Consider the following 56,013-nt stretch of genomic DNA (forward strand, 5'->3'; position numbering starts at 1 on the left):
TTGCGCATCGCCCGGGGCGGGCTCGCCGCGCGGCGGCGTGCCCTGCTGCGTGGTGCCGATCAGGTGGCGGATCGCGACCGCGTCGAGCGCGTCGTCGATCGATTCGAGCAGCGCCGGCGAGGCCGGCTGGCGCGCATTGGATTCGGCGCAGGCGGTGTAGTGCGCGGTTACGCCGGCCAGCACGCGGTCGATCGCCTCGGGCACGTCGCCGTCGAGGCGGCGCAGCGAGCGGTGCAGGTCGAGCGCGTTGAGCGCGACGCGCAGGTCGCGGAAGGTCTCGATCGAGGGATGGCGGTGATCGTCGGACGCGGACAGGCGCGGCAGCAGTTGCGTGACGCGGTCGAGCATGCGCGAGGCATGGTTGCGCTGGTCGGCGATCGGCTGGCGCGAGGCGGACTTGGCGACGTCCTCCCAGCTCGAGCGCAGCAGCCGGCGCGCCGCCAGCTCGGCGCCGAACGGGCGCGTGGCGCGGGTCCAGACGAAGGCATAGAGCAGCCCGGCGACACCGGCGATATTGCTGTTGAGGAACACCAGGAAGTCGGCCGAGTAGGCGTCCTGGATGCTGATGAAGGTGGCGGTGTTGACGGCCACCAGCATCGTCACGAGATTGAACTGCGGGCGCGGGATCAGCGTGCCGATCAGGATGAAGGGCCCGGCGAAGATCAGCACCAGCATCACGAAATCGTGAACGTGCGGCAGCACCACGAACAGGTAGAGCCCCGCGAACACCACGCTCGCGCAGGTCGCCAGGAAGAAGCGGAACACCTGCGGCGCGGGCTCGTCGAGCGCGGCGAAGAAGCAGCAGGCCACCGCCGCCAGCGTGACCGCCCCGGCGCCGTCGTTCCAGCCCGAGGAGATCCACAGCCAGCAGGCGAACACGATCGCGCCGCCCGCGGTCAGCGTGGAGAACAGCATCATGCCGCGATCGTAGAAGCGCTCGGTGCCGCCCAGCCGCCAATGGCGGTAGCGCGGCTGCCAGACGCCGGCCTCGTTGCCGATCAGGGCGCGCAGCGAGCGGCAGTCCTGCCACACGTCGACCACCTGGCGCAGCCGCCACAGCGCGTTCGACAGCAGCGCGCCGTCCCAGCTCACCATCGCGTCGCCGGTCGGCTGCAGCGCGGCGATGCGCTCGCGCAGCCGGTCCGCCACCGGGTCGGCGATCGCGCCCGTGGCATCGGCCGGCGCCGGCAGCGGCGCGTCGAACCAGCGCGCCGCGTCGGCCAGCAGCGATTCCAGCTCGGCCGGTAGTTTCTCGAGCTCGCGCATCAGCGCGACCAGCGGATCGGCGAGCGCCGACATCAGCGGCATGAACAGTTGCATGCGGCCGTGCAGGGCCTCGGCGCGGGCCAGCACGCGCGGATGGGCGTGATCGTAGCCGAGCTGGCTGAGCAGGAATTCCAGCGCGTTGAGGGTGGCGGCAAGGCGCTGCCGGCAGGCCGACAGCGCCTTGCCGGCCAGGTGGCCCGAGAGCGTCTCGCGGCCGTAGAAGGCGGCGTCGCGGAACCAGCCGTCGGCGCGCTCGATCAGGGTCGGCGCGAGCCGGTTCGGCAGGATCGCGCTGCCCACCACGCTGGCGCAGACGATCCCCAGGATGATCTCCTCGGTGCGCGCGATCGCCACGTCGAACACCGTGGTCGGATCGGTGACGGTGGGCAGCGCGATCAGCGGCATGGTGTAGCCGGCCAGCAGGAACACGTAGCTGCGCGCGGTGCGGTCCGACATCGCCAGGTAGAGCAGGGTGCCGGTCCACAGCGCCACGATCACGCTGAACAGGAAGGGCGTCTCGACGAAGGGCGGCACCAGCAGGATCGCGGCCGAGGCGCCGAGCGCGGTGCCCAGCGCGCGGTAGAGCGCCTTCGAGCGGGTCGCGCCGACGAAGGGATTCGAGACGATGTAGACGCTGGCCATCGCCCAGTAGGGGCGCGGCAACTGGAAATAGAGGCCGAGGTAGAGCGCCAGCATCGAGGCGGCGAAGGTCTTGCCCGAGAACAGCCAGTCGCGCAGGCTCGGATAGGTCATGGCGCGCCCCGATCGCCGGCATCGCCCGAGTCGTTGAAGGCGTTCAGGACTCGCAGCGTGGCCTCGAGATCGGCGCGACTGACCGACTTCAGCACGCGCGCACGCAGCACGCGCAGGTCTTCCTCCATCTTCGCCGTGACGGCGCGGCCCTCGTCGGTGAGCGTGACGGTCTTGGCGCGGCGATCGGCCGGGTCCTCGTCGCGGCGCGCCAGGCCCGCCGCGCAGAGCTGGTCGAGCAGCCGCACCAGCGAGGGCCCCTCGATGCCGACGTGCTCGGCGAGCGTGACCTGGCGGACCGCCTCGCCGAGCCGGCCGGCGATCAGGAGCGGCGTGGCGCAGGCCTCGGACACGTTGTAGGCGGTGAGCAGCGAGTCGCTGGTCCGGCGCCACTTGCGGGCGGCGGTGACCAGGGTGCTGCTGACGGCCAGGCGCAGGGCATGGAGATTCGACATCCGGCGGATGATATCGGAATTCCATTCGATAGCAAACTATCGGTTTGAGGTAAACGCTTTACGAGTCGGTCAGGGGGAGGGCACGGGCGGCGCCTGCCGATGCGATCGATGCAGCCGGCAGCGTAGCGCGCGCTCGATGTCATGCCGATGTCGTCCGCCGCCGCGAGCATGAGGCGATTCGATTGCTTCCCGGGCGCGACGCGGCACGTTTCATGCTGCGCCGCATGATCCGGGCGGTGGCGGCGCGCCCACCATCCAGGCCGGCGGCCGGGCCGGCGAGGGCGGCGCTTCATGCTGCGGCGCATTCGAGCCGCGCCTCGACTTTCGAATCGGGTCGGATGTGCTTAAATTTCGAGATTGCAGCCGGCCCGCGCCCCGAGCGGGCCGGATTTCCTTCAGCCCCGAGAGCCGCGAGGAGTGCGCGTGAAGAAGCCACCGGTCGTCACCTATGTTCGTCCGCGCCAGCGTGCCCAGACGCTGGCGATCCGCCGCAACCGCAAGATGGCGCGCTCGGTGCACGCCTATGTGCGCGGCAACACGGCCCGCTATTACGAGTGGCTGGCCGACGCGAAGGTCGGCACGCTGCCCGAGGGGCCGGCGATCTGGATCTGCGGCGATTGCCATACCGGCAACCTCGGCCCGGTGGCCAACGATGCCGGGGAGATCGAGATCCAGATCCGCGATCTCGACCAGACCGTGATCGGCAATCCGGTGCACGACCTGATCCGGCTCAGCCTGTCGCTGGCCACCGCCGCGCGCAGCTCCGACCTGCCGGGCATCGTCACGGCGCGCATCATCGAGCAGGTGCACGAGGGCTACATGCACGCGCTGGCCGCCGGCAAGCGCAAGCGCGCGGCGATCCCCAAGCCCGACGTGGTGCGCATCGTGATGCGCACCGCGCTGGAGCGCACCTGGAAACACCTGGCGCGCGAGCGGCTGATGGGCGTGAAGCCGGTGCTGCCGCTCGGCAAGCGCTTCTGGCCGCTGTCGCGTGCCGAGTCGAGCGGCATCGCCTCGCTGGTCGACACGCCCGCCATCGCCGAGCTGGCCGTCGGCCTGCGCGGCAACCGGCCGGCCGAGCATGTCGAGCTGCTCGACGCCGCCTACTGGGTCAAGGGCTGCAGCTCGCTGGGGCGGCTGCGCTACGCGGTGCTGCTCGACGTCGACGGCGCCGCCAGCGAGGGCGACGATCTGTGCCTGGTCGATATCAAGGAAGGCACCACGGCGCTGGCGCCGCGCTATCGCGACAGCGAGATGCCGCGCGACAACGGCAAGCGCGTGGTGGAAGGCGCGCGCCATCTCTCGCCCTATCTCGGCAACCGCATGTGCGCGGCGACGCTGTCCGAGCGTTCGGTGATCGTGCGCGAGCTGCTGCCGGCCGACCTCAAGCTCGAGATCGGCAGCGTCGACGAGGCCGAGGCGCTGCGCATCGCGCGCTACCTGGCGCACGTGGTGGGCCTCGCCCATGCGCGGCAGATGGATAGCACCACCCGCACGCGCTGGCTGGCGGAGCTGAAGCGGGGGCGCTCGAAGACCATCGACGCGCCGTTCTGGCTGTGGCGCAGCGTGATCGAATTGATGGGCAATCATGAGGTGGGCTACCTCGAACACTGCCGCCGCGTGGCGGCGCAGCGTGCCGGCAAGCGCTGAGCACGGCCGGCGGCGAAGCGGCCGAGCGGCCCGCCGGCGGCGGGACCGGACGAGGACGAGGACGAGGACGAGGACGAGGCAAGGACGAAAATCGATGAAGACCTTTCATTGCGGCAACTGCGGGCAGTTGGTGTTCTTCGAGAACGTGCGCTGCGAGCGCTGCGAGGCGCCGCTCGGCTACCTGCCCGAGGTGGGCGAGGTGGGGGCGTTCGAGATCGACGCGTCCTCGGGCCAGTGGCGCAGCCTGCATCCCTCGGTGGCCGGGCAGCTTTACCGGCCCTGCCATAACTATTCGGTCGAGAACGTCTGCAACTGGATGGTCCCGGCCGATTCGCCGGCCAGCTATTGCGAGTCCTGCGCGCTGACGGAAACCATTCCCGACCTCTCCAACCCGGACAATCGCCCGCTCTGGTATCGCACCGAGGCGGCCAAGCGGCGCCTGGTCTACACGCTGACGATGCTGGGGCTGCCGGTGGAATCGCGCCTGCTGGCGCCGGAGCGCGGCATGAGCTTCGCCTTCAAGGCGGCCACCGAGAGCGAGCCGGTGATGACGGGCCACGCCAATGGCCTGATCACGCTCAACCTGGCCGAGGCCGACGATGCCGAGCGCGAGCGCGTTCGAGCGGCCATGCACGAGCCCTATCGCACCCTGGTCGGGCATTTCCGCCACGAGATCGGCCATTACTACTTCGATCGCCTGATCGTCGGCAGCGCCTGGCAGGAAGCCTTTCGCGAACGTTTCGGCGACGAGCGCGCCGACTACCAGGCCGCGCTCGACGCGCATTACCAGAACGGCGCGCCGGCGGGCTGGGAGGACAGCTACATCAGCGAATACGCGAGCATGCATCCCTGGGAGGACTGGGCCGAAACCTGGGCGCATTACCTGCACATGGTCGACACGCTCGATACCGCGAATGCCTGCGGGCTGGTGCTCGATCCCGACGACGACAGCCTGCCGCATCTCGACGACCAGACCTCGGTCGACGAGGCCAGCTTCGGCAACCTGATGCGGCGCTGGTTTCCGCTGACCTATGCGCTGAACAGCCTGAATCGCAGCATGGGCGTGGCCGATGCCTATCCGTTCGCGCTGTCGCCGGCGGTGGTGGCCAAGCTGCGCTTCGTGCACCACGTGATCAGCGCGACGCGCGAGGCGGCGCCGGACGAGGCGAGCGGCGCGCGGGCGGCCGGCAGCGAGGAGGTACGCGACGAGGCGGCGGGAAAGCCGGGCGGATCGACCTCCTGAACGGAGTCGCCGGGCGCCGGGCGAGTCAGTCGCCGGAGCGGGGAGAGTAAAGGCGAATCAGCCGATCGAGGTTGTCATGCGCCAGCGTCGTGAGCGGCGCGAATTCATCGGACAGGAACAGCGGCGTTTGCGAGCGTAGCTGCATCAGCGCCCGAAGCCGGCCGTCACGGAACGGCGCCGAAGGCGCCGCGGGCGTTTGCCCCCATTCGAGCGCGATCTCGCGGTCGTAGGCCAGCAGGCGCTCGGGCGTCGCGGCCAGGATCGCCAGGTCGGCATCGAGGAACAGCGCGGCCGCCTGCCGGCGCGACGGATCGGCAAGCGCCGAAGCCGGCAGCCGATGCGACTTGGTGGCGAGCACCAGTTCGCAGGCGAAGCGCAGCGCGTCGGCATGCTCGCGCTGCCAGGCGGGCGGGCACAGCGCCGCCGCCGTCGCGGCCAGCCACGAGGCGCTGCGCGCTTCGTTGTCGGCGTAATCGGCAAGCGTGGTGGCGTAGACGATGTCGTGCGCCCAGGCCGCCAGCTCGATCGCCAGCCGATGTGGCGCGTCGCGGTAGGGCGCGAGCTGCTCGAACAGCTCGGCCAGGTGCGCGAGCGTGTGGTAATGGCGCTGCGGCTCGCGATAGGCCTGCTCGACCAGCGGCCAGACGGCGGCCGTGCCGAAGCAGGCCGCGCATTCCTCGCGCAGGACGCCGAGCGTGGCGTCGTCGATCATGCCCGAGCCGCCGCGCCGATCTCAGGACTCGTTGCCGGTCCCGGCCGTGCCGCGCGGGCGGCGTGCCCGCGTGGTGCCGCTGCGCGTGGCGCGGGCGCGCTTGGCAGGCGCGGCCGGTGCCGCCTCGTCGTCGGCCGCCGCTTCGCCCGTGCCGGACAACAGGTCCTCCGGCGCCGCGGTTTCGGCCGCGGCATTCGTTTCCACCGCCGCGGCCGCGGTTTTCTTCGCGGCTACCTTGCGTGCGCGAGCCGGCGTCTTCTTCGCGCGGGTCGACTTGGCGGCCGTGGCCGTGGCCGGGGCTTCGTCGGCCTGCGTCGCCGCCGGCAGGTCGTCGGCGTGATCGGCGAAGGCCGGCACCACTTCGTCCGGCATGGCCGGCGTGCTCTCGACCACCACCGGCTCGGCCGGCGCGGACGCTTCGTGGGCCGGCGCGTCCTCGATCAGCGGCATCTGCTCCGGCTTGCGCGAGCCGCGTCCCTTGCCGTGCCTGCCTTCGTCGCGCTTGTTGGCGTGGCGGCGCTCGCCGTCGTGCCGCGCTTCGCGCTTCGCCTCGGCCTGCACCGGCTGGGCGAGCGCTTCGGCCTCCGCCTCGCTTTCCTGGCGACGGCCGCCGTCCTGGTGCACGCGGCGCTCCTTCTGCTGCTTGTGCTCCTTCTGGTCGCGATGACGCGAGCCGCCGCCATGCCGCGCCGGCTGCTGCGGTGCCGCTGCCGGGGCTTCGCTGCCGCCGAGCGCCTCGTCGGCCTTCGCCGCTTCCGCGCCGAAACCCGGCTCGGCCGCCGCGCCCTGGGCCGGACGCGACACATAGGTGCCCGACTTCTCGTCGCGGCCGATCTCCAGCAGCCCGTGCGCCTGCGCCTCGTCGAGCAGGTTGCCGAAGGCGCGGAAGCCGTAGTAGGTCTCGTTGAAACCCGGCTTGCGCCGCTTGATCGCGCTCTTGAGCACCGAGGCCCAGATCTTGCCGCTGTCGCTGCGCTCGGAGGCGAGCGCGTCGAAGGTCTCGACAGCGATGGTGATCGCCTCGAGCTTGCGCGCGTCGCCGTCCTGCTTGCGCTGCTTGTCGTCTGCCGCGCGCTTGCCGCTGTCGGCGCCAGCGCGCGACTCGCGCTTGGCCTGGGCGCGCTGCAGTTCGCGGGCGAGGTCGTCGTAGAAGATGAATTCGTCGCAGTTGGCGACCAGCAGGTCCGAGGTCGAGTTCTTCACGCCCACGCCGATCACGCGCTTGGCGTTCTCGCGCAGCTTCGAGACCAGCGGCGAGAAATCCGAGTCGCCGCTGATGATCACGAAGGTATCGACATGCGATTTGGTGTAGCAAAGATCGAGCGCGTCGACCACCAGCCGGATGTCGGCCGAGTTCTTGCCCGACTGGCGCACGTGCGGGATCTCGATCAGCTCGAAGCTCGCCTCGTGCATGGCGCCCTTGAAGGTCTTGTAGCGATCCCAGTCGCAATAGGCCTTCTTGACCACGATGCTGCCCTTGAGCAGCAGTTTCTCGAGCACCGGCTTGATGTCGAATTTCTCGAACTTCGTGTCGCGCACGCCGAGCGCGATGTTTTCGAAGTCGCAAAAGAGCGCCATGTTGACGCTGTCCTGAGGCAAGGCCATGAGTTCTCCAACCGTAGGCTCGCCGAACCGGCGAGCGCTGAAATTGCGCACATGATAGCGGGCTTGGGTGGGCGATGACCGCGCGCGGGTGAAAAAGGCCGGCCGAAAGCGGCCGTCGAGCGGGGCGCGCGTCGCGCGTCGGTTGCTGCCTGCGCGTGCTCAGGCGCGCGGCTCGCGCAGCCGGCGGATCGCCTGCCAGGCGCAGCCGGCCGTGGTCGCGGCCAGGCCCGCGAAGCTCACCATCACGCCCAGCGCGAAGCCGGCCGGCATCTCGCCGCTGTCGGGCGTGTCGGGGCGCGCGAATACCGCCGCCAGCGTGCCGGCCGCGATCAGCGCGAGGCAGGCCACCCAGTAGAGCCGGCCGCGCGTGGCGCGCAGCGCGTGCCAGCCGGCCCAGCCCAGGCCGAGCAGGTAGAGCAGCGCGAGCGTGCCGAGCGCGATCAGGTCGGTGGCGGTGGCGGCTTGGGCGAAGCTGGAGGAGGCGGGCATGAGGGCAATGTCAGGCGGGACGGGAAGCGGATAAACAGCCGGCGACAAGCGGATAAACGCCGGTGGCTGGTGGACCAGCGCGGCGGACTCGCACCGCGGGCAAGCACGACAGGCAAGCGGCGCCCGGGGGAAATCGACCGCGAGCCGGCAGCCAGGCGGCGTCGAGCCCGAAGCGTGACTGTATCGGCGGCGCGGGGGCGAACGCAAGCCCGGTGCAAGCCGGGGCCGCTCTGTCTAGAATCGGGATTTTCCGCCATCGGACCTCGCCATGACCGCTGCCTCGCTCGACCCGACCGCTTTCTCCCTCGATGCCGCCTCGCTGGCCGCGCGTCTCGATGCCGTGTTCGACCAGGCGCTGCGCGAACGGCGCCTGGTCGGCGCGGTGGCGATCGTCGCGCGGCACGGCGAGATCCTGTATCGCCGCGCCCAGGGGCTGGCCGATCGCGAGGCAGGTCGGCCGATGCGCGAGGACACGCTGTTCCGGCTCGCCTCGGTGACCAAGCCGATCGTCGCGCTGGCGGTGCTGCGGCTGGTGGCGCGCGGCGAACTCGCGCTCGACGCGCCGGTCACGCGCTGGCTGCCCGAATTCCGGCCGCGGCTGGCCGACGGCAGCGAGCCGATCGTCACGATCCACCACCTGCTCACGCACACGTCGGGGCTCGGCTACTGGCTGCTCGAGGGCGCCGGCTCCGTGTACGACCGGCTCGGCATCTCGGACGGCATCGACCTGCGCGACTTCGATCTCGACGAAAACCTGCGCCGCCTCGCCTCGGCGCCGCTGGCCTTCGCGCCGGGCAGCGGCTGGCAGTACTCGCTGGCGCTCGACGTGCTCGGCGCGGTGGTCGAGCGCGCCACCGGGCAGCCGCTGGCCGCGGCGGTGGCGTCGCTGGTCGCCCAGCCGCTCGGCATGCGCGATTGCGGTTTCGTCTCGGCGGAGCCCGAGCGCTTCGCCGTGCCTTACCACGACAGCCAGCCGGAGCCGGTGCGCATGCGCGACGGCATCGAGGTGCCGCTGCCGGAAGGACACGGCGCGGCCGTGCGTTTCGCGCCCTCGCGGGTGTTCGAGCCGGGCGCCTATCCCTCGGGCGGCGCCGGCATGTACGGCTCGGCCGACGACGTCCTGCGCGCGCTCGAGGCGATCCGCGCCAATCCCGGTTTCCTGCCCGAGGCGCTGGCCGACGCGGCGCGCCGCGACCAGGCCGGCGCCGGCGCCGAGACGCGCGGCCCCGGCTGGGGCTTCGGCTACCTGAGCGCGGTGCTCGACGATCCGGCCGCGGCCGGTACCCCGCAGCACGCCGGCACGCTGCAATGGGGCGGCGTCTATGGCCATTCCTGGTTCATCGACCGCGCGCTGGGGCTCAGCGTGCTGCTGCTCACCAATACCGCCTACGAGGGCATGTCGGGCCCGCTGACGATCGCCTTGCGCGACGCCATCTACGCGCGCTGAGCGGCACGGCATGGCTGGGGCCGCCCCCAGCCTGCGCCGGCGCACGAAAAAAGGCCGGGACATCAGCCCCGGCCTTCATTGCCTTGCCGAGCCGGCTACGCCGGCCGGTCATGCCGGCTTCACAGATCGAAGAACACCGTTTCCTGCTCGCCCTGCATGCGGATGTCGAAGCGATAGACGCTCACGCCGTTCGCCGTGCTCTCGCGACGCGCGATCAAGGTCGGGCGGCGCGCCGCCGGCACCGTCTCGAGCACCGGGTCCGCCGCGTTGGCGGCCGATTCGTCGTCGAAGTAGAGGCGCGTGAAGGCATGCGTGAGCACGCCGCGCATCATCACCGTGACGTCCACATGCGGCGCGCCGGCGGCGGTGGCGGCCGGTTTGACGGTGCGCACCACGAAGCGATGCTGCGCATCGGTGCCCGTGCCGACCCGCGCGAAACCCGTGAAGCCGCTCGTCGCCGCCTCGGCGCGCGAGGCCGGGAAGCGGCCGCTCGCGTCCACCTGGGTGAATTCCAGCATGGCGTCGAGGATGGTCTTGCCGTCGCCGTCGAACACCTGGCCGATCAGCACGATCTGCTCGCCCGCCGCGTGCGGCTCGGCGATATCGGGCGAGAACAGGCTCTTCATGTCGAAGTTGTACTGCTCGGGGCAGAGGCCGTAGGCGAAGTAGGGGCCGACGGTCTGGGAAGGGGTCTGTTTCAGCGTCGTCATGATCAGCGCTCCATCGGGGTGGCGTCGCGGCCGCGCAGCACGATGTCGAATTCGTAGCCGAGCGCGTAGCCTTCCTCGGTGACGTCGAGCGTGAAGCGCGACACCAGGCGATCGCGCGCCTGTTCCGGCGTGCCCTGGAAGATCGGGTCGTATTGCAGCAGCGGGTCGCCCGGGAAGTACATCTGGGTGACCAGGCGCGAGCCGAAATAATCGCCGAACAGCGAGAAATGGATGTGGTTGGGGCGCCAGGCGTTCGGGTGGTTGCCCCAGGGATAGGCGCCGGGCTTGATGCTCAGGAAGCGGTAGCGGCCCTGGTCGTCGGTCAGGCAGCGGCCCGCGCCGAGGAAGTTCGGGTCGAGCGGCGCGTCGTGCTGGTCGGCCTTGTGGACGTAGCGGCCGGCGGCATTGGCCTGCCAGATCTCCACCAGGGTATTGCGCACCGGCTTGCCGCCCTCGTCGAGCACGCGGCCCGTGACGATGATCCGCTCGCCCAGCGGCTCGCCGTTCTTCACGGCATTGCGCGTCAGGTCGTGGTCGAGCGCGCCGAGGTCGTCGGTGCCGTAGACCGGCACGAACTGGTTGCGCAGCTTCTCCTTGAGCGGCACCAGCGGCTGCGTCGGGCCGCGCTTGATCGAGGAACGGTATTCGGGGTGCACATAGGCGGGATGCGAGGGCCAGTCGCGCGGGCTGAGGATGGAATCGTCCATCGCGGTGTCTCCTGTCTGGTATTGGCGGGGATGACGAGACTTTAGCCAAGAGCGAAAGTTATGCAAAATGACGTTTCGTCTTATCTCGTATAACCAGACGTTATGGAAAACCGTATCGCCGACGGCCGGGTCAAGTTCCGGCACCTGCAGTGTTTCCTGGCCGTGGCCCAGCTGGGCGGCGTGCAGAAGGCTGCCGAAAGCCTGTCGATCACGCAGCCGGCGGTCTCGAAGACGATTGCCGAGCTGGAGTCGCTGCTCGGCGTGAAGCTGTTCGAGCGCGGCCGGCAGGGCGCCCGGCCGACCCGCGAGGGCCAGTTGTTCCTGCCCCACGCGAGCGCCTGCGTGCTGGCGTTGCGCCAGGGCGTGGGCCTGCTGGCCGGCGAGAGCGGCGAGGCGGCCGCCACGCTCGAGATCGGCATGCTGCCGACCGTGGCCGCCTCGCTCGCGCCGGCCGTGATGAAGGCGCTGACCACCCGGCTGCCGCGCGTGATCGTGCGGATCGCGACCGATCCCAACGCGCGGCTGCTGGAGCGCCTCAAGTCGGGCGAGATCGAATGCGCGATCGGCCGGCTCTCCGAGCCCGAGCGCATGATCGGCCTGTCCTTCGAGCAGCTCTACAACGAGCCGCTGGTGGCGCTGGTGCGCGCCGGCCATCCGCTGGCCGGCCAGCCCGCGCCGGCCGGCGAACTGGGCCGCTATCCGGTGGTGGTGCCGCCTTACGGCACCCTGATCCGGCAGTCGGCCGAGCAGATGCTGGCCGCCTGCGGGGCGCCGCCGCTGGAAGCCTTCGTCGAAGTGCTGTCGGTCTCGGTGGGCCGCGCGCTGGCGCTTGAAAACGATGCCGTCTGGTTCGTACCGCGATATGCGGCCGAATACGACCTGGCCGCCCGCACCCTGGTGCGCCTGGCGTTGCCGGCCGAGGGCGCCGACGAGCTGGTGGGGCTGATCCTGCGCACCGACGCGCGCCCGTCGCCCGCCGCGCAGGCATTGATTGACGCGGTGCGCAATGTTGCGCGCGATCGTTTCGCGCGTTTCGCGACACGACGTACGGGAACCCGCAATCGACGTGGTTCCGCGGCGCCGCATCGGTGATAATGGCCGCTCGGCACACTTCACGGATACCGCTCCGCTCGGCGGTCCGCACGACAACGATGGATGACAGTACTGCCGGACGGCGCGGATGGAGAGATCCGTCGCCCCGGATGCCGCTGGGATATCTGGTGATCGCGGGCGGCGTCGCGATCGCCCTGGTGATGATGACGATCTGCGCGGCGATCCTTCGGGACAGCCGCGTGGACGCATTCGAACGCGCGCAGGACGGGGCGCGCAACACCCTGCTGATGATCGAGCGCGACGTGGCGCGCAGCCTCCATATCGACGACCTGGTCCTGCAGGGCGTCGCGGCCGGCCTGCGCGACCCGGCGCTGGCGGGCTTGCCGGTCGGCATGCGGCGGCGCCTGCTGTTCGATCGCGCGGCAGCGGCCAACGACATCGGCGGCATCTACGTGCTCGACGCGAACGGGCGCATGACGCTGTCCTCGAACGATATCGACACCGGCGACGAGCGCTTCGACGACCGCGATTTCTTCTCCGTGCAGCGCGACGATCCCGATGCCGGCCTGTTCGTCAGCAGCCCCTACGCGACGGTGCTGCACGGCGAGGATCCCAGCATCGCGCTGTCGCGGCGCCTGAACGGCCCGGACGGCAAGTTCGCCGGGGTGGTGGTGCTATCGGTGCGGCTCGAGTATTTCCGGCGCCTGTTCGCCGGGCTCACGCTGGGCCCGCACGGTGCGATCGCGCTGATCCACACCAATGGCCGCCTGATCATGCGCGCGCCCAGCGACGCCACCCTGATCGGCCGCGACCTGCGCGGCACCGGCCCCTATACGCGGATGCTCAGCGGCGGCAGCTCCTTCGTCGACACCGCCTCGATCGACGGCGTGCGCCGCAGCTACCTGTTCCAGCGCCTGCCGCGGCTGCCGGTGATCGTGCAGGTGGCGGTGGCCGAGCAGGACGTCTATGCCGAATGGCGCCGCCGCGCCTGGCGCTTCGGGATCCTGACCGGCGCCTTCGGCATCGCCTTCGTGGTGCTGAGCGCGTTCCTGGCCCATTCGCTGTGGCGCAAGTCCGAGGCCGAGGCCGCGCTGGCGCGCCTGGCCGGCACCGACAGCCTGACCGGGCTGCCGAACCGGCGCTCGCTGGATGCCTCGCTCGAGCGCGAATGGCGCCGCGCGGTGCGTGCGAGGCGGCCGCTGGCGATCCTGTTCGTCGATATCGACCACTTCAAGCGCTACAACGACGAATACGGGCACACGCTCGGCGACGAGGTGCTGGCCTCGGTATCGGCCCGCATCGCCCAGCAGGCGCTGCGCTCTCACGACGTGGTGGCGCGCTACGGCGGCGAGGAGTTCGTGGTGGTGCTGCCCGATACCGACAGCGCCGGCGCACGCACCGTGGCCGAGCGGATCCGCGATTCGGTGCGCCAGCTCGGGATCGAGCATGCCGGCGCCGAGTCGGGTTACGTGACGGTCAGCGTGGGGGTGGCGACCTGGCGCCCCGATGCCGGTTACCCGACCAACGTGGCGGTGGTGATCGACGCGGCCGACCAGGCGCTGTATCGCGCCAAGGCCAGCGGGCGCAACCGCGTGTTCGAGGCCGAGATGGCCTGAGCGGCGCGAGCGCGTCGTCTTTCTCTTCGAGGCCGGCTCCGGCCTCGTTTTCCCTTCAATGCCCCAGCGCGGTGCCGAGGCTCGTGTCGAGCCGGTGCCGCTGCTGCAGTTCCGCCAGCCGCGGCAGCGCGATGCCGAGTTCGGCCGCCGTCGCGACCGGGTCCTCGCCGTGGCGCCGCATGGCCGCGTCGAGCGCCTGCCGCTCGGCCGCCTCGAGCGTCTCGGCCAGCGTGCGGGGCGCCTGCGCGGCGTAGTCGCCGAGATCGAGATCCTCGGCCGACAGCACCGGATGCTCGGCCATCACCATCGCGCGGCGGATCCGGTTGATCAGTTCGCGCACGTTGCCGGGCCAGGCATAGCGGTACATCGCGTCGATCGCACAGGGCGAGAAGCCGCGGATCCGGCCGCCGCCGTCGGCGTCGAAGCGCTGCAGGACATGGCGTGCCAGCACCTCGATGTCGCCGCCGCGCGCGCGCAGCGGCGGCTCGTCGATGCGCAGCACGCAGAGCCGGTGGAACAGGTCGGTGCGGAAGCGTCCCTCGCGCATCGCGGCGTCCAGGTCGACATGGGTGGCCGACAGCACGCGCACGTCGACCGCGATCGACTCGCGCCCGCCGAGCCGCTCGATGCGGCCTTCCTGCAGGAAACGCAGCAGGCTCGCCTGGCTCTCGTGCGGCATGTCGCCAATCTCGTCGAGGAACAGGGTGCCCCCCTGCGCGGCCTCGATCCGGCCGATCTTGCGCTGGGTCGCGCCGGTGAAGGCGCCGCGCTCGTAGCCGAACAGCTCCGATTGCAGCAGCGCCGGCGGGATCGCGCCGCAGTTGATCGGCACGAAGGGCGCCTGGCGGCGCGCCGAGCGTTCGTGGATCGCCAGCGCGGTCAGCTCCTTGCCGGTGCCCGATTCGCCGGCGATGAACACGCTCGCGTCGGTATTGGCCACCTTGCGGATGGTGCGGAACAGCGCCTGCATCGCCTCGCAGGTGCCGACCATCTCGCCGCCGCCAGCTTGGCCGGCATCGGCCTTGCCGCCAGGGCTCGCGCCGGCCGGCCCCGCATCCTGTGCCGCGGGTTCGTCGAGCCGGGCCATGCCGTAGGCGTGGCGTGCCAGCAGGTCGAGCGTGGCGGGCGGGGCGCCCGACTTCAGGTAGTCGAAGCAGTAATGGCGCACCAGCCGCCGCACCTCGGGCCGGTCGAAACCGGCCGCCTCGGCCAGCGCGATCCAGGCGGTGGCCGGGCAGCGCAGGGCGCCGTCGAGCGCGGCCAGTTCGTCGTCCGCCAGGTCGTCGAGCGCCACGATGCCCGCCTGCGCGCGCCGAGGCGCGGGCCGGCGCGCGAACTCGGCCGGCGAGGCCGCCAGGCTGACGCTCCAGCCGTGCTGGGACAGGAAGGCGACCAGCACCGGATCGGGCCGGCGTGCCAGGTAGACCAGGGCGCGCGCGCCCTCGGCCGTCTCGGTGGCGGCGCGGCGGCGCCGGGAGAAATCGGCGGCGATGACGCCGGGAGGAACGCGGGATTCGTGCACGATGGGCTCCGGCGCGACGATCAGAACGTGTACGGGAAACGCACGCCGACCACGAAGTTCGGCGCGTCCGGCGTGAGGCCGACCGCCACCGAGGCATTCATCGTCAGGTGCTTGTTGAAGACGTGGTTGAGGCCGAAGTTCAGCGTCGACGCGGTGGTCTGGCTGCCCGGCACCTTCTGCCACGATTCGCCCGGCGCCTGGGTCTTGGTTTCCGGCTCGAAGGCGAGCGTGTAGGCGATGCTGGCCGAATCGCGCTCGGAGAAGGCCAGCGCCACGCCGCCGCCGATCTGCACGATGTCGCCGAGCTTGACCTTGGCCGGCTGCGTCTGGCCGACCACCGAGGAGATGTCGGAGAACGAGCGCGCCACGTTGTAGGTGTAGGACAGGCTGCCGAACAGCACGATCGGATCGTAGGTCTTCAGTACCGACATGCCGGCCGTGATGCTCCAGAAGCCGGTGCCGGTGGGCAGCGTGTCGGGGGCGACCAGGTTGGTGTTGTTCGGATCGATCTGGCGCAGCTTGATGCCGAACGGCGAGGTGCCGGTGGGTGCCTTCACGCGCAGGCTGCCGACCACGTCGGGCAGGTTCTGCGTCTCCTTCAGGAACTGGTAGTAGATCCCGAAGTTGACGTCGCCCAGCGCGTGCGAGGTGCCGCTCGCATCGGACAAGGTGCTGGCCGCGCCGCCCGCGCCGCCGACGATGAAGCTGCTGGTGCGGTAGACATAGGGCACGTCGACGTCGACGTTGATGCGGCTGGTCAGCCCGTAGCGCACGTCGACGTCGCTGGAGAGCTGGTGCGACTTGGTCTGGCCGAGGTTCAGGTTGCCCAGGAAGATCGCGTCGAGCGCGAGGAAGCCGGACAACTGCAGTTGCCGGCGATCGTAGTAGGTGTCGTTGATGCCCCAGTCGATCGTCAGCTTGTGGTCGAACAGCGGTGCGTGCTCGCGCTGCACCACGGCGTTCTCGGCCTCGGTGCGCACCGGCTCGGCGGCGCGGTTGTCGGTGCCGATGGTGCCCGGCGCGGGCGCGCCGGCATTGGCGCCGGCACGCGAGCCGCCGCCGCCCGAGCCTGCTCCATTCGAGCCGCTCGACGCGCCGGAGCCGCCGGCGCCGGAGGCGGGCGGTATCACCGGCACGCCGGTGGCCGTGCCGGTGCCGTCGCCCGGCGCGGGCGACAGCGGCGTCACCTGGGCGAGCGTGACGGTGCCCGCCGGCGCGTCGGACAAGCCGCGCCCGCGCTGCGCCATCTCCAGGTCGATCACCTGGGCTTCCAGCGACTGGATCTTGCGCTGCTGCGCATCGACCAGCTTCATCAGCGTGTTGAGCCGATCCTCGATCGACTGGTTCGCGAGCGATTGCGCCTCGACGCTGCTCGCGATGGCGAACAACAGCACCGCGGCCGGAATGGCCGCGAGTGCGTGACGCGGTAACGATGTGGCCTTCATGGTCTACCCCCCCGGGTATGGTTTATGTCAGGAAGCGAGTTCGGCGTGCCGCTCGCCGGGGCAATCGCCCGGCGGCAAAAGGCGCGGCACATCCCTTGTGCTGTCATCGGCGTCCGTCGCGCGGGTCTGCACGCGGGCGCCATCGTTATCGATCGTTCAGCGGCTTGCGCGCCGCCTCATTTCCTCACCGGGAAGGCGGCCTGCAGCGCCTGCAGCACGCCGGCCTGGCGCAGCGCGCCGGCCGACATCTGTTGCGTGCGCAACTGCAGTTGCAACTGGTTGGAGACGACCTGCTGGTTGCCGGTGATCTGCAGCAGCTGGGCGATCGAGCCGGCCTGGGCGGCCGCGGCCGGCGCGATGGTCTGGGTGGCGAGGCCGGCCGGCGTGTTGAGCGCGAGCGTCACGCCGTTGGCGCCGAACGAGATGGCGGCGCGGATCGAGCCGTCGGCATTGGACGCGCTGGCCGAGGGCGCGTTGCTCGCGCCGGCCAGCATGGTGAGCAGTTGGCCGTTCGAGCCGAAGTCGATCGACATGCCGTTGTTGCCGGCATTGCCGTTGCCGGCCACCTGGGTGACCTGCGAGACGCCGTTGACGCGGATCGACTGGCCGCCGCTCGCGCCGTTGCCGGCTTGGGCGCCGGAGGGGCCGGCGTTGTCGCCGCCGACCACGCTGGCCAGCGTCTGCACCTGCGCGGAGAGCTGGTTGGCGGCATTGGCGACGATGTTGAGGGTGCCCTGGGCGACCGCCAGCGCGCCGTTGGGCAACTGCCATTGCGAGAGCAGGTTGACGACCACGCCGGAGATCATCGTCGCGTCGGCGAACTTGCCGGTCTGACGAGCCAGCACGTCGTCGTCGACCGCGACGACCGGCAGCGCCGCGGCGCCCGGCTCGCCCGCGAACGGCAGCGACATGCCGGCGGGCGAGACAGCCAGGGCGGCGCTGCCGGTGAGTGCGCAGGCGGCCGCACAGGCCGCATCGCGCAGGAACGAGAGTGAGCGATTCATGATGGGTCAGAACAGGTCTGCCTTGATCAAGCCGTACTCGACGAACGGAATCGCGGCGGAGCCGGTGGACAGCGCCTGTTCGCGCAGTTTCAGCGCCAGCGATTCGTTGTTTTGCAGCAGTGGGGAATCCTCCCTGAAGGGTTTGCCGACCACCGCGAACACCAGCCCGTTCCAGGACTTCGCGAAGTCCTGCTCGAACACGATGCGGTTGCCGAGCGCGGGATCGGCGAGGAAGATGCGGCCTTCGGCGGCGCGCTTGACGATCACGAAGTGCTCGTAGCCGTCGATGTTCATCAGCACGATGACGGGGATCTGCAACTGGTAGAGCGCTTCGGTGCCGACCCGGAAGCCGCGGCCGCGCAGGCCGAGCGTCTCGACGAACTTCTTCATGTCGAGCATCGAGAAACCGTGCTTGACGACCACCTCGGGGGTGGAGAACTCCATCATCCGGGCGATCATCTCGGCCTCGGGGATATCGATCCCGTAGCCGTACTTGAGCAGGGTGGCGAGCGCGGCCGAGCCGCAACTGAAATCGAATTGCTGGTTGACGATGTCGCGATGACGCAGCTCGTACATCGAGTGCACCGGCTTGTGCAGCGGCACGCCGGCAAACGGCAGCGTTTCCACGCTGGCTTGCGCGGCGGCTGACGGCACCAGGGCCCAGCACGCGCACAAGGCGACGAGCCGTGCCGGCCAATGATCGGATACCGCTGACATGGGTGTCTCCCCCGAGACTGCCGCGCGGTGCAACGAGCGCGGCGATGCGACTGGCACGAACAGCACAAGGCGACGTCCCGCGCCGCCGTGATGGCCGATGCGGGACGTCGTGGCAGCGATCAGTGACCGCTGTTCAGTGCTGCGATGGCCAGGCCGTTGTGCTGCAGGTTGCCCGCGCCGCCGGCGATGTTCACGCCGATGTTGCCCGTGGCGCCGGTGAGGGTGTTGGCGCCGAGCATCGCGGTGCCGACGAAGCGGCCGTTGACTTGGGCGTTGGCGATCTGCGTGTTGTCGTCGGTGGCGACCATCGCGACGGTCCGGGCATGCGCCGCGTCAACCGTCGTCATCGAGCCGGCGAGGCTGTTGTTTTGCACGTTGCCGATACCCGATGCGACGTTCACGCCGACGTTGCCCGACACCTGTGCGAGCGAGCCGTCGCCGATCGAGGCGTTCAGCACGAAGTTGTCGATGCGCGCGTGGCCCGTCGACGACTGGTTGCTGAAGATCTGCGCATTGCCGAACACGTTGCCGACATCGACCGAAGCCAGCGCCACGTCGTTGCTCTGCGCGTTGTCGATGCCTTGCGCGATGTTGACGCCGAGGTTGCCCTTCACGCCGGTGGCGGCGCTGTTGCCGGTGGTGGCGGTCAGCGTGCCGGCTTGCCGGGTGTCGGTGACATAGGTCACGCTGCCGGTCGTTGCCATGTTCGTCGACTCGTAGTCGTTGTTGTACACCCAGAACGTCGAGTGCCATGCCGACGAATTCTGCCGCGCCGAAATCGACGAGTTCGACGACGATTGCGATTGGCTGGTGCTGGCGCCGGCGATCCATTGATCGCCCGAGCTGTGCGTGGTGCTGTTGGTGGTGATGTCGGCATGCTGATGCGCATTGCTCGATGCGTTGTTGTACGCGTTTCCGCCCCAGACCGCACCCGCTGCGCCGGCGATGTAGCCGCTCGAGCTTTGCGAGGTGCTGCCGCCTGCAAAGAAGCCGAACAGGACCGGCAGGAAATAGCCACTGGCCGAGGCCGACTGGCTCGAGCCCGATGCACCCGCGGCACCGCCGGCGATGAAGGCGGAGCCACCGGTATTGGCCGACTGATGCAGGCTCGCGGATTGATTGGCCGTTACGCTCTGATGGGAACTCATGCTGCTGTCCGAGCCGCCGGCGATCCAGCTGCTGCCACTGCGCGACGAGGATTGCGACGAATTGGTCCGCAGTGAAGCATTGAAGGACGAGCCCTGTCCGACGGAGTAGCCGGCGCTGCCCGTATCGCTCGTCTTCGAGGTCACGTTGTTGACCGAAGTGGTGATCGCCCCCTGCGTATAGCTCTGATACAGTGGCTCCAGCGACACATGGTTGAGCGAGACCGCCTGGTTGTTGTTGATCACGGCGCCGGCCGTGCTCGATACGCCGACCGCGCCATACAGGCCGACGAAGCCGAAGATGCCGACCGCCTCGGTGACCCCGGTGACGTTGTAGAGGAAAGCGTCTGCTGCGTGGACCGAGCCAGTGGCCGCCGATGCGAGAACCGCGGCTGCAATGACAGTGCGTTTCATGATGCGCTCCGATACAGAAGTGGCTAGTTGATAAAAAGCGTGCCCGCCGGGGGACGGAGCACAAAACTATTTGCCGTGGAGTTACCGGCGCCGGCTGTCTGGTTGACTTGTACGATTCCGCTGATATGCTTGAATGCGTCGCCGCTAATCGACACATCCCGCCTATCCCGGCCCCCCGCCGGTATTCCCAGGCCTCCAGCCTTCGGAGCCGTTTCGGACAGTTCGCTGTCCGAAACGGCCTCGATCCCAACGCCCAGCGTGCCGATGGCCATGCTGTTGCGCTGAAGATTCGCGCTGCCCGCGCTTTGATTCACCATCGCCGCACCGGACAGGTTTGAGAGGGCTCCGCCCTCGATTCGCACGCTCGTGTCGCCGGTATGCGCGGCGGCGCCGGCCGCCTGCAGCGAGGACACGCCTGCACCGGCCGCCGAGCCGATCCCGATCGCGAGCTGGTTGGCCTGGGCGTTGTCGAGCCCGGCCGTTTCGTTGATGCTCAGCACGCCGCTGATGCCGCGCGCCGCGTTGGCGCCGATCACGGCGGTGCCGGACACGTCGGGCACCGCCTGCGCCCGGGCCTGCGGCATTGCGGCCGCGACCAGCGCGCAGACCAGCATGGCGCGAGCATCGAAAACGATTCGGATGACGAAACGATCGTTCGATGCGAAGGCGCTTGAAGGGCGGCGGCTCATTTGATCGCTCCCAGTGCCGTGACCAGCGGCGAGATCGCGCCGGTGATGGTGGTCGAGATGGTGTTGCCCAGGCCGCCCAGGCCGGCGGTCGGCACCATCACGCCGGCGTTGCCGCGCCCGATCGGGCCGGCCAGGTCGGAGGTCAGCACCTGGGTGACGGCAGCCACCGTCGCGTTGGTATTGCCGACCGTGCCGGTGACGACGCCCACCGAGCCGCGCGCATTGGTCAGGTCGAGATCGGAGACCACGTTGGCCATCATCGGATCGAAGGTATTGGCCGGGAAGGTGGTGGCGCGCACCGCCACCGGATCCTGCTCGACCGGCACCGGCCGGTAGGCGATGCGCGGCGTGACCGTGCGCAGCACGATGATGTCGCCGGGGTTCTGCACCTGCTGGGCTTGCGCGCTGCCTGCCGCGCAGCTGAGCGTGGCCAGCGCGGCAAGCAGGGAGAGGGTCGAGCGGTTCATGGCGATGTCCTCGCGGCGGGCCGGATCAGCGGCGCGTCAGGGTGAGGCTGTTGCCCTGCATCGGGCGGGGCGCGTCGGCCGGCATCGGCAGCGGCGAGGGCAGGGCCGGCGGCGCGAGTTCGTCCCACAGCGTGACGTGGTTGCCGGCGCCGGCCAGCATCGTCGGCGAGGCCGAGACCATCATCGTCATGCCGGCCGCGCGGCCGCGCTGGGCGGCCAGCGTGGTCTCGTCGAGCGGCAGCTCGCGCAGGCCGGCGAACATCTCCGGCGCGGCTTCGTCGCCGATCGCGGCGGCCAGCGGAATCACCTGCGCCTGCGCGGCCGGGATCGAGGCCAGGGCGAGCAGCGCGGCGGTGAGCATCAGGCAGAGGTGGCGGTTCAGGGCAGGCATCGCGGTTCTCCGTTGTGCGAGACATTCAGCGAATAGCGTGCCAGCGGCGCGAGAGGCGCGCCGTTGCTGGGTCGATGTCGAGATGGGCGGCGCGGCGCACGGGGGTGGCGTGCGAAAACGTATCAGCGGCGTAACACGGCAGGGGCCGCGACGTCGCCGACGCGACACGAGCCGGCCCGGTTCGTGTCGCCGGCGGCTCGGACACGGCCGACAAGTCTTTCCGAATGGTTCGTAGAAGCGCCGCAGAATCCGCGCGGGTCGAGGCTTTCACGGGGAGACGACGAACCCGGGGCAAGGCTTGGCGCGGCGCCACGGGGCGCGCCTGAACGTATCAGCGAGGAAACGATTGTTAAACGCGCTGTTGCCAAATCGTAAGGAAAGGGCTGAGGAATCGGGGAAACCACGCAGGGCCGCCGAGGCGAGGCGGCGCGACGCGCGGCACGCCCGGCTTGAAAAGGCCCGGCATGAAAAAACGCGGCGGCTCGCCGATCGGCAAGCCGCCGCGCTGTCATCGGCGCGGGGATCGACAGCGGCTCAGGAAGGCCGCAGCGCCGCGTTGTGCGGCAAGCCCTTGAGCGGCGAGCGCGCGTCGGCCGGCGTGGCGGCGGGGCGCGCCATCACCGAGAAGCCGAAGGTATTCCAGCCCTCGTCGCAGGCCACGAACACCGAACCGCCGTGCATGTCGGCCACCGCCTTGACGATCGACAGGCCCAGCCCGTGGTTCTCGTTACTGTTGCTGCGCGCTTCCTCGAGCCGGTAGAAGCGCTCGAACATGTGCGCGCGCACGGCGGGATCGATCGGCGTGCCCGGGTTCGACACGGCGATCACCACCTGCTCCTCCGCGGCGCGGATCTTCACGCGGATCGTGTCGCCGGGCCGCGAATGCTGGATCGCATTGATCAGCAGATTGGTCATCGCGCGGCCGAACAGCGAGGTATCGACGCTGGCGCGCGCGTCGCCCGTCAGCTCGGCGCGCAGTTGCGCATCCTCCAGCGAGACCTCCAGGAAGTCGAGCATGCGCGACACCTCGATGGCCAGCGAGACGTCGCTGAGATTGGTGGCGCGCTCGCCGCGGTCGCTGCGCGACAGGAACAGCATGTCGTTGACGATCACGCGCAGCCGCTCGAACTCCTCGAGGTTCGACTGCAGGGTGCGCTGCATGCGCTCCACGCTGCGATCGCGCGAGCTGAGCGCCACCTGGGTCTGGCCGATCAGGATGCTGACCGGCGTGCGCAGCTCGTGCGCCACGTCGGCATTGAAGGACTCGAGCCGGTCGTAGGCGTGCTCGATGCGCTCCAGCGCGCCGTTGAACGAGCTGGCCAGGTCGTGCAGCTCGCTGGGCAGCGCATCGGTCTGCAGGCGCTGCTTGCGGTTGGCCGGGCTCAGCGCGGCGGCCTCCTTCGAGAGCCGCGCCAGCGGTTCGAGCCCGAAGCGCGTCACCGCGCGGCTCAGCAGCAGCGCGATCACGGTGGCCGCGCCGATCAGCCCGGCCAGCGTCAGCGCGATGAAGCGCAGCATCTTCTGGGTCCGGTCGCAGGTCGCGGCCACGATCAGGGTCAGCTCGGGGCGCACGCCATTGGTCGGGATCACCGTGGTGCGCGTCATCACGTTGTAGCTGCTGCCCACGCAGTGCACCAGCTGGAACGCGCCGATCGGCATGCCCACCGGCTCGCCGTCGATCGGCGTGCCGAGCCGGAAGGCCGGATCCTCGCTGGCGACGATGTAGCGCGTGGAGCCGTCCAGCGGCTGCAGGTCGGTGAGCTTTTCCTGCGTGATGTGCCAGCGCGCGGCGGTGGTGGCGTGCGAGACGATCATCTCGGCCACCTTGGCGCGCGTCTCCAGCGTGGCGCGCAGCTCGGCGAACAGTTGCCGCTCCATCATCGCGAACAGGCCGATGCCGATCAGCGAGAACACCAGCAGCGAGGTGATGCCGAACATCACCGACAGGCGCAGCGAAATCGAACGTTTCATCGCAACCTCAGCGGCGCAGGTCGGGTTCGGGCTCGTCGCGGACCTCGAGCACGTATCCCATCCCGCGGATGGTATGCAGCAGTTTGTCGGAGAACGGGCCGTCGAGCTTGGCCCGCAGACGCTTGATGGCGGTTTCCACCACGTTGGCGTTGCTGTCGAAATTGACGTCCCAGACCAGCTCGGTGATGGTGGTCTTCGACAGCACCTCGCCGCGCCGGCGTGCCAGCACGCCGAGCAGCTGGAATTCCTGGGCGGTCAGGTCCAGGCGGATGCCGTTGCGGGTGGCGCGGCGGCTGATCAGGTCGACCCGCAGGTCGCCGATCGAGATCAGCGTCGATTCCTGCACGCGCGCGCGGCGCGTCAGCGCGCGCAGCCGCTCGATCAGCTCGAGGAAGGAGAAGGGCTTGGTCAGGTAGTCGTCGGCGCCGCCGCGCAGGCCGCGCACGCGGTCGTCGACGCGGTCGCGCGCGGTCAGCATGATGACCGGCGTGTCCTTCTGCGCGCGCAGCGCGCGCAACACGCCGAAGCCGTCGATCTTCGGCAGCATCACGTCCAGCACGACCACGTCGTAGTCGTATTCGACGGCCTTCCAGGCGCCGTCCTCGCCGTCGGTGGCGGTGTCGACCACCCAGCCTTCCTCCGACAGCCCGCTCTTCAGGTAATCGACGACCTTCGGTTCGTCTTCGACGATCAATACTTTCATTCGGCTTTCCCGTTGGCTGGCCCGGCGGCGAGATCGGCCGCGCCCGCTCCGGCGCGGGCCGGCGTGTCGCCGCCGCCTGCCGGATCGGTCGCGGACCAGCCGCCGCCGAGCGCTTTTGCGAGATATACCACCAGCGCGGCACGTTGGCCACGAATCTGCACTTCCTGGCGTTCGCTGGTGAGCAGCTGCTGTTGCGCGCTGATCACGTCGATATAGGCGGTCAGGCCGCCCGCGTAGCGGTCCTGCGCCAGCGAGACCAGCCGGCGCGCGTCCTCCAGCGCGGCGCGGGCGCGCCGCTCGGCCTCGTCCAGCGTGGACAGGCCCGTCACCGCGTTCTGCACTTCCTCGAAGGCGCCCAGCACGGTCTGCCGGTAGTTCGCCTGGGCGGCCTGGTAGCCGGCCTGGGCGAAGTCGACGCCGGCCTTGAGGCGGCCGCCCTCGAACAGCGGCTGCGAGACCGAGGCGCCCACCGACCACAGCAGCGACGGCACCGTAAACAGGCTGGCGAAGTTGGTGGCGTCCCAGCCGATGTCGGGCGACAGCACGATGCGCGGGAAATAGGCCGCGCGCGCCACGCCGATCTGGGCATTGGCGGCGGCCATCGCGCGCTCGGCCGAGGCCACGTCGGGGCGGCGCTGCAGCAGGTCGCTGGGCAGGCCGGTCGGCAGGGCCGGCGCGATCAAGGGCTGCACGCGCGGGGCGATCGAGAACGAGGGCGCCGGCGTGCCGACCAGGGTCGCGATCGCGTGCTCGTATTGCTGGCGCGTGTTGAGCAGCAACTGCGCCTGGGTGCGCGTGGCGTCCAGCAGCGAGCGCTGCTGCAGCAGGTTCAGGCCCGACACGGCGCCCAGCTCGTGCTGCGCGCTGACGAAGTCGAGCGCCTTCTGCTGCAGCGCCACCGAGCGGTTCAGCACGTCGATCTCGGCATCGGTCTCGCGCAGCGCCAGGTAGGCGGTGGCCAGGTCGGCCGTCAGCACCAGGCGGGCATTGGCCAGGTCGTCGGCCGATTGCTCGGTGCTGGCGCGCGCGGCCTCGACGTTGCGGCGGATGCGGCCGAACAGGTCCAGCTCGTAGCTGGCCGTCGCGCCGATCTGCGTGTCGTTCTGGACCGTCGACTGGTTGCGCTGCGCGTAGTTGGTGAGCGGGCGGTCGGCCGAGATCTTCTCGCGGCTCGCGCCGGCGTTCAGGCCGACCGAGGGCAACTGGGCCGACGCGGTCGAGGCCAGGGTGGCCCTGGCCTGGGCGTAATGGGCCGCGGCCGCGGCCAGCGTCTGGTTGGCCGCCAGCGCGCGCGTTTCCAGTTCGTCGAGCAGCGGATCCTTGAAGGCCTGCCACCAGTCGGGCGTGAGCGAGGCATGCGAGGGGCGCGCACGCTGCCAATAGGTGTCGCCCGCCGGCTGCTGCCAGGCGGCCGGCGTCTCGACCTCGGGGCGGTGGTAATCGGGGCCGACCGCGCAGCCGGCCAGCAGCGCGGCGGCCAGCGCCGGCAGCGCGAGGCCGATGGCTGCCGGCCGGCGCATCGCGGTGCCGGCGCGGGGCCCGGACGAGGCGCGCGGCGTCTTCACGATCCGGCCCCCGGCGCGGAAGCGCCCGATGCCGACGCCGATGCGGGGGCCGGCATTGCGGCCGAATCTACGGCTGGAGTTACAGCCGAATTCGCGGCCGGATTCGATGCCGGCTTGCCCGCCGCCTTGCCGGCGACCTGTTCCGGCGCGGCCGCCTTGGCGATCACCACGTCGCCGGTGGCGAGCGAATCGCTCGGATTCAGCACGATGCGGTCGCCCGGCGACACGCCGGTGTCGATCTCGAGCGTCTTGCCGAGCGTGCGCGCGATCTGCACCGGATGCAGGGCGACCTTGCCGTCGGCGCCCACCACCGCCACGGTCGGCCCTTCGGCGCGGAACAGCAGCGTGTTGGCGGGAATCGTCAGGGTGCCGACCGCGGCCATCGGCAGGGTGGCCTTCACATAGGCACCCGGCAGCAGCCGGCCGTCGGCGTTGGGCAGCGTGATCTCGATCTGCAGCGTGCGGGTGGCCACGTCGATCGCCTGCGCGGTATGCGTGACGGTGCCGTCGAAGGCCTGGCCCGGCAGCTCCGATTGCGTGACCGCCACGTGCTGGCCGAGCCTGACCTGCTGCGCGTAGGTCTGCGGCACGCGCACGTAGAGCCGCAGCCGGTCGGCCTGGGTCACCACGAACAGCGCGCGCCCGGCGCCGCCGTTGCCGGCATTGACCAGGTCGCCGATATCGATGTTGCGCTGGGTGACCACGCCGTCCACCGGCGCGACGATCTTCTGGAAGCCCTTCAGCTCGGTCAGGCGGCGCACGTTCGCGTCGGCCGCCGAGAGGTTCGCCACCGCCTGGTTGTAGGCGCCCTGGCGATCGTCGAGCTCCTGCTGCGAGACCGCATCGCGCTGGCGCAACTGCTGGGCGCGATCGAAGGAGGTCTTGGCCAGGGCCAGCGAGGACTGCACCTGCTGGCGCTGCGCCACGGCCTGCGCGTATTCCTGGTCGACCTCGGGCGTATCGAGCTCGGCCATCACCTGGCCGGCCTTCACGCGCGTGCCGATATCGACGTCCCAGCGGCTCACGTAGCCGTTGGCGCGCGCGTAGATCGGCGCCTCCACGTAGCCGCGCAGGGTGCCCGGCAGGGCCAGGCGCGTATCGCCCTTGGAGGGGCTGGGCTCGACCACGCTCACGTACTGGCGCGCGTTCTGCTCGGCCAGCCGGTCGAGCCGGCCGCGGTTCAGGTAGTCGGCCACCAGGGTGCGCGCCGCGAGCGCGGCCAGCACCACGGCCACCACCACCAGGGCGAGCCGGGTGCGTCGGCGGACCTGCGCGCGGGCGGGCAGGTCGAGCCCGGATTCGTCGACGTGGAGCCCGACGGCGCTGTGACGTTTGTCTTCCATGAGTTCAACCGGTCTATACGAATCCAGGGGTCAGGACGCTTCGGCGCGATGCTCGCGCCGCTTCGCCAGGCGATGATGAACGCCCGCGAACACGAGCGGCACGAAAAACAGCGTCGAGACGGTGGCGAACAGCAGGCCGCCGATCACCGCGCGGCCCAGCGGCGCGTTCTGCTCGGCGCCTTCGCCGAGCCCGAGCGCCATCGGGATCATGCCGATGATCATCGCCAGCGCCGTCATCATGACCGGGCGGATCCGCGTGGCGCCCGCCTCCAGCGCGGCCGACAGCGCCGGCACGCCGGCATCGAGCCGCTGCCGCGCGAAGGCCACCACCAGGATCGAGTTGGCGGTCGCCACGCCCACCGTCATGATCGCGCCGGTCAGCGCCGGCACGCTCAGGTGGGTGCCGGTGACGAACAGCATCCAGGCGATCCCGGCCAGCGCCGCGGGCATCGCGCTGATGATGATCAGCGGGTCGATCCAGGACTGGAAGTTCACCACGATCAGCAGGTAGACCAGCACGATCGCCATCGCCACCCCGGCGCCCAGGCCGAAGTAGGAGCTGCGCATGGTGTCGACCTGGCCGCGCAGCGTGATGCTGGTGCCGCGCGGCAGCGTCGCGCGCGCCTTGCCGACCAGCGTGTCGATGTCGGAGGCCACCGCGCCCAGGTCGCGCCCGTCGACGCTGACGTAGAGATCGGTGACGGGCCGGATGTTGTAGTGCGTGACCACCGCCGGATCGACGCTGCGGCGCAGGTCGGCCAGGTTGGCGAGCAACTGGTAGGGCGCGCCGAGGTTGCCGGTGGCCGCCACCGGCGTGCTGAGCAGGTCGCCCACCGAGTGGATCTGGTATTGCGGCGTCTGGATCGTCAGCGGGTACTGCACGCCCGTCTGCGGATTGACCCAGAAGGTCGGGGTGGTCTGCGAGGTGCCCGCCAGCGAAATCAGCACGTTCTGCGCCACGTTCTGCGCCGACAGGTTCAGTTGCTGCATGCGCGTGCGGTCCATGTAGGCGGTCAGCATCGGCTCGTCGATGCGCTGCAGGATGTGCGCGTCGACCGCGCCCGGCACGGTGCGGATCTGCTTGAGCAGGCGGCTGGCGATCGCCATGTTGGAGACCGCGTCGTTGCCCTGCAGCTGCACGTCGATCGCCGCCGGCTGGCCGAAGTTGAGGATCTGCGTGACGATGTCCGACGGCTGGAAGAAGAACTCGATGCCGGGGAAGCGCTGCGGCAGGATCCGGCGCAGCGTCTCGATGTAGCGATGCGCGCTCGGGTGGCCTTCCTTCAGCGCGATCATGATCTCGCCGTCGAGCGTGCCGATCGTGCCGGCGTTGCTGTAGGACAGGTTGATGCCGCTCGAGGGCAGGCCGAGGTTGTCGACGATGGTGTCGAGCTGGTCCGGCGGCACCACCTCGCGCACCACCTGCTCGACCTGGTCGGCCAGGCGCGCGGTCTCCTCGATGCGGATGCCGGTCTGGGCGCGCATGTGCAGGCGGATGTTGCCGGAATCGACGTTCGGGAAGAAGTCGCGGCCGAGCGCGAAGATCAGCCCGGTCGACAGCAGGCAGAAGCCGAGGAAGGCGATCGCGGCCACCCGGCGGCGCACGATCAGCATGCCGAGCAGCACGATGTAGCCCGCGCGCAGGCGCTCGAAGGCGCGGTCGAAGCCGTGGTGGATGCGCGCGAAACGCGATGGGCGCCGTGCCTGGGCCGGGTCGGTGTCGCCCGGATGCGGGCCGGCGCGGCGGAACAGCAGCATCGCCAGGGTCGGCACCAGGGTGCGCGACAGCACGTAGGAGGCCAGCATCGCGAACACCACCGCCTCGGCCAGCGGCACGAACAGGTAGCGGGCCACGCCGGTCAGGAAGAACATCGGCACGAACACGATGCAGATGCACAGCGTCGACACCAGCGCCGGCACCGCGATCTCCCCGGCGCCGTCGAGGATCGCCTCGCGCAGCCCGGTGCCCAGGTGCAGGTGCCGCTCGATGTTCTCGATGGTCACGGTGGCGTCGTCCACCAGGATCCCGACCGCCAGCGCCAAACCGCCCAGGGTCATGATGTTGATGGTCTGGCCGAGCGCCGAGAGCACCAGGATCGAGGTGAAGATCGACAGCGGGATCGATACCGCGATGATCAGCGTGCTGCGCCAGTTGCCGAGGAACAGCAGGATCATCATCGCGGTCAGCAGCGCGGCGATCAGCGCCTCGTGGATCACGCCCTGCACGGCGGCCTTCACGAACACGGACTGGTCGAACAGCGAGGTGATCTTCAGGTCCGCCGGCAGGGTGGCCGCCACGCTCGGCAGCAGCGCCTTGAGCGCGCCCACCACCTGCAGCGTGGAGGCATCGCCGTTCTTCAGGATCGAGATCAGCACGCCGCGCTGGCCGTCCTTGCGCACCACGTTGGTCTGCGGCGTGAAGCCGTCGCGCACGTGGGCCACGTCGGACAGGTAGATGGTCGCGCCGTTCTGGGTGCGGATCGGCAGCCGGTTCAGCTCGCCCACCGTGTCGGGCGAGGCATTGGTGCCGACCCGGTACTCGGTGGGCCCGATCTTGGCGGTGCCGGTCGGCAGGATCAGGTTCTGCACGCCCACCGCGTTGACCACGTCGGAGGGCGTCAGGCCCTTGGCCATCAGCGCCTGCATGTCGAGGTCGACCGAGATCACGCGCGTGCGGCCCCCATAGGGCGCCGGGATCTGCACGCCGCGCACCGTCACCAGTTGCGGGCGCAGGAAGTTCTGCGCGATGTCGGCCAGCGACTCCTCGCTCAGCGAGGAACTGGACAGGCCCAGCTGCAGCACCGGGATGCTGGATGCCGAATAGCTGATCACCAGGGGCGGGGTGGCGCCGGGCGGCATCTGCCGCACGATCGACTGCGCCGAGGACACCGTCTGCGCGATCGCGGTCTGGGTGTTCGCGCCCGGCTGCAGGAACACCTTGACGATCGCGATGCCGGGCAGCGTCTGCGATTCGAGATGCTCGATATTGCTGACGGTGGTGGTCAGCGTGCGCTCATGGACCGAGGTGATGCGCTCGGCCATGTCGCGCGCCGAGAAGCCGCTGTAGCTCCAGATCACGCTGATCACCGGGATGTCGATCGACGGCAGCACGTCGGTCGGGGTCCTGACCAGCGCGAGCGGCGTCGCCAGCAGGATCATGATGGCCATCACGATGAACGTGTACGGGCGGCGCAGCGCGAGATTGACGATCCACATGGAGGCAGGAAGGGGGGCGGCTCGAAGGGCGGGACGAGGATTGGGAGTGGATGATAGTCAGGTGGCCGGGACGCTTTCCTGACACCAAAATGACCGAATTGTCAGAAATGGCCGGAGATTCGTCACAGGAATGCGGATTTCGCCCGGTTTCGGTGCTCAGATCTGGTCGGTGCCGATCGCGCGCAGGCCCGCGAGGTCGGTCACGGCGATCTGGTTGTAGGCGAGCGCCAGCAGGCCCAGCCGCTCCAGCTTGCGCAGCGCCTGGTTGACCCGCTGGCGCGACACGCCCACCAGCATGCCGAGTTCCTCCTGCGAGATCGGCAGGGTCGGGCCGGTATCGGGATAGAGATCGGGGTTGAACAATTGCGCGAGCGCCTGCGCCACCCTCGCGTCGACCTCGAGCAGCCGAGCGTTCTGGATCGAGGCGATGAATTCGCCCATGCGATTGTTGAGCTGGCGGATCACGAAGCCGGTGAAGGGCAGGCTGCTGTCGAGCAGGGCATGGAAGGTGTCGGCCGGCACGAACAGCACCAGCGAGCGGCGGATCGCGACCACGTCGTACTTGCGCAGCTCGCGCTTGATCACGCTGCCCTCGCCGAACCAGCCGCCCGAGGGCACGCCCGAGAGCGTGCAGCCGCGCCCCGAGGCGTTGTGGATCGACAGCTTGACCAGCCCGTCGTGCACGCCGATCCAGTCGCTGGAAGGCGCGTTGCGGCGCGCCACCCAGTCGCCGGCCTCGCGCTGCTCGGCACGCGCATCGGCCAGCACGCGAGCCTGGTGCTCGGGCGCCAGCGCGCGGAACCAGCCGCAGCGCGCGAACAGCGTGGCCAGCAGTTCGGGCGTGATGCGCTCGGGCCAGGCGGGCGCCGCCGCGTCATTGAAATCGGCATCGGCGGTGGCCGGCGAAGCCGTCTCGGCGAGGGCCGGCAGGGTGGCGGAAACGGCGTCGGAAGCGGCGTCGGACATGGACAGGGTTAGCGAGCTTAGGGATAACGCGGGTTCGCGACGGGCGAGTCTGTCGTTTCGATGACAGACGGCTCACAATGCGCCGAGTAGCCTAGCGCAATTACGATCGGATCGATATCGCCAATAACGAGCGGGCGCGCCCGCGGGAGACAGCACATGACGCAGTTGTTCGAGACGGGACTGGAGCGGCGCGAGGCCAACTACGTGCCGCTCACGCCGACCGATTTCATCGCGCGCGCGGCGGAGGTGTATGGCGATCGGCTCGCGGTGGTGCATGGCGAGCAGCGCTACACCTGGCGCGAGGCCTATGCCCGCGCGCGGCGCCTGGCCGGCGCGCTGAAGGAGGCCGGCATCGCGCCTGGCGACACGGTGGCGGCGATGCTGCCGAACATTCCGCCGATGCTCGACGCGCACTTCGGCGTGCCGATGGCGGGCGCCGTGCTCAACGCGATCAACACGCGGCTCGACGCCGCCTCGGTGCTGTTCATGCTGCGCCATGGCGAGGCGAAGCTGCTGATCGTCGATACCGAATACGCCGAGGTGGCGCGGCGCGCGGCCGAGGAACTGCCGGGGCTGCGCATCGTCTGCGTGGCCGACGCGATGCCGGCCGATCCCGCCAGCTTCGGCGGCGCCACCGACTACGACGCCTTCCTCGCCGGCGGCGACCCCGACACGCCCTGGGCGCCGCCCGCCGACGAATGGCAGGCGATCGCGCTGAACTACACCTCGGGCACCACCGGCGACCCGAAGGGCGTGGTCTATCACCATCGCGGTGCCTACCTGGCGGCGATCTCCAACCTGCTCGAATGGGACATGCCCAAGCACGCCGTCTACCTGTGGACGCTGCCGATGTTCCACTGCAACGGCTGGTGCTTCCCCTGGGCGATCGCGGCGCGCGCCGGCGTCAACGTCTGCCTGCGCAAGTTCGATCCGCGCACCGTGTTCGAGCTGATCCGCCGCGAGGGCGTCACTCACTACAGCGGCGCGCCGATCGTGCAAAAAGCCAGAAACCAAGCGAGTTTCCCGTTCCAGTGTCCTAACAGTGTACCTAAAAAGGAAAAGCGGCAAGGCCCGGTTAGGACGCTTGCCGCTTAGGAGGAAGGGTTCGAAAGGTTGCTTCGGGAGGTTAAAAGTTCTGGACATACTCACCGGGCTTGATCGGCACGAATTTCGCGCCTGTATCGCGGCGGTATGCCCTCAGTTCGGATTCGTTGAAGACTACCCCGTATCGAGCGCACGAACTCGCCACAAAGCCGCGTGTCGCCTGCATCGCTAGGCACCGATCCTTCAGCCCGTAGGGAAGCGCGTTCCCGTATGAATCGAAGTCTCGGCCGTATGCGTCACGGGTGTTTCGGCGGCCTTCTGCTGCTGCGCGTTCTGCCTGCCGTTGCGCTTCGTTGCGGCGCGTCCACTCTTGCGCCTCTTCCTGTTGCCGGACGTATTGTGCCGCCTGTTCCAACCGTTGCATGTAGTCGGCACGCTCACCCGGAGTCATGCGAGACATGTCGTAATCGGTCGACTCAGCGCGGGCCGCACCAGAAAGAACCGCCGCGCACGCAACGATCGCGAAGAGAAATGATTTCATTCGAATTCCTGTTCGTTACCTACATTCAACATCGAACATTGCCGGGTTTGCCTCGACCATTTCGAGGAAGCCAAGCGCCCGCCGCATCTCGTTAATCGACAGTTCAGAATCATATGCCAACTCGCGAAGCGTTTGCGTGATCGTGTCCCGAACGGTGTTTCCGAAGATATGCTTTTTGCAAATCTCTTCCATCGTGATCACAACCGCCTCAAGTTCGATCGGTTCCTCGAAAAAGATGAACGGCGACAGGATCAGGGGCGCGGCATTGATCGCCCGCTTACCAGACTTCCGCGCTTGTATGTATTCACGGAAAATCCAGCGGTTTTTCTTCTGGAACTCCCGATTCTTCAGTTCATTCGCAACGAAGGGTTGACGATCAGATTTGAGCAACATAGTAAGATTTCCTAAAAAAAGAGTTTGCGGCTTGTGATTGGTCGACGGTTACTTGCGCAATGCAACGAGCCGCGAGCAAGAGTTCGAAACGCTGTTGATGATCGCCATCCAATGCGATTTCGGCGCAAGAGACAGATAGAGCCCGATCACGTACAGCGACGTTTTGCCGATCGTCAGAATCGTGTCCATTAGATGATCCCCTGAACCTTTGCCATGCGGATGAATCGCGGCCATTCGATGATCACTCGCATAACTTCCGCGCACGTCACCCTTTCAAACATGCCGCCCTTGATCAGCGCGAGCGTGCGGCCGGCGACCTGAGCAAATCGAGCGAATTTCGAAAAGAGGTTCGAACCGCTGATACGCGTTACGATTCCCTTTGCGGTCTTCATGTTTTGCGCCGAAATAATTTCGTGAGCGGTCATTCTGCGGCCCTCTTGAGGTTGCGTTCCAGTTGTTCAGCCATGATGCCGCGAACGGTGATGCCCGGAAGATTCTTCTCGATCCTCTGAGCGATTTTCAGGGAAACGTTCATTTCCCCGTTTGCTGCACGATTGATTGCGCTCGCACTAACGCCGCACAATTGCGCGAGTCGGTATTGACTCATGCCGGCATCGGTGAGCGCTTTCGAAATCAAAGTCATATTTTACCCCTTGGTTAATGTGTGAGTGAATAGTAAATACCCCGTTTGACTCGCGCAATTGTCAGTATTAGTTGAATCGTGTATTTTCAACTTTTAATGTTGAAGTCGAAAACTCTTCGCCTTACTGGATAAGGCTTTCACGGCATTGTTCCCGAAAAACAACACATTGAAAAATTTTTGTTGCAATGGGATAAGGCTGGCAAATCGAGCGGCTATCGCCTAAGTGGAGCGATTGAAAGCGCCGCGCAGCAAGGCCCGAAATCATTTCATGTACATTTTCCGGGACACTTGCCGCGATGTTTCACGCTTTACTGCGCGCTTCCGTCCGTGAACGGAGTGGCGATGTACTCAGGCGGATACTGCTTGAACGCCGGATCGGGGCCGGTGAAGCTCGGATTGAACTTCGCTTGATCCGCGACCGTCTTTCGGATGAATCGAGGCGGGTCGATGTAATTGCCGTCCGGATCGGAAATCAGGAACACTGCACCATCTCGCCGAACGATCATGCGCCCCTGATACTCGTCCTGATAGAACATGGTCGAGGGCTTGAACGGGGAATCCGGATTCGAATCCGTCAGGTTCGTGGCGATGCCAAACGGCACCATGCCTTCCAGATGGAACGGCACGGCATCGAGCGGATATTGAGCGGGCGGCGCATTGCCCGGTGCAGGGTCAGCGACTTCTGGCCAGTCGGGCACCGATGCGTATTCCGGCGGGAAGGCGAAGATTCCGTTCACGTTCGCAAAGAACTCCCGGTTGCCGTTGTTCATGAAGTTGCGCCAGTCTGCCGTTTTTCGAAGGAAGCGCGGCGGATGGATCGGCAAGCCGTCAGGTGTCAGGGTTTGGAACACTGCGCCATCGCGGCGCACGGTCATCGCCCCGTCCGCGCTGTTCTGCGTGAAGTGAACATAGCGCGGCTGGCTGATATTTCCGAGACTGCCGGGCGGAAAGTGCGGTGTTTCCATGAAATAGGGAACGTCGGGCGGTGTTGCCATGTTTAAAAGTCCTCGATTGATTGACGGAAAATGTTTAGTCATACAGACGAATAATTGTACGTCTGGTAAGTCGGCGGGGAACTCTCAGAATCGCCGCGAGGGAACGGCGGGTAAGGCGCTGTTCGATGCGTGGCCTTGTGCTTCGTGGGTGAAGATCGATGCGGGAATGGCGCGGGAAGGCCGGTAGAAAGGCGCGTGGCCCGCCGCGAGGGCAGGCCGAGGGGGAAGGTCAAGGAACCTCATCGAAAGGCGGCGGGCGGGCTTGGATTTGATGCAACGTTACGACTATTGCGTGAGCCGGATTTTGCAGAAGTCCAAGGATGTCGAGCTTATCCAAAAAGTGACTTGCAGCAAGAACCCTGAGCGCAAAAATCAGAACCGAAACGACCAACCTCTTTTTCGTTTCCTTGCTCTTTGCTTTTCTTTCGGATTCCTTATGTTTGAATCGTCGATTCCTCCCGAAGACCATAAATTCCTCTAGTTCATGGGGCGCCGTTCGTATCGCCGCGCCCGTTCGCGATTCTGATTAGGCCGGCTTGGTCGATTCAAAGGCCGCTCGGAACGCTTCCTTTTGCTCGGATACGATGCGCTCGAAAAAGTCCGGGTCACTGCGCCGAATGCTCGCGAACTCGGTATGTGCGCGCGGGTCATCGGCCGAAATCAGTTCAGGAGGGTTGAGCATGGGTTCACCGAAGCCCTTGCACTCGCGCAGGGATGCGCCGCAAGCGTAGAGGCGGATAAGTTCGCCGGTTTTCGAGTCGAGCTTGCGAATGAAAGACAGCTTTGCGGCACGCGAGCCGTGATCGAAGTCAAGTTTCTCGATGAAATTCATTTTTCGCACTCCTTAATTGACTGATTTGTAAACATGCGGAAGTTTACCTATTGGTAAATCACTGTGCAATTGACGGAAAAGGTTGTTTGTGTTAGCCGGGTTGATTTGTGGGGATACTGTCCTGAGCGTGTCCTAAATCAAGGTTTGGAAACTTCGGAAACACCTTGATTCAAGGGCTCAAGTATCTGAGTGGCAATCGTTCCGCGTAGGCAATGGCCGGCAGAACTGACGAAAGCGCTGTCTCGCGGGTGATTTTGGGGTTCGGCAGGGAATGTTGGCGATCGGCCGCGCTAGAAATCGACGGCAGATAGGAAAACAGCCCCGTGGCGGGGCTGTTGATGGTCGGCTAAGGGGTAGATAGCCTGAAGGGTCGCGGGCGCCTTGGCGGGGCTGTCAGTGCTTGGTCGCTTCCTTGTCGCCGGATGCTTCCATCGATGCTTTGAACTCTTCCGCAAGTTCGCCGCGAGCCTTCGCCATGAGGCTGTAGAAATCGGAAAGGCCGCCCGCTTTCGTGTTGCCCTTGTCGTCGATAACCGTGATGCCCGAAAGCACGTTCAATTCCTTGATCGCAGAGATGCGCGCCGCGTCTCGCGTGTCCGGATGCTCGATGATGGCGAGAAGACGAACCACCGCCTTCTTCGCAGACCAAAGGCCGGAACCTTCCGATGCGTCCGTCATCGCCTCGATCATTTGCACAACGGCCGGGTTGGTGTCGAGCGCTTGGGTTAGCGCATTGAGATTCGACAGGTCGACGCATTCATTGATCAGGTCGAACGCAAAGATCGCCGCGCGAGCACTCGGCCAGCCCTTGACCTTCAGTTCTGCGTATTTCCGGAATTCGCCCGGCGATTCGGCAGCGCACGCCGAACTTGCGAAATCGAGCGGATAAAGTTTTTTCAAGTCATTCATAAAGATTTTCAGTCAGCAGCGCTAAAGATCATGAATCCTACACCGCCGCGAGAATTATCTCAATGGCCGGTTGACGGTTAATCAGTCGCGTGATATGCGCCGCGTGATTTTCGGCTTAGGTAAGCAGGTAAGCGAGCCGCGAGGGGGCTTACCCGAAATTTTCGGCCGCAAGCCCTTGATCCATATGGAAATTTCTATATCTAGGTAATTAGGTAAATAGGTAATAAGGTATAGATACACACACACACACGCTCACACACACATGCTATGGCTCTTGAAAAAATGCGTCTTACCTTACCTGCTTACCTAGACCACTGTATCCCTTGCTGGATAAGGCTTTGCGGCAGGTAGGGTTCAGGTAAGCCCATACTTTAGGTAAGTTACCTGACGCCTTCTGCACCTCGCGGCACCTCTTTTTCACCATTTCTTCGACAATTTCGCACAAATAACTTTCGGAAAGTTGCCCCCTAACTTTCATTGTGGAACACAAAATCACGCCGAAAATCACGCGGCGAGTAAATTTCCACTCAATCTCTCACCGGCCGCCCTGACTTGCGCGGCAGTTTTCTTCGGCAAGACATGCTTTGTCGGTTGAATTCGAGCCTTGAACCGTCATTTCTATGTTGTTTTTTCACAACGAATTGCCGCGAGAATTCCGGCTCAGAATGCAAAAACGGGCTCAATCCGAAGACTGAACCCGCCTTAATTACGCTTTAGTCAAAAAGTTTTAGAATCCCCCGTGATTGTCTTCTTTCTCCACAAATTCATTGGAGAAGATTTTCTCGACATCCTCTACGGATTTCTCTTCGAAAATGTACCCCGGACGGTTGCCGCCTACGTTCTTTGCGAACGTCGCACCCAAAGCGGAAAGCGCCGGCTTGAGGTGATCGAAGTTCACCCGTTCGCGCGTCTCGTTATAGAAAAACTGGCTGAAGTCGGGCAATAAGAATGCCGCGCCAGGAGGGTTCTTTTTGCCTTCGCGCTTGAACCAGAACTTGCCTGCGGCGAGCATCTTCGAAAGGACGCTCGACAAGTGGACTTCGATAGCAGTGTTTCGGGTGGTGCCGCTATTCGAGTCACGTTCCGCCGCGCTGAAGTTTTTGACCATCTCGATCGACTCACCGACGAGTCGGTTATAGCCGATTTCGCCGAGCTTTTCATAGGATTCCTTCGCTTCAGCGAGGATTTGCCAGAATTCCGCACGGAAATTGGAGTAATCGACAATGAAATCTTCTTTCCATGCCTTTTCGTTCCCTTCCCCTTCGATTTGCCCGACGAAAAGCGGATAGAAACGGCGATTGCCGGTATCGTCACGCTGAATCCCTTCGTACTTATTGCCGTCCATGACCATGACCCACTGGCGCGGCTGTTGAATCGAGCCTTCGAACTTGTAATTCATCGTGTCCGTGGTGGACGTGATGAATTGCTTGATCTTGTTCATGTCGCCGCGCGTGAAACCGGTCATTTCGCCGACCTGTGCGACAACGGAGCTACCCGTGATGTCTCGCAGGAAATCATTTGCGGAGCCGTCAAGGTTCAGCGGCGCGGGGGAAGCCGCGCGATCGTTCAGGATTTCTTCGCAAATAAGTTTGCCGAAGTACGACTTGCCCGCGTTCTGTCCACCGATCAGGCACAACACGACCGGGGCAAACGCGCCGGGGTGCATGAGTCGGGCGTAGAGGGACATGAAGAAGTACCGCGACATGTTGCGGTTCAGCTTGGAGTCGAGCGGCTTGAACAGGTTGATCAGGGCCATGTCGAGGCGTTCGACGCCATCCCATGCCGGGATTCGTTTGTTCAGCGAATCAATCAGATCGTTGCGACGTTCCGAAAGTGCATACTCTTTCAGCGTGTCGCGAAGCACCTTCATCGATTGCGACTTGAGGCCGGCCGCGCCGAACGCGCTCATGAGGTCGACGGTGCTGTAATGGTCATCGATCGTTTTGCCGCGATAGTCGACAACGCGACCCTTGAATTCATCGAAGTGCGGGCGCTGTTCTTTTTCGCCGAAAAGCGCGTGCAGGACGGCAACCCGATTCGGGTCGCACGAAACCGGGTACGTCTCGAAACCGTTCTCACTCTTGACCCGCTTGACTTCAGGGAAGTTGATCGCTTGCAGGCCCGACAACAGACGGGCGCGCTTCACAAGGTCAGGCTCTTGACGTGCGCTTTCTGCCTCGACTTCCATTTCGCTGCGCCGCGTGGTGGTGCGCTGGACGTGCGAACGAGTCTCGATGTTCGCGGCGGCTACCATTTCCTCAGATTGGTCATCCAGCGAAAAATCTACTTCGTCATCCCCATGATTTTCAACCGGGAATTTATTGACATAGTGACCAACATTGCTCATAATCATCTTCACCTTGATTCACCTTGAATTTCCTTCAGCCCCGCACGATTCATTTCTTGCGGGGCTTTTTCTTTGCCCGCTCTAGAACTGAGCAAAAACCGAAAGACAAAATAAAAAGAGCCATGACCCCGAACGAATCAGGGTCTATGGCTCTTTCCTTTCTTACCGCTGATCCGCGCGGCCCGGTACTACTTGAAACTGTTACGCCCGATCTTCAGGGCCGGGGCGCCCGCGCTTGCGCCGATAAATCGATTCGAGGTCGAAGGGTACGGTTCCCGTTTCGATCAACTTCATCGCGCAATTCTCCACAAACGCAGAGAACGGAATCCCTAAAGACTTCAGGATTTCGTCGGCCTTCGCCTTGACTTCCGAGTCAGTCGTAAAGCTGTATGTCTTGCATGCCATGTCGCGGCTCACGGTTGGATAGTATGGGGAGAATTCTATATATGTTTTCTCGACTTTAAAAGTTCAGCATTTTTAAGCCGTGACCTTTTTACGAAATCTTATGGAATTAATAAAAACTCACTTCCATCACCAAAACAACCGTTACAGTTTCCACTGCAAGAATCGCTAGAACGCCCTCAGACGGCCTGCGCGTCGCGGCATGTAGGTTGATCCGCCCTATTGACCTTGAAGCCCACGCGGCGGCCGGAGCGGATGCCGGTATCGTATTTCTTGCCGGGTAGCTCGCCCGTGTCGACAGCAAGCCGCACCGAACGCCGCACGAACTCGGAAATCGTCATGCGGGACGCCTTGCAAATCGTTTCCAGATCGCCCAGTTCCGCCGCGTCAATATCAAGACTGAGCCTCTTCGTATCGGCCATGATGTCTCCGACTAATAAAGGACATGAATATTACGTTTGCGGGTGCGCGCATGCAATTGTCTATAAAGGTTGAAGAAGAGGACATGAGAACAAAGTGAGAAATAGTGCTTTCCGCTTCTTTGTGGAAACTTAGTTCGCAAGGGAAATACTGAACGTTGCTAATTGGTTTTCCATGCCTTAGAGTTCACCCCATCGCATTTCATGATTTTCCATGAATCAGACGTAATGCGAACTCAACAATCTCACATTCAAGGATCAAAAATGATTTTCATCAAAGACGCCGCAACGATCGCCGAGCAAACCGTTTCGCTCAAGTCGGAAGACATCACCCCCGAGTTTCTGATTCACGTTTGCGGCCACGAACCGTTCGAAACTTACGTCGGCCTGCGCGCATTCGGCTACGGCACCATCGAGGCATTCGCGGCGACCCTTTCCGATTTCATCGTCGGCCATCCCGATTCGATCGCCGATGCACTCGCAGAAATGGAGAAGTGCGATTCGTTCAAGGAACAGTTCGACTATGAAATCGAAGGCGCAGACAGTGAGGTGATCCGTGCCGCGTGGAATAGCCGCGCAAAGGAACTGTCGACGTTCGCATCGGATGCCGCGATGGTGATCCGCCTGAAGGCGCGCAGCGAGGAACAGAGCCGTTCGCAGGGGCCGCGCGAATCGCGTTTCCCCGGCTTCGACCGAATCATTCAAGAGCGCTACAAAGAGCACGAAGAACAGGAAAGCCGCGATCGTATGTCGTCCAACTCGGTCGCAACGGGCCGGCTGTAATAGGGAAGCAGAGATGAACGCAAACTCGAAACAAGTTCGCGAAATTCTTCCTCTGCTGCTTCTCGCCGCGACCATGCGGCGGGATGACAGCGGGGAAGCCCTCACGGTCAAGGCGCTTGACCTTCACGGCGCACGCTGCTGGATCGCAAGCTTCATGGCCGACGTTCCCGAGTTCAGCACCCGCTCTTTGTCGGCCGCGATGGAAAGCTTCGGCGCTACCCGATCGCTTGCCGGCGGGATGACCACTTACCGACTCTCGCCAGCAGTTCTTCTCAACATCGTAAAACCGGAGTAACCGAAAATGAATTCCCTTCACACGATCCCCGCAGATTCGTTAGCATTCCTGAAAAGTGCCGAAACGTTCCCGGCTGGCCTGTACCTGCGAAACATCGCCGATGACGCGGCGGCCGACGTTCGGCACGGTTCGCATGACGTGACTTCCATCGATGCGGCAGGCGTGTACTTCAGCGCAAACGGCGTGTTTGTCGATGTCATTGTCGACCAAGCATCCAGCGATGCCGCGAACCTGCGCGCGATCCGTGCCGGCCACGTTGACGATCAGCGCCGCATCATCAAGGGCGAGTCGGTGGAAATGGGCGTCAGCTACCCGAACGCCGCACGCACGCTGTTCCTTCGCGGCACGATCATCAGCAAGCCGCGCACGGTCGACGGGAAAACGATCTTCCGATTCCATTTCGACTCGCATGAAAAAGATGCCGTCATGGCCGCCTGAATTTAGTTCGGATAACCAACTTTAAAGGATAAGCAAATGAACACGAATCTCGAATCGAACGCCGCGACCCTGAACAGTGGCGTGATCGCATGGATGGTTGGCGAGCGCTGCAACGGGATCGACACGGACGCGCTCTTGCGTAGCGATAACTGCCCTGACCGCCGTTCGTTCTCCCCGCTGTCGGACGCATCTGTGATCCGTGCCCGGCGCTTTTCGACCATGACCATTCTGGAACGTATTGAAATCGAACGGCTCTTGCGCGCTGGTGAAGAGATTTATTTCATTGCGGAAAAGACCGGCTTTGTTAGTGCGTCAATCCTTCGTGTTCGTGACGACATGGCCAAATCCTGAGTTTTTCTATTTCATGAGAAGCCATTAAAATGGCTCTTGGTTGCAATCTCAAGGAAAACTAAATATGTTTCAAAAGCTGAAGGGTCTCGTTTCGAACGAATCGCCCGATTTCTCCCCGGAAGCACCGGCCGACGTTCCGGACGCCCGCATCACCCGAAAATTCATCGAAGTCGGTGCATCGCAAGTCGAGGTCACGGCCGCAGAGTTCCCGGCGATCGATGGCTTCGAAATCGCCGAAGCTTGGGACGCCTATCTGATGGCATCGGACAAGACTTCGCAGCGCGGCTACATGTTGCGCGTACTGAGCTTCGCGTCTGTTGGTGGCGTGCGGCTCAGTAACGAGCAAACGATCAACAGCCAATGCGGTTCGTGGATCAACCTGCAAACCGTATTCATGCACACGCTCGCAGTGAATGGCATCGACACGGCGCGCTCCACGCAAAACAAGCTGGAAGCATGGGCCAAGTGCGGCGAGGAAATCGGCAAGTCGGCAACGAAAACGATGGTCGAGATCATGAAGCCGCTGATGACTGCATACATCGAAACCGCGCAGGAAGGGGCATAACATGGCCGACGAAATCGAAAAGTTCGTCCTTCAGTATCAGGTCGATACGAAAGACTCGATGAACACGCTTCAGACGCTCGATAACCGCATGTCGAAGGTGTCGGATACCGCTGTCAAGTCGGGTAAGGACGTCAAGAGTTTTGCGGCGCGCGCGCTGGAATCGAAGGCTGAAATCAGTTCGCTTGGCTCCAGCGTCACGGGCCTTGTGTCGAATCTCGGCAAGGTGTCGCCGGTCACGGCAGGCGCGGCGGCTGGTTTGCTCGCACTGCACGCCGTTATGCGTTCTGTCGCCGCGACCATGAAGGAAATGAACGAACAAGCCGCGCTCGGCATGAAGATCGGCACGGGTGGCCTTCAGGTCGAAATTTTCCAGCGCTCGATCAGCAAGGCTTCGAACGGCCGAATCGGTGCAGAGCAATCGCGCTCGGTTCTTGAACGTCTCGGCACGATGTCGCAATCGGCCTACACCGACCCGCTTCAAAACAATGGCGATGCGCAGCGCTTGCGTTATGTCGGAGTGCAGATCAACGATGAATTCGGCCGCCTGAAATCCGCCGATACGATCGCCTCTGAACTGGCGAAGAATCTTGCGAACTCGCGTCAACAGGAAGCCTATGCACTCGGTCAAGTCGTCGGCCTGAACTATCAGGAAGTCGATGCACTGCGCGCGGTTGGCAAGGCGCAAGAAGACCTGTCCGGCATGACGGAAGGACAAGCGCAATCCTACATCGCAGCGAGCAAGGCGGCGGCACAACTGACGAGCGCATACGGTGACATCGATGAATCGATGCGTCGGATCAAGCAATCGATCGCCGATGAATTCATGCCGGCCTTCGCCGATTTAATGTCGGGTATCGCGAAGGGCACAAAGTTCCTGTCGGGTTCGATCGAAAAGTTCGACGAGAATTCGAAGAACAGCGCGAACGATCAGGCCAATATGGGCGAGTTCCTTCTGAACGTCTCCAAGGGCATCACGGAAGCGTTCAAGAAAGGCGGCTCGGCTTCGGACGTATGGAGCAACATCGAGCGCGCATTCACGGATGCAACCGCAGAAGGCAATAAGCAGGCCGAAGCACAAGGTAAGCGTGAGGAAGCCGCGAGCAAAGCGACGCTCGATCAGGCCCGGAAGGTTGCTCAAGAGTCGCACCAAGCCGCAGGGCAGTTCAATCGCGCGATCAACTCGTTTTCCGGTGCAGTGTCGGCCTTCTCGAATTCGATCGTAGATCAAAATCGCGCATGGGCGGCATGGGCTGGCGAGATCGGCGCGGCGGCATTCGGGAACCCTGATGGCAAGTCGGGCGATGCGAACCAGCCGACCGGCGGCAAGGGCTATCAGGACACGCCCGCAACGTTCAATTCCAAGGCGTATGAAGGTACGTTCGGCGCTTCTGTCGTTTCGGCAAAGGACACGAACCAGTATGACCCGCTGATCCGTGAAGCCGCCGCGAAGTACAACGTTGATCCGCTGATCCTCAAGCGCATCATGGCGGCCGAATCGCGATTCGATCAGTCGGCAGTGTCCCCGAAGGGCGCAATCGGCCTCATGCAAATCATGCCGTCGAACGCGAAGGGCTTGGGCGTTACGGTTGACCAACTGAAGAATGATCCGCGTGTGAATGTGATGGCCGGCGCGCGAATCTATTCGGAGAACCTGAAGCGGTACGGTGGCGATGTCGAAAAGGCGCTTCTTGCGTACAACGGCGGAACTGATTCTTCGAAGTGGGGCCAGTCGGCAGAGAACGCCGCGTATTACGGCCGGGTGATGGGTCAGAATGTCACGTTCGACGGTCGCGGCGGTTCGCTCACGTTCCCGCAATCGCCTTCCCAATCGGACGCATACAACCCGAAGGCGCAAGGCACTTGGACGTTCCAGAACAACGGCTCGCCGTATGGCCCGAATGGTGGCGAATCCCGCCGCACGGTGCGCGCGATGGACATGGCACGCGGTTCGATCGCATCGGCGCTTGGCATTCCTGTTGATCAGCTTTCGCAAGGTCAGGTGTCGAGCGGTGACGTTAAGTTTGCGTCCGGTGAGGTGATGACCAGCCTTCAGAACTCGATCATCGGAATGCGCCAAAGCCTGAACGCACCGGGCCTCATGCCGCAACAGCGCGGCCGGATTCAACAGTCGATCGTTCAGGCTGAAATGCAACGGCAAGCGCTGTCGGAGAACGCAGGTTACTTCGCATCGATCGCACGTCCCGGCGACCGTGAAATGACTCTCGGCCAAACCCGCTCGCCTGTCGTTCAGGTCGGCAGAGTTTCGATTCAGGTGACGGGATCGGGCGATCCGGTACAAACGGCAGCAGCGGTAAAGGATGCGTTCTCCGATCACATTGGTTCCGTCGTTAACAACAATGCTCGCGGCATCGTCAACTAATTTAGGAGAACATAAAAGTGCGCTCTGAAAAGACTTTTCACTTGTGCGGCGTGGAATATCGCGCCAAACAGTTTCCCGCAACGGTAGCGATCGATCTACTGATGCGGGAAGGAGCGCCGCGCCCTGCCGATTGGCTCGTCGACACGTCCGTAAAGGTCGGTTCGGAATGGGTCAAGCTGGATAGCGTCGCGGCGATCAATGAGCATGTGAAGGATGCGGTCAGCTTCATCAAGCCGCAAATCGTTCTCAAGAATCTGATGGCTCGGATTCAAGACTTTAATGTCGGATTCTTGAATACTTGGGTTCCCGTGAATGTTCCTGCGAAGTTCATTTCGAACGTTCCCGAAAGCAAAATGCGTTCTTCGAAGGGAACCGCAAGCGTTATTTCGAATTTGATGGTTGCTAAGTTGGCGACCCTCAAAGAGCTTGAGGAATATTATTCGCTTGAAGATGCCTATCGTATTGCCGATGTCGACACGGCAGCGGCAGTTAATAATGCACTTGTCGAGGAACAAGCCGCCGCGCAAGCAAAGGCTGATTCGAAACGTAATTAAGTTCAAGGCGGGTTAGGTGATCAACCTAACCTGAGCGTGCAAGCCTAACCCGCCTGAATTATAATGGCCTCAATTCATGGAATTCCATGAATCCTAATTAACTCAATGATCATCAAGGATTGCATTATGAAAAAGCCTCAAAGTACCCGCGCATTCGTGTTCGACTCGCTCGACATGAGTTCCAGCAGCGTTCGCCTGATCGGCAATCAGCACGTCGTGACGGAAAGCAATTCGCCCGATGCGTTCGCCCGTCTGTCGCGCAACACGGCGCGCGGCAATGCCAAGCCCCGCAAGGCAGCAGATTCGGCCGCGCGCCCGAGCGTGACGAAGACCTTCGCACAACTGAACGCGGCACTCCGCAAGGCGCTCGACGGTCTGACCGTGCCGGGCAGCGTGGCCCCGACCGCGAACAAGGCGAACCCGACCACTTCGGCGACCGTCAAGGCAGGCGCCGCGAACACGGTGAAGAACGGCGCTGGCAGCGCGCCGGCCCGCGAAGTGATGCAGCGTGACCCGAACCCGGCATTCGGCGGTTTCAAGGGCGGTTATGCGACTCGCGCGCCGCATGGCAAGGGCGCATCCCAAACGCGCGAATTCGAACTGCGCGGCGCACTCGCGGCCCGTGATGCAGCAGTGGCCGAACTGGAAGCCCTGAACGAAAAGCGGGCGCGTGGCGGTGAAGGTCTTTCGGACGCGATGCTGTCCTTCATGAAGGAAACCGGTTCGGGTGGCTCGCTTGCTGAAAGCCAAGGCGCACGGGCAAAGGTTTCGGAAGATACCGACGAGCGAATCGAGGAACTGAAGAAGATCATCGAACGCGCAACCCGGATCATCGCGGAAATGGGCCGCGAGGCTGGCGCTTCGAAGGCAGATATCGCCAAGCTCTCGGGCACCGAAGAGGCTGAAGACGATTCCGCATCCGCTTCTGTCGAAAGCGAAACGCCGCGATCGAATGCCCTCGATTCGTACCTGAGCGGCAAGGATCAATTCAAGGGCGCTCGCAAGTCGAACGCTAAATCGACCAGCGCTTTCGATGCGTATATGGCCGGTTAATCAGGAAGGGAAATAACGAAACCCGCAATCTTTCAACGGCGGGTTTCGTTTTGTGATCGTTGACCCTGTATCGCTTTCAGATTAGAATCGAATTGCTTTTCAGCTTGAGATTCCTTGAGTGATCGTCAAAACCCCCGACTTCGAAAGATTTCGGGGGTTTCTTTTTGTTAATCCAGTTTCGCCGCTATGTCTTCCGGGTTTAAGTGCGTATATCGCTTCAGCATTGACATATCCGAATGACCACTAATCGCGGCGACTTCAAGAACGTTTAATCCCTTCTCGACAAGCCGCGAAATAGCTTCGTGCCGCAAGTCATGGAAATGAAGGTCTTCCAGCCCCGCACGCTTCACCACGCGCGACCAACAATGATTCAGGCTGTTCTCAGTCAACCCGGCAAACACGCGGCCTGTGCCGTGGGGAAGCACTCGCAGGATGTCGCACGCGCGCCGCGAGAGAGGCACTACACGGGGCCGGCCGTTCTTCGTCATAGGTAGGCGTGCCGTCTGCCTTTCTAGGCTCACGTTGGCCCATTCCAGCGAGCACAACTCACCCTTTCTCATGGCTGTCTCGATCGCGAAGACAATGGCCGGCCGAACATACTGATTTCTGCCCGTCAGGGTTGCCGCCATGAGGGCTTCGAACTCGCCTTCACGCAAGCGCCGATCACGCGGCGGGTTTCCGGGCGGCCGACCAACAAGCGAAACGGGACAGTCCTTCATCTCGATTTCAAGGACGCGGCGAGCATAGCGGATCGTTGATTGCAACACGGTCATCTCTCTGCGCACGGTCGCGCCGCAGACTTCACGAAGGCGCTCACTCTTCCATGCCGAAATAATTTTCGTGTTCAAGTCGAACAAGGTCACGTCGGCCATAGGTTGCCGCGCAAGGGTCTTGACTCGATACTGTTCGGCGCGAGGGCTTCGGTGCTTCGGCACGACTTCATCTAGGTAACGCTCTAGTGCTTCCCGTAGTGTGATGCTTCGCGCGTCATTGGCCTTCGGATGGTCGCCCCGATACATGGACGACTCTACGTTGCGCCCCCATTCTTGAGCCTCGCCGCGCGTGCCGAACGTCTTCGATCGCGGCGGGTATCCCTTGATCCTAACTTTCGCCTGAAAGCGCGGGCCTTTCTTTCCGGGAACCTTGATGATAGTAGGCATGTTAGTGTCCTAAATTTGTACCTAAACAAGTTAAAAGGGACACTGGAAAAGGGCGCTCGGGCCTTTGTGCATGGGGTTGCGTGCATTGGTTGTCGTGCCTTCGCTATCGCTTCCCCTGGGCGATCGCGGCGCGCGCCGGCGTCAACGTCTGCCTGCGCAAGTTCGATCCGCGCACCGTGTTCGAGCTGATCCGCCGCGAGGGCGTCACTCACTACAGCGGCGCGCCGATCGTGCACGGCGCGCTGGCCAATGCGCCGGCCGAGTGGCGCGCCGGCATCGAGCACCGGGTGCATGCCCAGGTGGCGGGCGCCGCGCCCGCGCCGGCCGTGATCGCCAAGATGAAGTCGATCGGCTTCGACCTGATGCATGTCTACGGGCTGACCGAGATCTACGGGCCGGCCAGCGTGTGCGCCACCCAGCAGCACTGGGCCGAGCTGCCCGAGGAGGAGCTCGCGCAGCGCACCGCGCGCCAGGGCGTGCGCTACCACCTGCAGGCCGGCGCGACCGTGCTCGACCCCGACACCATGGCGAGCGTGCCGGCCGACGGCGAGACGCTCGGCGAGATCATGTTCCGCGGCAACATCTGCATGAAGGGTTACCTGAAGAACCCGCGCGCCACCGACGAGGCCTTCGCGGGCGGCTGGTTCCATACCGGCGATCTCGGCGTGCTGACGCCGGACGGCTACATCCGCATCAAGGATCGCCGCAAGGACATCATCATCTCGGGCGGCGAGAACATCTCGAGCATCGAGGTGGAGGATGCGCTGTACCGGCATCCGGCCGTCGCGGTGGCCGCCGTGGTGGCGCTGCCCGATCCGAAGTGGGGCGAGGTGCCCTGCGCCTTCGTCGAGCTGCGCGAGGGCATGCAGGCGAGCGAGGCCGAGATCCTCGCGCATTGCCGGAGCCTGCTGGCCGGCTACAAGATGCCCAAGGCGGTGCGCTTCGGCGAATTGCCGAAGACTTCCACCGGCAAGATCCAGAAGTTCCAGTTGCGCACGCTGGTGCGTTCGGACAGCGCGATCGACACGGCGCCGGACGGCAAGAACTAGCCGGCGGCAGGTCAGCCGCTTCCCGGCGGGGCGGGCTGGCAAGGCCCGCGCGTCGGGTTCAGCGCGTGACGAAAGGCATCGCCGCCGACGGCGCGCCGCGCGCGTGCCGCCGCTGCCGCAGCAGCGCCACGCGGCAGTTCTCGCGCGCCACGTCGTGGCCCGCCTCGTCGAGCAGCACCAGGTCGCCGCGCATCACGTTGAAGGTGATCACGTCGCCGCTCGGCGAGGCCAGCGTCTCGGGCGTGTGCACCGAACCGGCCGGCTCCAGCACCGTGCTGCCGGCGCGCGCCACCCAGTCGTATTCGCGGTAGCGCCATTCCCCTTCCAGCGTGTAGACGAACACCGTGCCTTCGTGGCGATGGCGCGGCAGCGTGGTGCCGACCGGCATGCGCAGCAGCACGCTCAGCTCGTCGCGGGCGACATCGATATGCAGGTACTTGATGGCGAGGCCGGGCAGCGCGTCGGCCATCGGCAGCCACGGCAGGTCGTCGTGCTGCAGGCAATGGATCGGCGGCAGCGCGAGGGGCGGGGCGGAGGCGGGGGAGCTCATGGGCGCGCGGGGTGGGTGGTCCTGGTGCGCGATTATGGCAGAGGCGCATGGCTTGAGCGCGGCGGCACGATTTGCTAGCATCGCCGGGGCGCTGGGCCGGCGGCTTGCCGGCCCGCCCGCGGAGCCGTCGCGCGATGGCTTCTCAACCGATCCGATGCTGTTCCGATTGATTCGTCATGCAGACGAATCAATCGGAACAGCATCGGCGCAACCGGACTGACCACAACAATGACACGATTCACTCGCTACGGGATCGCGATGCCGCTCGCCTCGCTGATCCTCTCGACGTCATGCCTGGCCGTGCATGCCGCCGAATACCGCGCCAATTCCACCGTCCTGTCGAACGACATCGTCTACGACGTGCATGCCGACGGCAGCTATACCAAGGACGTCACCGAACTCGATCGCATCGACACCGAGCAGGGCGTGCGCGAGGGCGGCGAATCCTCGCTGGGCTACAGCACCTCGCTGCAGGCGCTCGAGATCGTCGAGGCCTACACGCTGACCCGGGACGGCCGCCGCATCGACGTGACGCCGGACCAGATCCGCGAGCAGCAGAGCCCGGCCAGCGCGCGCGCGCCGATGTTCGTCGACCAGCGGCTCAAGGTGGTGGTGTTCCCGGCGGTGGAGGTCGGCGCGAAGCTGATGCTGCGTTACCGCCTCACCCAGAAGACGCCGCTGTTCCCCGGGCAGTTCTCGGCGCTCGAGCAGTTCAGCGACGACGTCCCGCGCGAATCGATGCAGCTGACGGTGCGCGCGCCGGCGGCGATGCCGCTGCAGGCCGACGCGGTCGACCTGCCGGGCGGCCGCCAGCCCGGCGAGGCGGGCATCCAGGTCTGGCGCTGGTCGCTGTCGAAGCAGCCGGCGCGCACGCCGGAGCTGTATTCCACCGCCAGCCTCGACCGCAGCCCGCGCGTGGCGATCACCAGCTTCGCCGACTATGCCGCGATCGGCGCGGCCTACCAGCAGCGCGCGATGCCGAAGGCGGCCGTCACGCCGAAGGTGCGGGCCCTGGCCGATTCGCTGACCGAAGGCGTGAGCGACCGGCGCCGCCAGGCCGAGATCCTCTACGACTGGGTCAGCACGCATATCCGCTACGTGGCGCTCTATCTCGGCCTGGGCGGCGTGGTGCCGCACGACGCCGATGCGATCCTGGCCGCCGCCTACGGCGATTGCAAGGACCACGTGACCCTGCTCGAGGCCCTGCTGGCCGCCAAGGGGATCGCCAGCCAGCCGGTGCTGGTCAATAGCGGCAACACCTACTGGGTACCGAAGGTCGCGCTGCCGCTCGGCGTGTTCGACCACGCCATCACCTATCTCCCCGAGTTCGACCTGTATGTCGATTCGACCGCCATGCTGGCGCGCTTCGGCGTGCTGCCGTCCTCCGAACTCGGCAAGCGCGGCCTGCTGGCCGGCACCGACAAGCAGGCGGGCAGCCTGCGCACCCTGCCGCTCGGCGATCCGGCCCACGACACGGTGCGCGTGACCCGGCGCGTCGCCATGGAGGCCGACGGCACGCTGCAGGGCAGCGGGCAGATCGACAACGAAGGCATCTTCGACCTCAACGCGCGCAGCGTGTTCGCCTCGCTGCCGCCGGGCATGGAGGCCCAGGTCGCGGAGCGCATCCTCGCCCTCACGGGGCAGGACGGCACCGGCACCTATCACTACGCCGACGTGCGCGATCTCGGCAAGCCCTTCGTCTATGGCTCGGAGTTCCGCCTGCCCGAGTACGCGCTGCTGCCTGGGCCGGGCGCGATCCCGGTGCCGGTGGGGCTGGGCAGTATCAACGGCATCGCCTCGACCTTCGACGCCGCCGGGCTGGAGACGCGGCAAACCTCGATCGCGATGGCGGCGCGGCATGTGGTGGAGACCACCATCGTCACCTTGGCGCCCGGCGTGCGGGTTCCGCGCCTGCCCAAGCCGGTGGCGATCGATTCGCCGCTGGGCAGCTACCGGGCCAGCTATCGTCACGACGGTAGCGACGGCGCGGTCGTGACGGTCACGCGGGACCTGCTGCTGAAGCCTTCGGGCCCGCTGATCACCCCGGCCGATTACCCGGCGTTCCGCAAGTTCGCGCTGGCGGTCAAGCGCGAGTTGCGCACCCAGTTGGTCTACTGAGCGGCTCGCGCCGCTTCGCCCCGTCCGACGCGGGTTCGGATGAGGGCGCCGGCCGCCGGCCGATCGGCGGTATACAGCAGGGCAGGCGCGTGGTGCCGCTTTGGCGGCCCGCGCGCGGCCCGGCCCGCCATCCAGACGATGACCCGCATCCCATCCCATTCCCTGCTGCCCGATTTCGTGCTGCCGGCCCGTGAGGGCCCGGCCGGCGCGCGCCCGACCTCGGTCGGGCCGTCGGCGGCGTCCCCGGGCGCCGCCGACGCGCCGATCGCCGGGCTCAGGACGCTGGGCGTCGACGGCAAACGCTCGCGCGGCGGCATCGACCCGCTGCGCCGCGAGGAGACGCGGGAGCGGCTCGGCCGGCTGCGCACCGAGCTGGCCCGCATCCGGCCGCTGCCCGATACGGCCGAGGCGGCGCGCGAGGCGATCCTGATGGCGATGGCGCGCGCCGGCCTGACCAGCTGGAGCCTGCCCGGGCTGCGGGATGCGGCGACCCTGGCCTATCGCGACGGCTCCCGCCGCCTCGCGCTGATCTCGCACGCGATCATCCTCAATCCCTGGGGCGCGTTCCGGATCGTCGACCTGCGGGCCGGCGCGCAGGTCTATTTCGAACTGGCCGGCGCGGGGCCGCGCGATTTCGTGGCGCCGCGCGACCGGCAATCGATTGCCGGCGTGGCCGTGAAGCTCGGCCGCAAGGGCGCCTGAGCGGGGGCCGATGCCATCGCGTCGGGCTCGCGCCCGAAGGCCCGCGAATCCTTGCTCGCCCGTCGGAACCCACCACCGAGCCATGCCTACCTGACTAGCTGCGTCACCACGCCGTCCTTGCCCGGTAGGTCACGCGACTGCGCATAGGCCTCGTCGAGCAGGCGGCGCCCGGCGTCGATCCGCGCCGATGCGCTCGGCGCGCCGAGCACCACCGCGAACACGCGACGCGCCATCGGCGGTGCCGCCTGCCGGCGCCGCGCGGTCGCGACGATGCAGTAGCCGGCCGCCTGCGTATGCCCCGTCTTCAGCCCGTCGACGCCCGGCGCACTGCCGAGCAGCCAGTTCTTGTTGCGCTTGTGGAAGCTGCCATGGGCGAATTGCTGCCGCGCCGAGTAGCGGTAGTAGACCGGGAAATCGGCCGTCAGGCGGCGCGCCAGCGTGGCGAGATCGCGTGCCGTGCTGTGGTTGCCGGGCGTGGTGATGCCCGAGGGCGTGGTGTAGTGCGTGTGCGTCATGCCCAGGCGCCGCGCGGTGTCGTTCATCCTCTGCTCGAAACCGGCGCGCGAGCCGCCCACCCGGCGCGCCAGCACCATCGCCGCGTCGTTGGCCGAGGCGACGATCAGGCCGCCCACCAGGTCCTCGACCGTGACGCTCCGGCCGGCCACCAGGTACATGCGCGACTCGTCCTGGCCGAGATCGGCGAGATCGGCGCCATCCACCCGCAGCGTCTCGTCGAGCCGCAGCGCGCCGCGCCGCAACGCGTCGAGCACCACATAGGCCGTCATCAGCTTGGTCAGCGAAGCGGGTTGGCGTTCGGCATCGGCATCGTGCTCCCCGAGGACGCGGCCCGATTCGCCATCGACCACCAGCCAGGCGGCGGCATGGATCGCCGGGGCGGCGCCGACGGCATTCGCGTGGCGAGGCGTTGCCCGCGCGGGCGCGACGCCGATCAGCAGGCCGGCAAGGGATGGGAGCAACAGCCGAGGCAGGCGGCGGATCGGTTTCATCGAAGTCGGTCGGGCTCGATTGCTGGGGTGAGGGAATCGGAGCGCCGCATCATAAGCGTGACGGCCGCACCTGCCGATGCCGTATCGGCATGCCTTGATGCCGGAATGGCATGAGGCGCCCGCGCCGCCGCGCAGCCGGCGGATGACAGCCCCGCCGATGTCGGCGATACTGCGCCGCTTCGCTTTCCGACTTCGCCCGCCACCATGAGCCCGATCCTGCTCGATCGCGTCACGCCGGCCGATGCCGCCGACCTGATCGCCGCCAACCGCGCCAGCCAGGCCCATCACCTGCCTTGGGTCGCCTCCTTCACCGACCAGGCCGGCTTCGACGCCTGGTTCGCGCGCTGCGAGAGCGGGCCGCAGCTCGGCTTCGTCGCGCGCGAGCGCGCCTCGCGGCAGGTGGTCGGCGTGATCAACCTGAGCGAGATCGTGCGCGGCGCGTTCCACAACGCCTATCTCGGCTACTACGGGATGGCGGCCTTCGCCGGGCGCGGGCTGATGCGCGAGGCGCTGCGGCAGGTGCTCGGCCACGCCTTCGGCGAAGCCGGCCTGCATCGCCTCGAAGCCAATATCCAGCCCGGCAATACGGCCTCGATCGCGCTGGTCAGGCGGCTCGGGTTTCGCCTCGAGGGTTATTCGCCGCGTTACCTGCGCATCGACGGCGAATGGCGCGACCACGAGCGCTGGGCGCTGCTGGCCGACGAATTCGACGGCGCCTGAGCGCATCGCCCGCCGGCTCTGCCGGCCTGCCAGCCGCGCCGCCAAAGCGGGTAGACTGCGCGTTTCCCGTTTTTCGACCTCCTGGAGCCGCGTGTGAAACACGTCCTCATCATCGGCATCGGCGCCGGCAATCCCGACTACCTGACCCTGCAGGCCATCGACGCGCTGCGGCGCGCCGACGTGTTCTTCGTGATGGACAAGGGCGCGGTCAAGGAGAAGCTGATCGTGCTGCGGCGCGAGATCATCGAGCGCCACGCCGGCCAGCGGCCCTGGCGCATCGTCGAGGCGGCCAGCCCCGAGCGCGGCCCGGATGGCGACAGCTACGTGGGCGCGGTCGAGCAACTGAACCGCGACAAGCAGCAGGTGTTCGAGCGCCTGATCGGCGAGGAACTGCGCGACGGCGAATGCGGCGCCTTCCTGGTTTGGGGCGATCCCGCGCTCTACGACAGCACCATGCGCATCGTCGCCGCGATCGCCGCCGGCGGCCGCCACGACTTCGAGCACGAGGTGATTCCCGGCATCAGCAGCGTGCAGGCGCTGGCCGCGCGGCACCGCATCGCGCTCAACGAGATCGGCCGCGCGGTCGAGATCGTCAACGGCCGCGGGCTCGGCGCGCGCCTGCCCGAAGCGGTCGACAGCGTGGTGGTGATGCTCGACGCGCACAACGCCTTCGAGCGCGTCGAGGACGATGTCGACATCTACTGGGGCGCCTACGTGGGCACGCCCGACGAGATCCTGGTGGCGGGGCGTCTCGCCGAGGTCAAGCGGGAGATCGTGCGCGTGCGGGCCGAGGCGCGCGCGCGCCACGGCTGGATCATGGATACCTATCTGCTGAAGAAGCGCGCGCGGCCGCAGGGCTGAAGCGGGCGCGGCGCCCGCCTGTTGCGCGCCTCCCGCGCGGCGCCCCGCGATCAGAAGCGATGGCGGATGCCGCCGGCGACCAGCAACTGGCTGCGCCCGCTCGACGGATCGGCGCTGTTGATCACCGCCAGCGCGCCGGACGAGGCGCGTTGCAGCAGCGTCTCGGCATACACGTCGGTGCGCTTCGAGAACTGGTAGACGGCCTGCGCGGCGCCTTGCTGCCAGTGCGCGGCATTGCCGTGCGTGTAGGTGAGCATGCCTGCCAGCGCGAGCGCGGCCGTTGCCTGCCAGACCGCATTGACCTCGTAGTTCGAGAACGCCATCGAGGGCAGCGCAATGCCGCTGTCGGTGTTCGACACTCCCGTGTAGATCGCCCGCGACCAGGCGGCGCCCAGCGTCACCTGGCCGATCGCGTAGCTGGCGCCGGCCGCGACGATGTCCTGGCGCTGCGCGCCGAGCGGGGCCGGCGTGCCGTCCTCGCCCGGCAGGCTGGCCGGATCGTAGGCGCCGCCGGCGGCGAGGCCGCGCCCGTCGTGGTGCATCCAGGCCACGCCGGCGCTGAGGGCCTCGTGCGTGTAGTTCGCGGCGATCCCGTAGGCGCGGTTCCGTGCGAAGCGGCCGGCGCCGTTCGACAGCGCATAGAGGCCGCCGAAGCTGAAGCCGCCGTAGCTGGCGCTGGCGTATTTCACCGCGTTGGCGGCCAGGTAGGTGTTGTTGGCGTTGTCGTTGTCGAAGGGATGGGCGAAGGCGGTGCCGCCCGTGCCGCCGGTCAGCGTGAACGGCGCGGCGTAGTCGTGGATCAGGTCGTATTGATGGCCGAGCGTGAGCGTGCCGAGTCGATCCGATTGCAGGCCGACATAGCTCGGGTGATCGTTCAACTGGCTGCCGGCGGTGACGGTGAAGCCGCGCTCCAGCCGGAACAGCGCCTTGGCGCCGCCGCCGAGATCCTCGCTGCCCTGCAGGCCCCAGAAACTGCCGTCGATCAAGCCGGAGGTGGCGAGGTACTGCGCATGGCCGCCGACGTTGCTGAGGTAGGCCAGGCCGCTGTCGAGCTCGCCGTAGAGGGACAGGCTCTGGGCCGAGGCGGCGCTGCCCAGGCCGGCGAGCAGGCAGGCGGCGAGGGCGCGCGAGGCGGCGGGCGGCATGGCGATGCCGGGGATCGGGTGCACGTTGGGCGCCCGGTTTCGCGGGCGCGACGGCCGGCCTGGCCGGCGCGCGGTCGGGTTGGTTGTCATGGTGGCTCCACGGGGTTGCGCGCCCCGAGCGGTCCGATCTTCACGACGAACGGAGGTCTGGCTTCCGTCGCGCGGGCGCAAGGCCGACGCGAACGGTCACAGTGGCGCGACCGCGCCGGATTCGCACCGGCTTCCACGATTCGTCGTTCGTTTATGGGGATTCGTCTGGTTTTGTGTTGCTGCTTCGGGTCGATTCGGCGCGGCTGCCCGCGGCGAAACGGGGACAGCATAACGGAGGCCGGCGGGGAAACCAAGGGCCGGCCGCGCGCGCTTCGGGGCGTGCCACGGCGCGGCGTGCCGGGGCCTGGCGCCGGGCTCGGGTTGTCCGCGAAAGCCGCGCTCAGCCGAACCAGCGACAGGTGCGCGCCCAGCGCTCGAACAGCCCCGGCCACGAGGCTGGTTCGCT

Annotated in this window: 54 protein-coding genes, 2 pseudogenes and 1 riboswitch (1 of these 57 only partly in view); of the genes and pseudogenes, 19 read left to right on the forward strand and 37 right to left on the reverse strand. The window is 66.1% G+C overall.

Annotated elements, in window-relative coordinates; all coding sequences use genetic code 11:
• Together F3J10_RS11080 and F3J10_RS11085 are read right to left on the reverse strand one after the other, a co-directional pair.
• Nucleotides 1-2,019: FUSC family protein (locus F3J10_RS11080; protein ID WP_240155519.1), on the reverse strand; the 2,019-nt coding region annotated here is incomplete at its 3' end.
• Nucleotides 2,016-2,471: a MarR family transcriptional regulator gene (locus F3J10_RS11085; protein WP_025098968.1), complete on the reverse strand. Its 456-nt coding sequence runs from the start codon at nt 2,469-2,471 to the stop codon at nt 2,016-2,018. The genes F3J10_RS11080 and F3J10_RS11085, both read right to left, overlap by 4 nt.
• 423 nt (nt 2,472-2,894) lie before the next feature.
• On the opposite strand from F3J10_RS11085, the gene F3J10_RS11090 reads away from it, so the two are divergent.
• Both F3J10_RS11090 and F3J10_RS11095 read left to right on the forward strand, forming a co-directional pair.
• Entirely contained in the window at nt 2,895-4,121 is a 1,227-nt protein-coding gene (locus F3J10_RS11090) for a DUF2252 family protein (protein WP_025098967.1), read from the forward strand.
• 94 nt (nt 4,122-4,215) lie between these two features.
• Nucleotides 4,216-5,364 (forward strand): putative zinc-binding metallopeptidase, encoded by a 1,149-nt coding sequence (locus F3J10_RS11095; protein WP_167242077.1) that lies wholly within the window; start codon nt 4,216-4,218, stop codon nt 5,362-5,364.
• 25 nt (nt 5,365-5,389) lie between these two features.
• Here the strand turns inward: F3J10_RS11095 and F3J10_RS11100 are convergent, their stop codons facing one another.
• The 3 genes from F3J10_RS11100 to F3J10_RS11110 all read right to left on the reverse strand — a co-directional run bounded on the left by F3J10_RS11100 (nt 5,390) and on the right by F3J10_RS11110 (nt 8,170).
• Nucleotides 5,390-6,076, reverse strand: a complete 687-nt coding sequence (locus F3J10_RS11100; protein ID WP_167242078.1) for a hypothetical protein — start codon at nt 6,074-6,076, stop codon at nt 5,390-5,392.
• A 21-nt stretch (nt 6,077-6,097) separates the two neighbouring features.
• Entirely contained in the window at nt 6,098-7,681 is a 1,584-nt protein-coding gene (locus tag F3J10_RS11105) for an NYN domain-containing protein (protein WP_167242079.1), read from the reverse strand.
• Nucleotides 7,682-7,840: 159 nt separating this feature from the next.
• Nucleotides 7,841-8,170: a hypothetical protein gene (locus F3J10_RS11110; protein ID WP_167242080.1), complete on the reverse strand. Its 330-nt coding sequence runs from the start codon at nt 8,168-8,170 to the stop codon at nt 7,841-7,843.
• Between the two features lie 268 nt (nt 8,171-8,438).
• Between F3J10_RS11110 and F3J10_RS11115 the strand changes: the two genes are divergently transcribed.
• Nucleotides 8,439-9,617: a serine hydrolase domain-containing protein gene (locus F3J10_RS11115; protein WP_167242081.1), complete on the forward strand. Its 1,179-nt coding sequence runs from the start codon at nt 8,439-8,441 to the stop codon at nt 9,615-9,617.
• A 119-nt stretch (nt 9,618-9,736) separates the two neighbouring features.
• On the opposite strand, the gene pcaG is transcribed toward F3J10_RS11115, so the two are convergent.
• Both pcaG and pcaH read right to left on the reverse strand, forming a co-directional pair.
• Nucleotides 9,737-10,327, reverse strand: coding sequence for a protocatechuate 3,4-dioxygenase subunit alpha (gene pcaG, locus F3J10_RS11120; protein ID WP_167242082.1), 591 nt, complete (start codon nt 10,325-10,327; stop codon nt 9,737-9,739).
• A 2-nt stretch (nt 10,328-10,329) separates the two neighbouring features.
• Entirely contained in the window at nt 10,330-11,034 is a 705-nt protein-coding gene (gene pcaH, locus F3J10_RS11125; RefSeq protein WP_025098961.1) for a protocatechuate 3,4-dioxygenase subunit beta, read from the reverse strand.
• Between the two features lie 102 nt (nt 11,035-11,136).
• On the opposite strand from pcaH, the gene pcaQ reads away from it, so the two are divergent.
• Both pcaQ and F3J10_RS11135 read left to right on the forward strand, forming a co-directional pair.
• On the forward strand, nt 11,137-12,126 hold the full coding sequence (gene pcaQ, locus F3J10_RS11130; protein ID WP_167242083.1) for a pca operon transcription factor PcaQ: 990 nt from the start codon (nt 11,137-11,139) through the stop codon (nt 12,124-12,126).
• Nucleotides 12,127-12,236: 110 nt separating this feature from the next.
• Entirely contained in the window at nt 12,237-13,703 is a 1,467-nt protein-coding gene (locus tag F3J10_RS11135; RefSeq protein WP_025098959.1) for a sensor domain-containing diguanylate cyclase, read from the forward strand.
• A 55-nt stretch (nt 13,704-13,758) separates the two neighbouring features.
• Here the strand turns inward: F3J10_RS11135 and F3J10_RS11140 are convergent, their stop codons facing one another.
• From F3J10_RS11140 to F3J10_RS11205, 14 genes are all read right to left on the reverse strand, one after another.
• On the reverse strand, nt 13,759-15,225 hold the full coding sequence (locus F3J10_RS11140; RefSeq protein ID WP_167242084.1) for a sigma-54 dependent transcriptional regulator: 1,467 nt from the start codon (nt 15,223-15,225) through the stop codon (nt 13,759-13,761).
• Between the two features lie 20 nt (nt 15,226-15,245).
• On the reverse strand, nt 15,246-16,670 hold the full coding sequence (locus F3J10_RS11145) for a hypothetical protein (protein WP_167242085.1): 1,425 nt from the start codon (nt 16,668-16,670) through the stop codon (nt 15,246-15,248).
• 176 nt (nt 16,671-16,846) lie between these two features.
• Nucleotides 16,847-17,674 (reverse strand): hypothetical protein, encoded by an 828-nt coding sequence (locus F3J10_RS11150; protein ID WP_025098956.1) that lies wholly within the window; start codon nt 17,672-17,674, stop codon nt 16,847-16,849.
• 6 nt (nt 17,675-17,680) lie between these two features.
• Nucleotides 17,681-18,391 carry a C39 family peptidase gene (locus F3J10_RS11155; protein ID WP_025098955.1) on the reverse strand — a complete coding sequence of 237 codons (711 nt, stop codon included), beginning with the start codon at nt 18,389-18,391 and terminating at the stop codon, nt 17,681-17,683.
• Between the two features lie 119 nt (nt 18,392-18,510).
• On the reverse strand, nt 18,511-19,950 hold the full coding sequence (locus tag F3J10_RS11160) for a cell wall anchor protein (protein ID WP_167242086.1): 1,440 nt from the start codon (nt 19,948-19,950) through the stop codon (nt 18,511-18,513).
• 23 nt (nt 19,951-19,973) lie between these two features.
• Nucleotides 19,974-20,639: a hypothetical protein gene (locus F3J10_RS11165; protein WP_025098953.1), complete on the reverse strand. Its 666-nt coding sequence runs from the start codon at nt 20,637-20,639 to the stop codon at nt 19,974-19,976.
• A complete protein-coding gene (locus F3J10_RS11170) occupies nt 20,636-21,106 on the reverse strand; it encodes a hypothetical protein (RefSeq protein ID WP_167242087.1) in 471 nt (156 codons plus the stop codon). Before F3J10_RS11170 ends, F3J10_RS11165 begins: the two co-directional genes overlap by 4 nt.
• Before the next feature lie 25 nt (nt 21,107-21,131).
• The gene (locus F3J10_RS11175) at nt 21,132-21,497 is read right to left on the reverse strand and encodes a hypothetical protein (RefSeq protein WP_052409058.1); all 366 of its coding nucleotides are present in this window, start codon (nt 21,495-21,497) and stop codon (nt 21,132-21,134) included.
• Nucleotides 21,498-22,031: 534 nt separating this feature from the next.
• Entirely contained in the window at nt 22,032-23,468 is a 1,437-nt protein-coding gene (locus F3J10_RS11180) for a heavy metal sensor histidine kinase (RefSeq protein ID WP_025098950.1), read from the reverse strand.
• Between the two features lie 7 nt (nt 23,469-23,475).
• Nucleotides 23,476-24,171 carry a heavy metal response regulator transcription factor gene (locus tag F3J10_RS11185; RefSeq protein ID WP_013690236.1) on the reverse strand — a complete coding sequence of 232 codons (696 nt, stop codon included), beginning with the start codon at nt 24,169-24,171 and terminating at the stop codon, nt 23,476-23,478.
• Nucleotides 24,168-25,691, reverse strand: coding sequence for an efflux transporter outer membrane subunit (locus tag F3J10_RS11190; protein WP_167242113.1), 1,524 nt, complete (start codon nt 25,689-25,691; stop codon nt 24,168-24,170). The genes F3J10_RS11185 and F3J10_RS11190 overlap by 4 nt, the downstream gene beginning before the upstream one ends.
• A 41-nt stretch (nt 25,692-25,732) precedes the next feature.
• Nucleotides 25,733-27,079: an efflux RND transporter periplasmic adaptor subunit gene (locus F3J10_RS11195; protein WP_167242088.1), complete on the reverse strand. Its 1,347-nt coding sequence runs from the start codon at nt 27,077-27,079 to the stop codon at nt 25,733-25,735.
• Between the two features lie 30 nt (nt 27,080-27,109).
• Nucleotides 27,110-30,295 (reverse strand): efflux RND transporter permease subunit, encoded by a 3,186-nt coding sequence (locus F3J10_RS11200; protein WP_167242089.1) that lies wholly within the window; start codon nt 30,293-30,295, stop codon nt 27,110-27,112.
• Between the two features lie 156 nt (nt 30,296-30,451).
• Complete coding sequence (locus F3J10_RS11205) at nt 30,452-31,261, reverse strand: Crp/Fnr family transcriptional regulator (RefSeq protein WP_240155521.1); 810 nt, start codon at nt 31,259-31,261, stop codon at nt 30,452-30,454.
• Nucleotides 31,262-31,417: 156 nt separating this feature from the next.
• On the opposite strand from F3J10_RS11205, the pseudogene F3J10_RS11210 reads away from it, so the two are divergent.
• Nucleotides 31,418-32,260, forward strand: a pseudogene (locus F3J10_RS11210) (AMP-binding protein); the annotation flags it as partial.
• A 127-nt stretch (nt 32,261-32,387) separates the two neighbouring features.
• Here F3J10_RS11210 and F3J10_RS11215 read toward each other — a convergent pair.
• The 11 genes from F3J10_RS11215 to F3J10_RS11265 all read right to left on the reverse strand — a co-directional run bounded on the left by F3J10_RS11215 (nt 32,388) and on the right by F3J10_RS11265 (nt 39,789).
• Nucleotides 32,388-32,846, reverse strand: a complete 459-nt coding sequence (locus F3J10_RS11215; protein ID WP_167242090.1) for a hypothetical protein — start codon at nt 32,844-32,846, stop codon at nt 32,388-32,390.
• Between the two features lie 15 nt (nt 32,847-32,861).
• The gene (locus F3J10_RS11220; protein ID WP_167242091.1) at nt 32,862-33,239 is read right to left on the reverse strand and encodes a hypothetical protein; all 378 of its coding nucleotides are present in this window, start codon (nt 33,237-33,239) and stop codon (nt 32,862-32,864) included.
• A gap of 48 nt (nt 33,240-33,287) precedes the next feature.
• Nucleotides 33,288-33,428, reverse strand: a complete 141-nt coding sequence (locus tag F3J10_RS11225; RefSeq protein WP_167242092.1) for a hypothetical protein — start codon at nt 33,426-33,428, stop codon at nt 33,288-33,290.
• Nucleotides 33,428-33,631, reverse strand: a complete 204-nt coding sequence (locus F3J10_RS11230; RefSeq protein WP_167242093.1) for a hypothetical protein — start codon at nt 33,629-33,631, stop codon at nt 33,428-33,430. Before F3J10_RS11230 ends, F3J10_RS11225 begins: the two co-directional genes overlap by 1 nt.
• A 29-nt stretch (nt 33,632-33,660) precedes the next feature.
• A complete protein-coding gene (locus F3J10_RS11235; RefSeq protein ID WP_167242094.1) occupies nt 33,661-33,882 on the reverse strand; it encodes a helix-turn-helix transcriptional regulator in 222 nt (73 codons plus the stop codon).
• A 308-nt stretch (nt 33,883-34,190) separates the two neighbouring features.
• The gene (locus F3J10_RS11240) at nt 34,191-34,877 is read right to left on the reverse strand and encodes a hypothetical protein (RefSeq protein WP_167242095.1); all 687 of its coding nucleotides are present in this window, start codon (nt 34,875-34,877) and stop codon (nt 34,191-34,193) included.
• Nucleotides 34,878-35,403: 526 nt separating this feature from the next.
• Entirely contained in the window at nt 35,404-35,709 is a 306-nt protein-coding gene (locus F3J10_RS11245) for a hypothetical protein (protein WP_167242096.1), read from the reverse strand.
• A gap of 393 nt (nt 35,710-36,102) precedes the next feature.
• A complete protein-coding gene (locus F3J10_RS11250) occupies nt 36,103-36,618 on the reverse strand; it encodes a hypothetical protein (RefSeq protein ID WP_167242097.1) in 516 nt (171 codons plus the stop codon).
• 727 nt (nt 36,619-37,345) lie between these two features.
• A complete protein-coding gene (locus F3J10_RS11255; protein WP_240155525.1) occupies nt 37,346-38,971 on the reverse strand; it encodes a virulence-associated E family protein in 1,626 nt (541 codons plus the stop codon).
• Between the two features lie 195 nt (nt 38,972-39,166).
• Nucleotides 39,167-39,370 carry a type II toxin-antitoxin system RelB/DinJ family antitoxin gene (locus F3J10_RS11260; protein WP_205200258.1) on the reverse strand — a complete coding sequence of 68 codons (204 nt, stop codon included), beginning with the start codon at nt 39,368-39,370 and terminating at the stop codon, nt 39,167-39,169.
• A gap of 176 nt (nt 39,371-39,546) precedes the next feature.
• Complete coding sequence (locus F3J10_RS11265) at nt 39,547-39,789, reverse strand: hypothetical protein (RefSeq protein ID WP_167242100.1); 243 nt, start codon at nt 39,787-39,789, stop codon at nt 39,547-39,549.
• Nucleotides 39,790-40,050: 261 nt separating this feature from the next.
• On the opposite strand from F3J10_RS11265, the gene F3J10_RS11270 reads away from it, so the two are divergent.
• From F3J10_RS11270 to F3J10_RS11305, 8 genes are all read left to right on the forward strand, one after another.
• Entirely contained in the window at nt 40,051-40,569 is a 519-nt protein-coding gene (locus F3J10_RS11270) for a hypothetical protein (RefSeq protein WP_167242101.1), read from the forward strand.
• Nucleotides 40,570-40,582: 13 nt separating this feature from the next.
• On the forward strand, nt 40,583-40,864 hold the full coding sequence (locus tag F3J10_RS11275) for a hypothetical protein (RefSeq protein ID WP_167242102.1): 282 nt from the start codon (nt 40,583-40,585) through the stop codon (nt 40,862-40,864).
• A 6-nt stretch (nt 40,865-40,870) separates the two neighbouring features.
• The gene (locus tag F3J10_RS11280; RefSeq protein ID WP_167242103.1) at nt 40,871-41,302 is read left to right on the forward strand and encodes a hypothetical protein; all 432 of its coding nucleotides are present in this window, start codon (nt 40,871-40,873) and stop codon (nt 41,300-41,302) included.
• Between the two features lie 36 nt (nt 41,303-41,338).
• Nucleotides 41,339-41,653, forward strand: coding sequence for a hypothetical protein (locus F3J10_RS11285; RefSeq protein WP_167242104.1), 315 nt, complete (start codon nt 41,339-41,341; stop codon nt 41,651-41,653).
• Between the two features lie 64 nt (nt 41,654-41,717).
• Nucleotides 41,718-42,218: a hypothetical protein gene (locus tag F3J10_RS11290; protein ID WP_167242105.1), complete on the forward strand. Its 501-nt coding sequence runs from the start codon at nt 41,718-41,720 to the stop codon at nt 42,216-42,218.
• A 1-nt stretch (nt 42,219) separates the two neighbouring features.
• Nucleotides 42,220-44,598, forward strand: coding sequence for a lytic transglycosylase domain-containing protein (locus F3J10_RS11295; protein ID WP_167242106.1), 2,379 nt, complete (start codon nt 42,220-42,222; stop codon nt 44,596-44,598).
• A gap of 17 nt (nt 44,599-44,615) precedes the next feature.
• A complete protein-coding gene (locus F3J10_RS11300; RefSeq protein ID WP_167242107.1) occupies nt 44,616-45,152 on the forward strand; it encodes a hypothetical protein in 537 nt (178 codons plus the stop codon).
• A gap of 126 nt (nt 45,153-45,278) precedes the next feature.
• Nucleotides 45,279-46,205 (forward strand): hypothetical protein, encoded by a 927-nt coding sequence (locus F3J10_RS11305; RefSeq protein ID WP_167242108.1) that lies wholly within the window; start codon nt 45,279-45,281, stop codon nt 46,203-46,205.
• 167 nt (nt 46,206-46,372) lie between these two features.
• Here F3J10_RS11305 and F3J10_RS11310 read toward each other — a convergent pair whose 3' ends face one another.
• Nucleotides 46,373-47,365 (reverse strand): site-specific integrase, encoded by a 993-nt coding sequence (locus F3J10_RS11310; RefSeq protein ID WP_167242109.1) that lies wholly within the window; start codon nt 47,363-47,365, stop codon nt 46,373-46,375.
• Nucleotides 47,366-47,469: 104 nt separating this feature from the next.
• Between F3J10_RS11310 and F3J10_RS11315 the strand changes: the two are divergent.
• A pseudogene (locus tag F3J10_RS11315) lies at nt 47,470-48,414 on the forward strand (AMP-binding protein); the annotation flags it as partial.
• A 58-nt stretch (nt 48,415-48,472) separates the two neighbouring features.
• Here the strand turns inward: F3J10_RS11315 and F3J10_RS11320 are convergent.
• A complete protein-coding gene (locus F3J10_RS11320; RefSeq protein ID WP_025098944.1) occupies nt 48,473-48,964 on the reverse strand; it encodes a 2,4'-dihydroxyacetophenone dioxygenase family protein in 492 nt (163 codons plus the stop codon).
• Between the two features lie 228 nt (nt 48,965-49,192).
• On the opposite strand from F3J10_RS11320, the gene F3J10_RS11325 reads away from it, so the two are divergent.
• Entirely contained in the window at nt 49,193-51,082 is a 1,890-nt protein-coding gene (locus F3J10_RS11325; RefSeq protein WP_240155523.1) for a DUF3857 domain-containing protein, read from the forward strand.
• A 138-nt stretch (nt 51,083-51,220) separates the two neighbouring features.
• Nucleotides 51,221-51,784 (forward strand): hypothetical protein, encoded by a 564-nt coding sequence (locus F3J10_RS11330; protein WP_167242110.1) that lies wholly within the window; start codon nt 51,221-51,223, stop codon nt 51,782-51,784.
• A gap of 86 nt (nt 51,785-51,870) precedes the next feature.
• Here the strand turns inward: F3J10_RS11330 and F3J10_RS11335 are convergent, their stop codons facing one another.
• Nucleotides 51,871-52,791 (reverse strand): D-alanyl-D-alanine carboxypeptidase family protein, encoded by a 921-nt coding sequence (locus F3J10_RS11335; RefSeq protein WP_167242111.1) that lies wholly within the window; start codon nt 52,789-52,791, stop codon nt 51,871-51,873.
• A gap of 204 nt (nt 52,792-52,995) precedes the next feature.
• Between F3J10_RS11335 and F3J10_RS11340 the strand changes: the two genes are divergently transcribed.
• The gene (locus tag F3J10_RS11340) at nt 52,996-53,511 is read left to right on the forward strand and encodes a GNAT family protein (protein ID WP_025098940.1); all 516 of its coding nucleotides are present in this window, start codon (nt 52,996-52,998) and stop codon (nt 53,509-53,511) included.
• A gap of 93 nt (nt 53,512-53,604) precedes the next feature.
• On the forward strand, nt 53,605-54,372 hold the full coding sequence (gene cobF, locus F3J10_RS11345) for a precorrin-6A synthase (deacetylating) (RefSeq protein ID WP_166913286.1): 768 nt from the start codon (nt 53,605-53,607) through the stop codon (nt 54,370-54,372).
• Nucleotides 54,373-54,422: 50 nt separating this feature from the next.
• Here the strand turns inward: cobF and F3J10_RS11350 are convergent, their stop codons facing one another.
• Both F3J10_RS11350 and F3J10_RS11355 read right to left on the reverse strand, forming a co-directional pair.
• Nucleotides 54,423-55,607, reverse strand: coding sequence for a porin (locus F3J10_RS11350; RefSeq protein ID WP_167242112.1), 1,185 nt, complete (start codon nt 55,605-55,607; stop codon nt 54,423-54,425).
• Between the two features lie 29 nt (nt 55,608-55,636).
• Nucleotides 55,637-55,788: riboswitch (cobalamin riboswitch) on the reverse strand.
• 159 nt (nt 55,789-55,947) lie between these two features.
• Nucleotides 55,948-56,013, reverse strand: the 3' portion of a protein-coding gene (locus F3J10_RS11355) for an alpha/beta hydrolase (RefSeq protein ID WP_025098937.1). It continues 915 nt past the right edge of the window; the window shows 66 of its 981 coding nt (coding positions 916-981); its start codon lies beyond the right edge, outside the window; its stop codon occupies nt 55,948-55,950.

Origin of the sequence: Burkholderia sp. Cy-637, from assembly GCF_011753175.1 — a bacterium.
GTDB lineage: Bacteria > Pseudomonadota > Gammaproteobacteria > Burkholderiales > Burkholderiaceae > Burkholderia > Burkholderia gladioli.

Bases quoted from the DNA above. Each gene is read 5' to 3' on its own strand.
- F3J10_RS11185 (WP_013690236.1), bottom strand. From the start codon at position 24,171: ATGAAAGTATTGATCGTCGAAGACGAACCGAAGGTCGTCGATTACCTG.
- F3J10_RS11215 (WP_167242090.1), bottom strand. From the start codon at position 32,846: ATGAAATCATTTCTCTTCGCGATCGTTGCGTGCGCGGCGGTTCTTTCT.
- F3J10_RS11335 (WP_167242111.1), bottom strand. From the start codon at position 52,791: ATGAAACCGATCCGCCGCCTGCCTCGGCTGTTGCTCCCATCCCTTGCC.
- F3J10_RS11310 (WP_167242109.1), bottom strand. From the start codon at position 47,365: ATGCCTACTATCATCAAGGTTCCCGGAAAGAAAGGCCCGCGCTTTCAG.
- F3J10_RS11255 (WP_240155525.1), bottom strand. From the start codon at position 38,971: ATGATTATGAGCAATGTTGGTCACTATGTCAATAAATTCCCGGTTGAA.
- pcaH (WP_025098961.1), bottom strand. From the start codon at position 11,034: ATGGACGATTCCATCCTCAGCCCGCGCGACTGGCCCTCGCATCCCGCC.
- F3J10_RS11205 (WP_240155521.1), bottom strand. From the start codon at position 31,261: ATGTCCGACGCCGCTTCCGACGCCGTTTCCGCCACCCTGCCGGCCCTC.
- F3J10_RS11160 (WP_167242086.1), bottom strand. From the start codon at position 19,950: ATGAAACGCACTGTCATTGCAGCCGCGGTTCTCGCATCGGCGGCCACT.
- F3J10_RS11340 (WP_025098940.1), top strand. From the start codon at position 52,996: ATGAGCCCGATCCTGCTCGATCGCGTCACGCCGGCCGATGCCGCCGAC.
- F3J10_RS11085 (WP_025098968.1), bottom strand. From the start codon at position 2,471: ATGTCGAATCTCCATGCCCTGCGCCTGGCCGTCAGCAGCACCCTGGTC.
- F3J10_RS11095 (WP_167242077.1), top strand. From the start codon at position 4,216: ATGAAGACCTTTCATTGCGGCAACTGCGGGCAGTTGGTGTTCTTCGAG.
- F3J10_RS11235 (WP_167242094.1), bottom strand. From the start codon at position 33,882: ATGACTTTGATTTCGAAAGCGCTCACCGATGCCGGCATGAGTCAATAC.
- F3J10_RS11325 (WP_240155523.1), top strand. From the start codon at position 49,193: ATGACACGATTCACTCGCTACGGGATCGCGATGCCGCTCGCCTCGCTG.
- F3J10_RS11275 (WP_167242102.1), top strand. From the start codon at position 40,583: ATGAACGCAAACTCGAAACAAGTTCGCGAAATTCTTCCTCTGCTGCTT.
- F3J10_RS11305 (WP_167242108.1), top strand. From the start codon at position 45,279: ATGAAAAAGCCTCAAAGTACCCGCGCATTCGTGTTCGACTCGCTCGAC.
- F3J10_RS11155 (WP_025098955.1), bottom strand. From the start codon at position 18,391: ATGTCAGCGGTATCCGATCATTGGCCGGCACGGCTCGTCGCCTTGTGC.
- F3J10_RS11285 (WP_167242104.1), top strand. From the start codon at position 41,339: ATGAACACGAATCTCGAATCGAACGCCGCGACCCTGAACAGTGGCGTG.
- F3J10_RS11290 (WP_167242105.1), top strand. From the start codon at position 41,718: ATGTTTCAAAAGCTGAAGGGTCTCGTTTCGAACGAATCGCCCGATTTC.
- F3J10_RS11225 (WP_167242092.1), bottom strand. From the start codon at position 33,428: ATGGACACGATTCTGACGATCGGCAAAACGTCGCTGTACGTGATCGGG.
- F3J10_RS11145 (WP_167242085.1), bottom strand. From the start codon at position 16,670: ATGAAGGCCACATCGTTACCGCGTCACGCACTCGCGGCCATTCCGGCC.
- F3J10_RS11180 (WP_025098950.1), bottom strand. From the start codon at position 23,468: ATGAAACGTTCGATTTCGCTGCGCCTGTCGGTGATGTTCGGCATCACC.
- pcaG (WP_167242082.1), bottom strand. From the start codon at position 10,327: ATGACGACGCTGAAACAGACCCCTTCCCAGACCGTCGGCCCCTACTTC.
- F3J10_RS11330 (WP_167242110.1), top strand. From the start codon at position 51,221: ATGACCCGCATCCCATCCCATTCCCTGCTGCCCGATTTCGTGCTGCCG.
- F3J10_RS11265 (WP_167242100.1), bottom strand. From the start codon at position 39,789: ATGGCCGATACGAAGAGGCTCAGTCTTGATATTGACGCGGCGGAACTG.
- F3J10_RS11260 (WP_205200258.1), bottom strand. From the start codon at position 39,370: ATGGCATGCAAGACATACAGCTTTACGACTGACTCGGAAGTCAAGGCG.
- F3J10_RS11110 (WP_167242080.1), bottom strand. From the start codon at position 8,170: ATGCCCGCCTCCTCCAGCTTCGCCCAAGCCGCCACCGCCACCGACCTG.
- F3J10_RS11175 (WP_052409058.1), bottom strand. From the start codon at position 21,497: ATGCCTGCCCTGAACCGCCACCTCTGCCTGATGCTCACCGCCGCGCTG.
- F3J10_RS11100 (WP_167242078.1), bottom strand. From the start codon at position 6,076: ATGATCGACGACGCCACGCTCGGCGTCCTGCGCGAGGAATGCGCGGCC.
- F3J10_RS11170 (WP_167242087.1), bottom strand. From the start codon at position 21,106: ATGAACCGCTCGACCCTCTCCCTGCTTGCCGCGCTGGCCACGCTCAGC.
- F3J10_RS11240 (WP_167242095.1), bottom strand. From the start codon at position 34,877: ATGGCAACACCGCCCGACGTTCCCTATTTCATGGAAACACCGCACTTT.
- F3J10_RS11250 (WP_167242097.1), bottom strand. From the start codon at position 36,618: ATGAATGACTTGAAAAAACTTTATCCGCTCGATTTCGCAAGTTCGGCG.
- F3J10_RS11165 (WP_025098953.1), bottom strand. From the start codon at position 20,639: ATGAGCCGCCGCCCTTCAAGCGCCTTCGCATCGAACGATCGTTTCGTC.
- F3J10_RS11220 (WP_167242091.1), bottom strand. From the start codon at position 33,239: ATGTTGCTCAAATCTGATCGTCAACCCTTCGTTGCGAATGAACTGAAG.
- F3J10_RS11105 (WP_167242079.1), bottom strand. From the start codon at position 7,681: ATGGCCTTGCCTCAGGACAGCGTCAACATGGCGCTCTTTTGCGACTTC.
- F3J10_RS11115 (WP_167242081.1), top strand. From the start codon at position 8,439: ATGACCGCTGCCTCGCTCGACCCGACCGCTTTCTCCCTCGATGCCGCC.
- F3J10_RS11195 (WP_167242088.1), bottom strand. From the start codon at position 27,079: ATGGAAGACAAACGTCACAGCGCCGTCGGGCTCCACGTCGACGAATCC.
- F3J10_RS11350 (WP_167242112.1), bottom strand. From the start codon at position 55,607: ATGACAACCAACCCGACCGCGCGCCGGCCAGGCCGGCCGTCGCGCCCG.
- F3J10_RS11280 (WP_167242103.1), top strand. From the start codon at position 40,871: ATGAATTCCCTTCACACGATCCCCGCAGATTCGTTAGCATTCCTGAAA.
- F3J10_RS11200 (WP_167242089.1), bottom strand. From the start codon at position 30,295: ATGTGGATCGTCAATCTCGCGCTGCGCCGCCCGTACACGTTCATCGTG.
- F3J10_RS11320 (WP_025098944.1), bottom strand. From the start codon at position 48,964: ATGAGCTCCCCCGCCTCCGCCCCGCCCCTCGCGCTGCCGCCGATCCAT.
- F3J10_RS11245 (WP_167242096.1), bottom strand. From the start codon at position 35,709: ATGAATTTCATCGAGAAACTTGACTTCGATCACGGCTCGCGTGCCGCA.
- F3J10_RS11295 (WP_167242106.1), top strand. From the start codon at position 42,220: ATGGCCGACGAAATCGAAAAGTTCGTCCTTCAGTATCAGGTCGATACG.
- F3J10_RS11230 (WP_167242093.1), bottom strand. From the start codon at position 33,631: ATGAAGACCGCAAAGGGAATCGTAACGCGTATCAGCGGTTCGAACCTC.
- F3J10_RS11135 (WP_025098959.1), top strand. From the start codon at position 12,237: ATGCCGCTGGGATATCTGGTGATCGCGGGCGGCGTCGCGATCGCCCTG.
- F3J10_RS11270 (WP_167242101.1), top strand. From the start codon at position 40,051: ATGATTTTCATCAAAGACGCCGCAACGATCGCCGAGCAAACCGTTTCG.
- F3J10_RS11150 (WP_025098956.1), bottom strand. From the start codon at position 17,674: ATGAATCGCTCACTCTCGTTCCTGCGCGATGCGGCCTGTGCGGCCGCC.
- pcaQ (WP_167242083.1), top strand. From the start codon at position 11,137: ATGGAAAACCGTATCGCCGACGGCCGGGTCAAGTTCCGGCACCTGCAG.
- F3J10_RS11190 (WP_167242113.1), bottom strand. From the start codon at position 25,691: ATGCGCCGGCCGGCAGCCATCGGCCTCGCGCTGCCGGCGCTGGCCGCC.